General features: G+C 40.0%; 53 protein-coding genes (1 of these 53 running past the window's edge). 30 read left to right on the forward strand and 23 right to left on the reverse strand.

All coding sequences use genetic code 11. The features are described from left to right. Window positions 1–180: 180 nt before the first annotated feature. The 7 genes from AACZ87_RS19285 (at window position 181) to AACZ87_RS19315 (ending at window position 8722) form a co-directional block, all read left to right on the forward strand. Window positions 181–567, forward strand: a complete 387-nt coding sequence (locus AACZ87_RS19285) for a hypothetical protein (RefSeq protein ID WP_339869606.1) — start codon at window positions 181–183, stop codon at window positions 565–567. Window positions 568–778: 211 nt separating this feature from the next. Further along, on the forward strand, window positions 779–1498 hold the full coding sequence (locus tag AACZ87_RS19290; protein ID WP_339869607.1) for a response regulator transcription factor: 720 nt from the start codon (window positions 779–781) through the stop codon (window positions 1496–1498). Then, window positions 1495–2775, forward strand: coding sequence for a HAMP domain-containing sensor histidine kinase (locus tag AACZ87_RS19295; protein ID WP_339869608.1), 1281 nt, complete (start codon window positions 1495–1497; stop codon window positions 2773–2775). Before AACZ87_RS19290 ends, AACZ87_RS19295 begins: the two co-directional genes overlap by 4 nt. Window positions 2776–2843: 68 nt before the next feature. Further along, window positions 2844–3305 (forward strand): PepSY-like domain-containing protein, encoded by a 462-nt coding sequence (locus AACZ87_RS19300; protein ID WP_339869609.1) that lies wholly within the window; start codon window positions 2844–2846, stop codon window positions 3303–3305. After that, window positions 3295–5703 (forward strand): TonB-dependent receptor, encoded by a 2409-nt coding sequence (locus AACZ87_RS19305; RefSeq protein WP_339869610.1) that lies wholly within the window; start codon window positions 3295–3297, stop codon window positions 5701–5703. Before AACZ87_RS19300 ends, AACZ87_RS19305 begins: the two co-directional genes overlap by 11 nt. Before the next feature lie 12 nt (window positions 5704–5715). Further along, on the forward strand, window positions 5716–6468 hold the full coding sequence (locus AACZ87_RS19310; protein WP_339869612.1) for a glycosyltransferase: 753 nt from the start codon (window positions 5716–5718) through the stop codon (window positions 6466–6468). Next, on the forward strand, window positions 6461–8722 hold the full coding sequence (locus tag AACZ87_RS19315; RefSeq protein ID WP_339869614.1) for a lipid-A-disaccharide synthase N-terminal domain-containing protein: 2262 nt from the start codon (window positions 6461–6463) through the stop codon (window positions 8720–8722). Before AACZ87_RS19310 ends, AACZ87_RS19315 begins: the two co-directional genes overlap by 8 nt. Before the next feature lie 76 nt (window positions 8723–8798). Here AACZ87_RS19315 and AACZ87_RS19320 read toward each other — a convergent pair whose 3' ends face one another. The 6 genes from AACZ87_RS19320 to AACZ87_RS19345 form a co-directional block, all read right to left on the reverse strand. Then, window positions 8799–9257, reverse strand: coding sequence for an ankyrin repeat domain-containing protein (locus AACZ87_RS19320; RefSeq protein WP_339869615.1), 459 nt, complete (start codon window positions 9255–9257; stop codon window positions 8799–8801). Between the two features lie 51 nt (window positions 9258–9308). Beyond that, entirely contained in the window at window positions 9309–11477 is a 2169-nt protein-coding gene (locus AACZ87_RS19325) for a catalase (RefSeq protein WP_339869617.1), read from the reverse strand. 627 nt (window positions 11478–12104) lie between these two features. After that, window positions 12105–12632, reverse strand: a complete 528-nt coding sequence (locus AACZ87_RS19330) for a PRC-barrel domain-containing protein (protein WP_339869619.1) — start codon at window positions 12630–12632, stop codon at window positions 12105–12107. Between the two features lie 262 nt (window positions 12633–12894). Next, window positions 12895–13161, reverse strand: coding sequence for a UBP-type zinc finger domain-containing protein (locus AACZ87_RS19335; protein ID WP_339869621.1), 267 nt, complete (start codon window positions 13159–13161; stop codon window positions 12895–12897). A 12-nt stretch (window positions 13162–13173) separates the two neighbouring features. Next, window positions 13174–14835, reverse strand: a complete 1662-nt coding sequence (locus AACZ87_RS19340) for an FAD-dependent oxidoreductase (protein ID WP_339869623.1) — start codon at window positions 14833–14835, stop codon at window positions 13174–13176. Between the two features lie 3 nt (window positions 14836–14838). Beyond that, window positions 14839–16230 carry an ATP-binding protein gene (locus AACZ87_RS19345; RefSeq protein ID WP_339869625.1) on the reverse strand — a complete coding sequence of 464 codons (1392 nt, stop codon included), beginning with the start codon at window positions 16228–16230 and terminating at the stop codon, window positions 14839–14841. Between the two features lie 397 nt (window positions 16231–16627). On the opposite strand from AACZ87_RS19345, the gene AACZ87_RS19350 reads away from it, so the two are divergent. Both AACZ87_RS19350 and AACZ87_RS19355 read left to right on the forward strand, forming a co-directional pair. Next, window positions 16628–19030 (forward strand): ABC transporter permease, encoded by a 2403-nt coding sequence (locus AACZ87_RS19350; protein WP_339869626.1) that lies wholly within the window; start codon window positions 16628–16630, stop codon window positions 19028–19030. Window positions 19031–19681: 651 nt separating this feature from the next. Next, window positions 19682–20248: a hypothetical protein gene (locus AACZ87_RS19355; protein WP_339869627.1), complete on the forward strand. Its 567-nt coding sequence runs from the start codon at window positions 19682–19684 to the stop codon at window positions 20246–20248. 264 nt (window positions 20249–20512) lie between these two features. Here the strand turns inward: AACZ87_RS19355 and AACZ87_RS19360 are convergent, their stop codons facing one another. Continuing rightward, the gene (locus AACZ87_RS19360) at window positions 20513–22816 is read right to left on the reverse strand and encodes a DNA topoisomerase 3 (RefSeq protein WP_339869628.1); all 2304 of its coding nucleotides are present in this window, start codon (window positions 22814–22816) and stop codon (window positions 20513–20515) included. 692 nt (window positions 22817–23508) lie between these two features. Here AACZ87_RS19360 and AACZ87_RS19365 point away from each other — a divergent pair. The 5 genes from AACZ87_RS19365 (at window position 23509) to AACZ87_RS19385 (ending at window position 30844) form a co-directional block, all read left to right on the forward strand. Continuing rightward, window positions 23509–25068 carry a hypothetical protein gene (locus tag AACZ87_RS19365; RefSeq protein ID WP_339869629.1) on the forward strand — a complete coding sequence of 520 codons (1560 nt, stop codon included), beginning with the start codon at window positions 23509–23511 and terminating at the stop codon, window positions 25066–25068. Between the two features lie 141 nt (window positions 25069–25209). Then, window positions 25210–25419, forward strand: coding sequence for a type IX secretion system membrane protein PorP/SprF (locus AACZ87_RS19370; protein WP_339869630.1), 210 nt, complete (start codon window positions 25210–25212; stop codon window positions 25417–25419). A 316-nt stretch (window positions 25420–25735) separates the two neighbouring features. After that, complete coding sequence (locus AACZ87_RS19375; RefSeq protein ID WP_339869631.1) at window positions 25736–27487, forward strand: hypothetical protein; 1752 nt, start codon at window positions 25736–25738, stop codon at window positions 27485–27487. Window positions 27488–27498: 11 nt separating this feature from the next. After that, on the forward strand, window positions 27499–30204 hold the full coding sequence (locus AACZ87_RS19380) for a hypothetical protein (protein WP_339869633.1): 2706 nt from the start codon (window positions 27499–27501) through the stop codon (window positions 30202–30204). Between the two features lie 7 nt (window positions 30205–30211). Further along, window positions 30212–30844: a hypothetical protein gene (locus AACZ87_RS19385; RefSeq protein WP_339869634.1), complete on the forward strand. Its 633-nt coding sequence runs from the start codon at window positions 30212–30214 to the stop codon at window positions 30842–30844. Window positions 30845–31958: 1114 nt separating this feature from the next. On the opposite strand, the gene AACZ87_RS19390 is transcribed toward AACZ87_RS19385, so the two are convergent. From AACZ87_RS19390 to AACZ87_RS19465, 16 genes are all read right to left on the reverse strand, one after another. After that, window positions 31959–32237 (reverse strand): hypothetical protein, encoded by a 279-nt coding sequence (locus tag AACZ87_RS19390; RefSeq protein WP_339869635.1) that lies wholly within the window; start codon window positions 32235–32237, stop codon window positions 31959–31961. 11 nt (window positions 32238–32248) lie between these two features. Continuing rightward, window positions 32249–32506 carry a DNA-binding protein gene (locus tag AACZ87_RS19395; RefSeq protein WP_339869637.1) on the reverse strand — a complete coding sequence of 86 codons (258 nt, stop codon included), beginning with the start codon at window positions 32504–32506 and terminating at the stop codon, window positions 32249–32251. A gap of 41 nt (window positions 32507–32547) precedes the next feature. Then, on the reverse strand, window positions 32548–32832 hold the full coding sequence (locus tag AACZ87_RS19400) for a hypothetical protein (protein ID WP_339869639.1): 285 nt from the start codon (window positions 32830–32832) through the stop codon (window positions 32548–32550). Between the two features lie 112 nt (window positions 32833–32944). Then, window positions 32945–33724: a hypothetical protein gene (locus AACZ87_RS19405; RefSeq protein WP_339869641.1), complete on the reverse strand. Its 780-nt coding sequence runs from the start codon at window positions 33722–33724 to the stop codon at window positions 32945–32947. Between the two features lie 64 nt (window positions 33725–33788). Next, the gene (gene traN, locus AACZ87_RS19410) at window positions 33789–34646 is read right to left on the reverse strand and encodes a conjugative transposon protein TraN (protein WP_339869642.1); all 858 of its coding nucleotides are present in this window, start codon (window positions 34644–34646) and stop codon (window positions 33789–33791) included. A gap of 11 nt (window positions 34647–34657) precedes the next feature. After that, window positions 34658–35965, reverse strand: coding sequence for a conjugative transposon protein TraM (traM, locus tag AACZ87_RS19415; RefSeq protein ID WP_339869644.1), 1308 nt, complete (start codon window positions 35963–35965; stop codon window positions 34658–34660). Then, complete coding sequence (locus AACZ87_RS19420) at window positions 35958–36290, reverse strand: hypothetical protein (RefSeq protein WP_339869646.1); 333 nt, start codon at window positions 36288–36290, stop codon at window positions 35958–35960. The genes traM and AACZ87_RS19420 overlap by 8 nt, the downstream gene beginning before the upstream one ends. A gap of 2 nt (window positions 36291–36292) precedes the next feature. Beyond that, complete coding sequence (gene traK / locus AACZ87_RS19425; protein ID WP_339869648.1) at window positions 36293–36910, reverse strand: conjugative transposon protein TraK; 618 nt, start codon at window positions 36908–36910, stop codon at window positions 36293–36295. Window positions 36911–36921: 11 nt separating this feature from the next. Continuing rightward, complete coding sequence (gene traJ, locus AACZ87_RS19430; protein WP_339869649.1) at window positions 36922–38142, reverse strand: conjugative transposon protein TraJ; 1221 nt, start codon at window positions 38140–38142, stop codon at window positions 36922–36924. A gap of 29 nt (window positions 38143–38171) precedes the next feature. Next, complete coding sequence (locus tag AACZ87_RS19435) at window positions 38172–38795, reverse strand: TerB family tellurite resistance protein (RefSeq protein ID WP_339869650.1); 624 nt, start codon at window positions 38793–38795, stop codon at window positions 38172–38174. A gap of 12 nt (window positions 38796–38807) precedes the next feature. Beyond that, window positions 38808–39455 (reverse strand): hypothetical protein, encoded by a 648-nt coding sequence (locus AACZ87_RS19440; RefSeq protein WP_339869651.1) that lies wholly within the window; start codon window positions 39453–39455, stop codon window positions 38808–38810. Window positions 39456–39467: 12 nt separating this feature from the next. Then, a complete protein-coding gene (locus tag AACZ87_RS19445; protein ID WP_339869653.1) occupies window positions 39468–40172 on the reverse strand; it encodes a conjugal transfer protein TraI in 705 nt (234 codons plus the stop codon). Between the two features lie 11 nt (window positions 40173–40183). Then, the gene (locus tag AACZ87_RS19450) at window positions 40184–42646 is read right to left on the reverse strand and encodes a TraG family conjugative transposon ATPase (protein WP_339869654.1); all 2463 of its coding nucleotides are present in this window, start codon (window positions 42644–42646) and stop codon (window positions 40184–40186) included. A gap of 63 nt (window positions 42647–42709) precedes the next feature. Beyond that, window positions 42710–43036 (reverse strand): DUF4133 domain-containing protein, encoded by a 327-nt coding sequence (locus AACZ87_RS19455; protein WP_339869655.1) that lies wholly within the window; start codon window positions 43034–43036, stop codon window positions 42710–42712. Between the two features lie 17 nt (window positions 43037–43053). After that, complete coding sequence (locus AACZ87_RS19460; RefSeq protein ID WP_339869657.1) at window positions 43054–43383, reverse strand: DUF4134 domain-containing protein; 330 nt, start codon at window positions 43381–43383, stop codon at window positions 43054–43056. A 64-nt stretch (window positions 43384–43447) separates the two neighbouring features. Further along, complete coding sequence (locus AACZ87_RS19465) at window positions 43448–43894, reverse strand: hypothetical protein (protein WP_339869659.1); 447 nt, start codon at window positions 43892–43894, stop codon at window positions 43448–43450. 321 nt (window positions 43895–44215) lie between these two features. Here AACZ87_RS19465 and AACZ87_RS19470 point away from each other — a divergent pair, with 321 nt between their 5' ends. From AACZ87_RS19470 to AACZ87_RS19545, 16 genes are all read left to right on the forward strand, one after another. Beyond that, window positions 44216–44686 carry a JAB domain-containing protein gene (locus tag AACZ87_RS19470; protein WP_339869660.1) on the forward strand — a complete coding sequence of 157 codons (471 nt, stop codon included), beginning with the start codon at window positions 44216–44218 and terminating at the stop codon, window positions 44684–44686. A gap of 430 nt (window positions 44687–45116) precedes the next feature. Continuing rightward, window positions 45117–45356 carry a hypothetical protein gene (locus tag AACZ87_RS19475; protein WP_339869662.1) on the forward strand — a complete coding sequence of 80 codons (240 nt, stop codon included), beginning with the start codon at window positions 45117–45119 and terminating at the stop codon, window positions 45354–45356. 796 nt (window positions 45357–46152) lie between these two features. Further along, on the forward strand, window positions 46153–46596 hold the full coding sequence (locus AACZ87_RS19480) for a hypothetical protein (protein WP_339869664.1): 444 nt from the start codon (window positions 46153–46155) through the stop codon (window positions 46594–46596). 198 nt (window positions 46597–46794) lie between these two features. Further along, on the forward strand, window positions 46795–47646 hold the full coding sequence (locus tag AACZ87_RS19485; RefSeq protein ID WP_339869666.1) for an AraC family transcriptional regulator: 852 nt from the start codon (window positions 46795–46797) through the stop codon (window positions 47644–47646). A 107-nt stretch (window positions 47647–47753) separates the two neighbouring features. Then, window positions 47754–48167: a cytochrome c gene (locus tag AACZ87_RS19490; protein ID WP_339869667.1), complete on the forward strand. Its 414-nt coding sequence runs from the start codon at window positions 47754–47756 to the stop codon at window positions 48165–48167. Window positions 48168–48188: 21 nt separating this feature from the next. After that, window positions 48189–49376, forward strand: coding sequence for a hypothetical protein (locus AACZ87_RS19495; RefSeq protein WP_339869668.1), 1188 nt, complete (start codon window positions 48189–48191; stop codon window positions 49374–49376). A gap of 11 nt (window positions 49377–49387) precedes the next feature. Beyond that, complete coding sequence (locus AACZ87_RS19500; protein ID WP_339869670.1) at window positions 49388–49654, forward strand: cytochrome c; 267 nt, start codon at window positions 49388–49390, stop codon at window positions 49652–49654. Between the two features lie 654 nt (window positions 49655–50308). After that, window positions 50309–51691: an NAD-dependent succinate-semialdehyde dehydrogenase gene (locus AACZ87_RS19505; protein ID WP_339869672.1), complete on the forward strand. Its 1383-nt coding sequence runs from the start codon at window positions 50309–50311 to the stop codon at window positions 51689–51691. A 123-nt stretch (window positions 51692–51814) separates the two neighbouring features. Further along, window positions 51815–52384: a hypothetical protein gene (locus AACZ87_RS19510; RefSeq protein ID WP_339869674.1), complete on the forward strand. Its 570-nt coding sequence runs from the start codon at window positions 51815–51817 to the stop codon at window positions 52382–52384. A gap of 208 nt (window positions 52385–52592) precedes the next feature. Continuing rightward, complete coding sequence (locus tag AACZ87_RS19515; protein WP_339869675.1) at window positions 52593–53195, forward strand: YceI family protein; 603 nt, start codon at window positions 52593–52595, stop codon at window positions 53193–53195. A gap of 23 nt (window positions 53196–53218) precedes the next feature. Continuing rightward, window positions 53219–54499, forward strand: a complete 1281-nt coding sequence (locus tag AACZ87_RS19520) for a hypothetical protein (RefSeq protein WP_339869677.1) — start codon at window positions 53219–53221, stop codon at window positions 54497–54499. Between the two features lie 37 nt (window positions 54500–54536). Next, window positions 54537–54749 (forward strand): SHOCT domain-containing protein, encoded by a 213-nt coding sequence (locus AACZ87_RS19525; RefSeq protein ID WP_339869678.1) that lies wholly within the window; start codon window positions 54537–54539, stop codon window positions 54747–54749. 343 nt (window positions 54750–55092) lie between these two features. Further along, window positions 55093–55617, forward strand: coding sequence for a hypothetical protein (locus tag AACZ87_RS19530; RefSeq protein ID WP_339869680.1), 525 nt, complete (start codon window positions 55093–55095; stop codon window positions 55615–55617). 16 nt (window positions 55618–55633) lie between these two features. Next, the gene (locus tag AACZ87_RS19535; protein ID WP_339869681.1) at window positions 55634–55891 is read left to right on the forward strand and encodes a hypothetical protein; all 258 of its coding nucleotides are present in this window, start codon (window positions 55634–55636) and stop codon (window positions 55889–55891) included. A gap of 285 nt (window positions 55892–56176) precedes the next feature. Further along, window positions 56177–57511, forward strand: coding sequence for a Na+/H+ antiporter NhaA (gene nhaA, locus AACZ87_RS19540; RefSeq protein ID WP_339869683.1), 1335 nt, complete (start codon window positions 56177–56179; stop codon window positions 57509–57511). 8 nt (window positions 57512–57519) lie between these two features. Then, on the forward strand, window positions 57520–57671 hold the beginning of the coding sequence (locus AACZ87_RS19545; RefSeq protein WP_339869685.1) for an ion channel. It continues 406 nt past the right edge of the window; only the first 152 of its 558 coding nucleotides appear in the window; its start codon is at window positions 57520–57522; the stop codon falls past the right edge of the window.

Genomic DNA, 57671 nt, shown 5'->3' on the forward strand with positions numbered 1-57671 from the left:
TTGGTTTTTTGTCCAATTAAAATGTGTCAACTTTATCTAGGCACTGTCACCCGCAGTGGCGGGACAGGCAGAAGTGGCCTCAAATCTTAAGTCTAACAGATCTTACATTGCTTTTGCCACCGTACTGGTAGAAAAGCGGATATACATATTATAATTACTAACTGTGTAAATCAGAATAAAATGACTCAAGAGGAATATTTAGAAAAAGGAAAATATATCTGGCAAAATTTTGTTCCTAAATCTGGACAATCGGAATTTGTGCAAGGAGAATTAGTAAGAGCAATAGAAAAATTACGAGACGAAGCTCACCGAAATGGAAACGGTAACTTTAATGAAAAGTGTCACGGAATCCTAATTGAATTTTTACGCAAGAAACTAAACGACACAGAAGTTTTTGATAAGAAAACAATAGCACAAATAAACAACGATTTGGACAGATTGAATCTAGAATATCAACCCTATACCGATGATGATATTTATGACAGAATTGGCGATCGAATTGTAGATTGGTATTTATATTACGGAGATGAGATTAAACACGAAAAAAACTCTGAATTATATTGCTAGTGGAGAAAACACTTCGCAACAACTAGGTTTTTGTCACGTGCTTAGCGCGCACAATGAAATCGCCGTTATTAGATTTCCTCCAATTCTTTCGGGGGAACCCCGTGTAGTTGTTATGGGGATTGAGTGAGGTTTTAATCCTTTCCATCGGTACAGCGAGACGGAGATTGACTAGCATCTTTGAATTTTAGAATCGCTGATCGAACATTTTTTCTTGGGAATTCTAATTTCCTTCCAAATTGCCTACTTTATTCACACGATGAAAATACTGGTGATCGAAGATGAAAAGGAACTGGCGGGCGATATGGTAAACTATCTCTCCGGGGAGAACTATCGCTGTGAGATGGCTTTTGACTTTGCTACAGCTATGGAAAAGGTCAATCTGTACCACTACGATTGCATCTTACTGGACCTGATGCTGCCCGGAGGGGATGGCTTACAGATATTGGCCCATTTGCGTAGGCACAATAAGCAGGATGGTGTCATTATTATTTCTGCTAAAAACTCCTTAGAAGATAAGATCAAGGGATTGAATATCGGGGCTGACGATTACATAGCCAAGCCATTTCATCAGGCTGAGCTTGCCGCCAGGATTCATTCCATCATTCGCAGAAAGCAATTTGATAATTCAAATCTGATCGTGCAGAAGGAATTACAAATTGACTTGCTATCCAAAACTGTCACTGTGTATGGAAAAGCAGTAGTCCTAACCAAAAAAGAATATGAGTTGCTCTTATTTTTTATAGGAAATAAAAATAGGGTACTCTCCAAAAGTGCACTGGCGGAACACTTGTCGGGAGATCTGGCAGATATGTTTGATAGTCATGATTTCATCTATGCCCATGTCAAAAACCTGAAGAAAAAGCTAAATGAAGTGGGGTACGGAAATTATTTGAAAACCTTGTATGGCACCGGATATAAATGGGAAATATGATCAAACTGCTCGATAAACCCCTCAAAGCTTTTACGATATACGCCCTGATTATTCTCCTGGTTAGTATTCCTCTTTATTTTTTGGTAGTAGACTGGATCTGGGTGACGGAGATCGATGATAACCATGAGATTATCATGGAACGGATCGAAAATAGATTCGAACAGGCACACGTGTCCGGGCATGATCTGGAGACGATTCTGAATACTTGGAATACCCTACAACCAAGCTCCTCAATAGTGCCGATCGAGGATGATTTTCCTAAAGCAGACAGTATCTATGAAGTAACCAAGTACAATGAGTACGAGCAGGAGTGGGATCGTTTTCGAGGACTTCAGACAGTGATTGAGATCAACAATAAACCTTATTTGCTGAATATTGAGACCAATGTGGAGGAATCTTACGAGACCATATTTGCTATCGGTTTGGTGACGATAGTCCTATATGGCCTGCTGGTTTTTGGCTTTATTCAACTCAATAGAAAGATCTCCAAAAAGGTCTGGAAGCCATTTGATAAGACGCTTAATACCTTGAAGTCTTTTGAGATAAGCAAAGGGAGTAAGGTGAGTTTTGAACCTACAGACATCGAGGAATTTACCGAATTGAATCAGACCATAGTGAAGCTGATCGATGAGAATGTCAGTACATACAACCAGCAGAAGGCCTTTATAGCCAATGCTTCCCACGAGTTGCAGACGCCGATTGCTTTGCTAAAGTCCAAATTGGATTTGCTTTTTCAGGATGAAAAGCTAGATGCCTCCCAGTCCGAACTAGTAAGTGCTATACAGATTCCCTTAGCTCGGCTTACTCGGGTGAATAAGAACTTGCTATTACTTGCTAAGATTGAAAACAGCAAATTTGTAGATGTGGAGGCGCTGGATTTTTCTATAAAAATAGCAAAGAGCGAGGAGTTGCTTCAGGACTACTTGGAGGAGAAATCCCTTCAATTCCAAAAAGTTCAGCTTGGAGTTTGCAGGATTGAATGTAGTAAGTTTTTGGCTGAGACGTTGGTGAATAATCTGCTTTCCAATGCGATCAGGCATACTCCAAAAAATGGTGAAATCATTGCATCCTGGGATGCCAGCGGCTTTTCATTTAAGAATACCGGAAAAGATTCTCTTAATCCGGATTTACTTTTCAAACGATTTTCTATTTCCACCACGGAGACTACCAATAGCGGATTGGGATTGGCAATAGTTAAGGAAATTTGCAAGCAAAATAACTGGCAAATCAGCTACAGTTTTATGGATTCCTTCCATGTTTTTTCCATTCGCTTCTGAAAATTCTAAATGTCTTCTAAATCTCATGCGAGTTTAGGGTAATCAAATTTACCTAACCCAACTTTCGCATGAACAAGTACTTAACGATTTTAACTATAGGTAGTCTATTTTCTGCAAGTGCTTGCGCTCAGGAGTATTCGGAAAAAGATGTGCCAGCAGCTGTGAAAACCGCCTTTTCCCAGAAATTCCCTACTGCCAAAAAAGTAAACTGGGACCTGGAGTCAGCCACAGAATGGGAAGCTGAATTTAAGCAGGCAGGTACCGAATACTCCGCAAACTTTTTAACAGATGGAACATGGCAGGAAACCGAGCACGAGATCAAAAAATCTGATGTCCCGGAAGCCATCAAGCAAGCCTTTGCGAAGGATTTTTCAGGGTATGAACTTGAAAAAGTAGAAATCTCAGAAACAGCTGTTGGCAGTGTATATGAATTGGCCGTGGAAAAAGGGGAGGAAGAATGGGAGTTGGTCTTTGATGCCCATGGATTATTAATAGAAAAGAAAGCGATAGAAGAAAACGATGAAGATTAAAAACTATTTCCTGATTGGGTTACTACTGACTTGCCAGTCGCTCTTAGCGCAGGAGACCAAAGTAAACATATCTGGGAAAATACTGGACAAGGCTTCTCAGGAGGCCTTGTCTTATGTAAATGTAGTATTGAAAACTGCCAAGGATGCCAGCTTTGTTACTGGTGCTATTACAGATGAATCAGGGCTTTTTACGCTGGTGGATGTAAAGCCTGGCGACTATGAACTAGAGGCTAGTTTTATGGGGCTGGAGACGGTCCGCAAGAATATTTTTGTGGGTACTAGCTCAGCATTTTTGAATATTGGGGAGATCGATATGTCCAGCTCCATCCAAGAATTAGGAGCTATAGAAGTAGTAGGGCAGGCAGAAGCGGTGAGCAATAAACTTGATAAGAAAACCTATGATCTAAGTCAGAATATCAGCCAAAGTGGTGGGTCGGTCCTTCAGGCCATGTCCAATCTGCCTGGAGTTTCTATTCAGGATGGGAAGGTTCAGATTAGAGGGAATGACCGCGTGGCCGTGTTGATTGATGGGAAGCAAACCGCATTAACAGGATTTGGCAATCAATCAGGACTGGATAATTTACCTTCCTCATCTGTAGAGCGAATAGAAATCATCAATAATCCCTCGGCGAAATTTGATGCAAATGGTAATGCAGGCATTATTAATATCATCCTAAAAAAAGAGAGTCAGGAAGGTTTCAATGGAAAAGTAGGAATGGCTCTAGGTCTTGGTGCTAATTGGGAGAAGAAAGCAAACCTTCCAGGCATTCGTCCTCAATACAAAAACACTCCGAAAATCAATCCTTCACTTTCCTTGAACTACCGGAAGAAGGATGTGAATTTTTTCCTTTCTGCAGACAACCTATATACCCAGACGCTGAATAAAAACGAGTTCGTAACCCGAACTTACGATGATGGCTCAGTCATCAATCAGCAATTGAAAAGAAATAGAAATACTAATTTCTTGACCACACGAGCAGGAATGGATTGGTCAATAGATCAGTCGAATACGCTTTCAATTTCCGGACTCTTTGGAAGTGAGAAAATTATAGATCGTGGAGATCAACCATTTTTCAACGAGGATTATTCCGAGCGATTCAGACTCTGGCAGTTTTTGGAAGATGAGCTCAAAACTACCGTGATGGGGACGGCAGCTTTCCAGCACAAATTCACTGACCCAGGGCACAGCTTTTCTGCGGGCCTCAATTATACGTTCCATAGAGAAGATGAGAAGTATTTCTTTACCAATATTCTTCCAGATTATACAGGAGATGAAGCCTTCAAATTGCTTTCTGATGAGAATGTAATCGATGTGACACTAGATTATGTCAAGCCGCTAAAGAATGGTCGATTTGAAACTGGAATGAAATTCAGAAGACGATGGATTCCAACTAACATGCAGTTTTTCCCAAGTGGGAATTCTCCCCTAGATTCACTCGCAGGAGGTGCTGCAACATATAAAGAGAAGATTCCTGCAGTTTATGGCAATTATGTTTTTGAATCCAAAAAACTGGAAGCTGAGATCGGGCTGAGACTTGAATACATCAAGCTGAATTATGAAGTAAACCCAAATCATCCGACTTACAAAAGCGACGGGTATAGTTACTTTCAGCCTTTTCCAAATACACGCCTTTTCTATAAAATCAATGCGTTGAATAAACTTAGCGTATCTTACAATAGACGTGTAGATAGACCAAATGAAGTGGATATCCGAATCTTCCCGAAGTATGACGATGCAGAAATCATCAAGGTTGGTAATCCAGCTTTGAAACCTCAGTTCACCAATTCTTATGAACTAGGTTGGAAAACTACCTGGGCAAGCGGATCGCTCTATTCTGCGCTTTATCACCGCATGGTAGATGGGACGATTACGAGGATTTCCACCACCTTCGGAGACAGCAAGTTGATTTATGCGATTTTCCAAAATGCAGGAAAAAGCTATAATACTGGTTTTGAGATGATCTGGGATCAGGATGTGACGAGTTGGTATTCCTTTGATTTGAACTTGGTTGGGTACCACAATCGAATTGATGCATTTTCAGTTGAGAATCTCTATCCAAAGCCTCATACATTCAGTGCGGACAAGCAGGAGATTTTCTCTGGTAATGTGAAGTGGAATTCCAAATTCAAGTTTTCTGAAAATTTCACAGGTCAATTGACAGCGATATATCAGGCACCTGATGTCATTCCTCAGGGAAGAATTGAAGGAAGATTTACGCTGGATTTGGGATTGAAAAAAGTGATTCAAGATGGTGATGGTGAGCTGTTTTTCAATGCGACTGACTTGCTGAATACGATGGTGATCAAGAAAACCATAGATGCAAATGATTTTAGCTATACCAGCGCGGATTATTACGAGACACAGGTGTTCCGAGTAGGGTATAGTTACAAGTTTTAACTGAGGTTTCACATGAAGGGAAAGGCAAAAGAACTAACTATTATCATCCCCGTTTTCAATGAAGAGGAAGGGATTTCCAGAATTATACCCGCCTTCGAATCGTACGTCGCACTATCCAAATTCGAAGTAAATATTTTATTGGTCAATGACGGATCTACGGATAACAGCTTAACTGAAATCAAAAAGGTCAAGGCTTTTTATGAGCATGTGGCTTTTATATCTTTTGCGAAAAATGCAGGGTTAAGTGCTGCTATTAGAGCAGGTTTTGAAGCCGCAAGTACTGAATGGGTTGGCTACATAGATGCTGACTTACAGACTGACCCAAATGATTTCCTGAAACTGGAGGAATTTGTTCCTGAATATGATTTGGTCACAGGTAGGAGAGAAGGGCGCAAGGATAGTATGGTGAAGAAGATATCTTCGACTATTGCAAATTGGTTTAGAGATTCCATGCTTCATGATGGAGTACATGATTCGGGCTGTCCCTTGAAAATACTGAATAGAGAAATGGCGTTGAACATGCCTTTTTTCAAAGGAGTACATCGGTTCTTTCCTGCTTTGACTTTGGTTCAGGGAAAAAAAATCATGGAAATACCAGTGAGTCACTTTCCTCGAATTACAGGCAAATCAAAATTTAATGTGTGGAACAGGCTGCTCTCCCCGCTACAAGATACTATTGCAGTACGATGGCTCGGAAAGCGCCAATCGGGTTACACTATTGCCGAGAATTCTATCCTTAAAAAACATCCTGAGCTGAATGAATAATTGGACACTTCTGGGAGTTGGGTTTCTGGCTCAGGGATTATTTTCTGCTCGTTTTCTAATTCAGTTGGTCAAGTCTGAGAAAGCGGGGAAAGTCCTTTCCCCAGTGATTTTCTGGCAATTGAGCTTGATGGCGTCATTTCTTTTGCTGGTGTATGGGACATTCAGACAGGATATTGCGATAGTTGGAGGCCAACTCGTAGGTTATTTTATTTACATCAGAAATCTTCAGATTCAAGCTGCGTGGAAGCAGTTCGCTGCTTGGATTCGCTGGAGTTTTCTTTTATTACCAGTAGTCTTTCTAGCCTACCTCATCCTCCATTCACAGTATGATTTTGAGCTACTGCTACACAATCCTGATATAGGAAGCGTGCTTCTGACTTGGGGTACCATAGGACAGGCGATTTTTACCGCCAGATTTTTAGTGCAGTGGGTAAATGCCGAAAAGACCAAAGAGTCTCAGTTTCCACTGAGTTTCTGGTACATCAGTTTAGTCGGAGCAGTGCTAATTGCGTCCTATGCGATATTCAGAAAAGACTCAGTACTTTTCATTGGTCAGGCATTTGGGATTGTGGTATATGCTCGTAATCTGATGATTCATTACGGTAAGGCCAATACCACCAACATGACCTATTTGGATCGATTGAAAGACTTACGGCTGCCACTACTAATTCTCTTCACCAGCTTAGTCTTGTTTTTCAATCTTGGGGCCTGGTCAGTCACAGAATCCAGCGAAGCTCGCTATGCTCAGATTGCAAAGGAAATGGTGCTGACAGGAGATTGGCTTCATCCTCAACTGATGGGGATTTATCATTACCATAAGCCGCCAGTGACCTATTGGTTGACAGCAGTTAGCTATAAAGTATTAGGAATATCTCCATTCTCGACAAGATTTCTACTTCAGGTTTCAGTTCTTCTTCAAATCTGGCTGGTGTATAAGATTGCTTTAAATTTCTTCAAGCGATCATATTCAGCATTCTTGGCGGCAATGCTATATGCATCATTTCCTGCTTTGATTATAGGAAGTAGAGCACTGACCACGGATACATTTTTGACCACGTTTGTAATAGCGGCTTTGTTTTGCTGGTTTTCCTATTTGGAAAAACGTAAGGCAATTTTGCTGATTGCTTGCTATGTTTTTCTGGGGATTGGATTTCTGACCAAAGGCCCAGTGGTTCTGATTGTGCCTGTTTTGATCTGGATTTATCAAGGGTTAGTGATGAAACAGAGGATGGGTTCTTTCAAAATTCACCTCGCTGGAATAGCATTGATGCTCGGAATTGGGTTGAGTTGGTTTGTGTTCTTGCAGTCCGAAGATGATCGCTTTCTGAATTACTTCCTGTTCAAACATACTATCGATCGATTCGCTACAGATACTTTCCACAGGGGTCAACCCTTTTGGTTTTACGGAGCGGTATTACTGGGAACAGCTTTCCCTTGGGTAATTATTTTATTGAAGAAAATTCCTGTCAAACGAACTGATTTTACCCAAAAAGGAGCAATATTGGTGATGTGGGTGCTTTTACCGCTGGTTTTTTTCTCTCTGAGTCAGTCCAAACTGGTGCTGTATATTTTGCCACTTTACTCTGGTCTGGCAATTGGCGCGATTTATTATTGGGAGCAACTGAGCGATTCTCAACAAAAAATCTGGGAACGTTGGCAGCTGGGTTTTCATGTGATTCTGATGATTGCCTTGGCTTCATTGACTTTGATTGAGCCTAAGATTACGTTGAACTACAAGTTTTACTTTTTCTGGTTTATGACTGCTTCCCTGCTTTTGACTTTGCAGAAAGTTGATATTCGAAGAATGGACAGAAATGTGATTTCTTCTTTTATTTTCACGATGGGTTTGACTGGGATGTCCACCTTTTTCATGAGCCAAAATCCTGGATTGACTAATGATACACATCGGGTCACGGAATGGATCATGCAGAATGAACCTGATACAAAAGAGATCATAGTCTATAATAAGCGATTGCCTTCGGTGCTATTTAATTCTGATTTGGAAGTGATTTCGATTTATGACGGAGATGAAAGTCTGAATCGGGAGACCCAGTTTCAGCATGATGATCAATGGAAATCCGGCCTGATCAATCTACAATCGGATTCTACTTGGATTATGGATAAAGCTGCAGATCATTCAATTTGGATTTCAAAGGAGAAAAAGGAATTCCCAGATCTAAAAGAAAGAGGGTCATGGAAGGAACTTCAAGTCATAGATGGCTGGAGAATTATGAGATTGGAGCTAATGAAATGATTCGTTACATTCATAGATTTGAATTCAAATATATCTTCAATTAGTATTTTTAATTGGTTTGGAGCGGAAGTATTTGCTAAGATAGTAGCTCAATTATTTCCAGATTTTTCTGCATTCCTGCGTGGTCCACTGCCATGAATCCTTTATTGTCTACAATCATTTTATCCGCTCCTGAGGCTAGTAACAGCTTGACCAGCTCCTCCTTGCCAAACATGCTGGCAAACATCAAAGCCGTACCGCCATTGCCATGCTTTGCATCTAAATCCGCACCATGATCAATTAGAATCTTAGCTATATCCAAATATCCTTTAAAACATACGCCCATCAAGGCGGTATTGCTACCATCATCTTTTTGATTGACTTCTGCTCCATGTTGCAAAAGTATTTCGGTGGCCTCAGTTTGATGATTGTATGCAGCTATTATCAACGGAGTGAATCCCTTGTCTCCTTGGAAGTTTACGTCAGCTCCTTCATGAATAAGCTGTTTAATACGTTCTGTATTCCCTTGTCTAGCGGCGTCAATTAGTTCGTTCATTGTGTGCTTGTAAAGTTAAAGGGGGAACGCAAGGATCCCCCAAGTTCAGTTTTATGCAGGGATTTTACCTTTTTCCCTTTCGAAGAAGCGATGCTTTCCTATAGCTTTGATGAATCGATCAGAAAGATCTTTCCCTTCATGCTCACCTGTTAGAAGTCCTACTTTCTCTAAGTCCTTTGGTTTCGCATTCAAGTAGTTTTTCACATAACTCATATTTACCAAATCAACCCCTTGGCCTTCAGTTGCGATGGCTTTGCAGTGTAAAAACGCTTCATCAATAAAGTGAATCGCTTTAGGAGTTTTCTTTAGTGCATCAATACTTTTGTCACCAGATGGAATAAAGATAGCGTCAACTAGAACGGATGAGAAAGTCAAGAAACTGTGATCTACCTTAATTTCATTTCCGGAACTGTCTTTTATCATCCCTGATTTTGGAGCTATGATCTTTACTATAGCACCTTCTGCTTCCAGTGCCTTTTTCATGGTATTCACGGAGTCTCCGTTCACGCCGTCAGCTGTTAAGAAAGCGATTTGCCTAGTTTTGATATTGCCCAGGACTGTGTTTGCCATGCTTAGTGCTGGGGATTTTTCAAGCTTAGGTTTTACCTCAATTGGCTGATAATCCTTAGGATTGGCATCTGCTCCGAATTGGTGATTGATAGGCTGTTCCGGATCCTTAACTTCTAGGGACAATGCTTCAGCCACCTTTTCTGCTAATTCATAATTTACCTGAGAGATCAATCCTACCACACGTTGACGAATTTCAGGCATGTCTACTTTTCCTAATTCAAAAGCGAACGCATCTGCTACATGATTTTGCTCTGGCTCAGAAAGACTATTATAGAATAAAGCAGGCTGACTGAAGAAATCCATAAAGCTTCTGCTTCTTGCTCTTACCTTATTGGCATCAACACGTTCCTGGTAAGAAGAGAAACCTCCTTCGCTCTCTTTCGCCTGCTCAGGATAACCAGCTCTGATAGAATTTGGATGATAGCTCGTTTTACCTCTGTTTATCTCCATTCTTGCTATTCCATCTCTTTGGTTATTGTGAATGGTGTTTATAGGCCTGTTGATTGGGATTTCATGAAAATTAGGGCCTCCAAGTCGACTGAGCTGAGTATCTGTATAGGAGAACAATCTTCCTTGTAGTAGTGGGTCGTTAGTGAAGTCAATTCCAGGTACCAAGTGACCTGGGTGAAAGGCGATTTGCTCTGTTTCTGCAAAGAAGTTTTCAGGATTACGATTGAGGGTCATTTTTCCGATTCTCTGGACAGGGACGATCTCCTCTGGAATTAATTTGGTCGGATCGAGTAAATCGAAATCAAATTTATGTTCATCGGCTTCGGGTACAATCTGCACACCCAGTTCCCATTCTGGGAAGGAACCTGCTGCAATGGCTTCATACAAATCACGGCGATGGAAATCCGGATCCTGACCATTTATTTTCAAAGCTTCGTCCCATACTACGCTATGCGTACCTAGGAGTGGTTTCCAATGAAATTTCACAAAATGCGATTCTCCTTTCTCATTGATCAACCGGAAGGTATGAATCCCAAAGCCTTCCATCATCCTTAGGCTTCTTGGTATGGCTCTGTCACTCATCAGCCACATTACATTGTGCATGGTCTCTGGAGAGAGTGAAACAAAATCCCAAAAGGTATTATGTGCTGAGGCCGCTTGTGGTATTTCGTTGTCAGGTTCAGGCTTTACCGCGTGGATTAAGTCTGGAAACTTAATAGCATCCTGAATAAAAAAAACAGGCATATTGTTTCCCACCAAATCATAATTTCCTTCCTCAGTATAGAATTTCACAGCAAAACCTCGAACATCCCTAGGCACGTCAGCTGATCCACGAAAGCCAGCTACTGTTGAAAATCGAGTGAATACCGGAGTTTCCCGGCTAGGATCAGTTAAGAATTTTGCTTTCGTGTATTTTTTTAGAGAATCGTCATACACTTTAAAAATACCGTGGGCACCAGACCCTCTAGCATGGACAATTCGCTCAGGAATTCGCTCATGATCAAAATGAGTGATTTTTTCTCGAAGGATAAAGTCTTCCAGCAGCGTTGCACCTCTTTCTCCGGCCTTCAACGAATTTGTGTCGTCGTTAATCTTTAGCCCTTGATTAGTAGTCATTTTTTGACCTTCACTTTCCTCATAATTTTTCTGAAGATCTTCTATTTTTTGACTGTCTTTTTTGGAGTTGTTTTTTTTGCTCATAGCTGTATAGGTTAGTTAGTTTGTGGTCTTACATCTACATCTAATAATATACCAGCCGAACGCAAAAGTCGCAGGACTACTTTCATTAGCTAGACCTTGATGCAAAAAGCATAGGTAAAGTTGATCTGAGAGCTTTAAGCTTCTACTAATAATTGATTGGAATTTTTTATAACCCTTTGGATGACCCCATTTTGGGAGGTATATGATTTCCCATTTTTTGCAAAAAACACCCTGTGATTGATTTGGGAAAGCAAGCGTGGAATGATTCAAGCCTGTTGTATCATAGCTTTCTACACTGCGAGAAATGTCGGATAGGTTAAAAAAAATCTCAACTAGTATAGGTTAGCTTCAGGTAAAATCCTCATTACATAGCTATAAGTCTTTCATGTTTTTCTAGGGCTCAAATTTTCCTTTTCATAGGTGCCATCATACATCCATTCGGATTCCAATTACTTCAGACAGTTCTTGATGGAAGAGTAGGTGATTTAATTTGATGCCTATAGAATATAATTGATTGCCTTGTGGGACAGTAGTACCTAAGGGGCTATTCATGAGTATATTACTCTAAAGCAATAAAAGGCTAACCCAAGTTTGGATTAGCCTTTTAACTTTATGAATTATTCGGGATTAGAGAATTGGGTTTCCACCTCTTCTTACGTCAGACTGTCTGTCTCCACGATGTGAGGTCTCCAAAAATCCATCTCCGTATTTCTCATCTCTGATACGGCTTGAATCCATATCAGATTGATCTCTTGTATAATAAACTCTGTTTTCAAGATCATATCGGCCATAAAGACTGCGATCCTCAGCACTGTAATAGCTTCGTACGGCATGAAGAAATTCGCCCTGTGGTCCTGCTGGCCAGTGATCACTGTCGAAGCCAGGTGCATTTTCCAGTGTTTCTTTAGTCTCTTTCACAATTATCACATCATCCTGATGTGGGTGAAAGTTGAAGGATTCTGCAGGCAAAGCCAGTAATTTGGAACCTAGATTAAGAAAACCTTCGTCCACTTTTAATACGATATAATCTACCTCAAGTGAAGTAGTGTTATAGACGATGTCTTTGATAGATCCTACTGATTCATCTCTTGCAGTTTTAACTTTACGGGAGATTACATCTGTGCTACTGATTTGATATTCATTTGTAATGTTCATAATGATAGTTGGTTAAGTGAGTTATTCATTTGACCTATACAATCCCAGATCTATGCCAAAGCCTTAATCGGCCGTTTGAGCACAATAGCGTGATATTCCAAATTTCTGGTTGAGAACTCATTACCCTTTTCGTGGATTGTATTTCCTTGAGTAGGGAAAAAGAAACAATTTTACTTCGGCTTTACAAAGCTGATTCAGGAGCTGTTTTCAAGTTTTTTGCTACAAAGGAAATAATGGGATTTTCACTTATGTAAAACAAATTTCAAAGCGGCTTTAAGGTATCATCTACATAGCACCATGCCCAATTATCCCCTGGCTCAGCAGATTCTACCACTGGGTGAAGATGCTGTCTGGCATGAGCGCTGGCATGTTGGTTTGGGGAAGAGTCACAGCAAAGGGTTACACCACAGCTCTGGCAGGTGCGAAGGTGAACCCATTTACTTCCAGATTTTACGCATTCTTCACATTCGTAGGCTTTAGCCTTTTTCTGTTCATAATTTTTCAGATGCTCGCAAGTTCCAACTTTCATAAGTTGACAATTTTAGTTAGACGCTAGGTATTCATGTACAAACTTTATGGCCATTGAGCCTTCACCTACAGCGGAAGCGACGCGGTTCATGGCCCCAGAGCGCACATCTCCAGCAGCAAAAATTCCAGGAATGCAGGTTTCAAGAAGTAGGGGATCGCGCTTCAGCTTCCAATTCTTATGGAAGTTTTCATACCTAGTTAGGGCCGGGCCGGTTTCAAGGAAGCCTCGTTTATCTTTAAGAATATCAATTTGCAACCAGTCAGTAATAGGTCTGGCTCCGATAAAAATAAAGAGTGCAGCAGCTTTCTTCTTTTCTTCCTTCTTGGTATTTGTGTTGAGAAGCACAACTTCAGAGAGTCTGTCTTTGCCTGTTACTTCAGTTATTTCTGACTCTCCCACAACCTCAATATTCGAAGTGGAAGAGATTTGATCGATTAGATAGTGCGACATACTACTGCTCAGGTCTGGTTTCCTTACTACGATGTAAACCATTTTCGCAAACTTGGAAAGATACATTGCAGCTTGCCCTGCCGAGTTTCCACCGCCAACTATATAAATATCTTCATTCTGGCAGGAAACAGCTTCCGTGGTCGCAGCGCCATAATAAATGCCTGCTCCGGTAAATTCATCAATGCCTTTCGCAGGATGCTTTCTGTAATCAACTCCTGTGGAGATGATGATGGTTTTGGCATTCACGACCTCACCATTCTTGAGCGTAATGATCTTGTAGTTGTCTTTTACCTTGATGTCTACTACCTCCTGCGGAGAAAGAAACTCGATTCCAAATCGCGTGGCTTGAGTTATTGCTCTTCTTGAAAGTTCTGCTCCGCTGAGGCCTTTGGGGAATCCTAGGTAATTTTCAATTCTTGAACTTGTCCCTGCCTGTCCTCCAGGGGCTCTTTTTTCTATCAGCAGTGTATTTAATCCTTCAGAACCTCCGTAGACACTGGCGGCCAAACCGGCAGGTCCAGCACCTATCACCGCTACATCATACATTGCTTGCTTTGCTTTGATGGACATTCCCGCTTTTTCACCCACTTCTGCTGTGGTAGGATTAGTCAGGAAACTTCCATCTTCGAAAAACACAGCGGGTAGGTTTTTGATCTCAATCCCATTGAGTTCAATCATCTCTTTTCCTTGGGGACTGTTTTCAATATTGAGCCATTGATAAGGAACTAGGTTTCCCGAAAGGAAATCTTTGATTAGATGGGACTTTGGAGACCATTGATGCCCTACAATTTTTAGACCTGGACCATCTGGAATATAGCTACTTTGCCACTCATCCAACTGGTCATTCAAGACTGGGTAAAGTTTTTCCTCAGGAGGGTCCCAAGGCTTTAGCAGGTAGTAGTCGAGTTGAACCTCATTGATGGCTCGAATAGCAGCTTCAGTATCGGAATAGGCCGTCAGCAGGATTCGTTTTGCATCTGGAAAGATGGCTTTGGCTTTTTCTAGAAATTCCACGCCAAGCATCTCAGGCATTCGCTGATCTGAAAGAAATAGGGCAACGGTTTCTCCTTTCTTTTTGAAATCAATCAATGCCTCCAATGCTTCCTTGGCAGATTGGGTGGCCACGATTCTGTAGTTGTCCCGGAATTCGCTCCTCACATCCCGCTGTATAGATTTCAATACTGCTGGATCATCGTCTATAAGAAATAGGATAGGTTTTTTCATTAGTTATGATGCGAGGATTGGTAGGCATATGGTGAAAATGGTTTTGCCAGGCTTGGACTCCAAATAAATAGACCCGCGATGCTGTACTTTGATAATCTGCTGGACGAATTCAAGTCCCAGACCGGTTCCTTTACCAACCGCTTTGGTAGTGAAGAAAGGATCGAATATTTTATCCTGTATATCCTTGGGTATTCCAGTGCCGGTGTCAGCTATTTCTATGTTCACAAATTCGCCTTTCTTGGTAGTTGTTATTGTTAATTGCTTTGTTTCCTGATCCTCCATAGCATCAATCGCATTGTCTATCAAATTGGTCCATACTTGATTGATTGGGCTTGGAAGGATCGCCGTCAAGGGTAAATCTTCCTCGTAATTCTTAATTACTTCTATGTACTTTAGTTTATGGTTGAGCATAGTAAGGGTAGTGTTCAATCCTACATGGATATCTGTCGGAGTTTTCTCCACGGCTTGATCCATATGCGTATAGCTTTTCACTGAGGAGACCAGATCGTTGATACGTTGGGAAGCGTCTTGAATTTCATCTACAAGCTTTTCTGTAGTTAATACCTGGTTCAGCCAGCTAAAAATTGGGTTTCTATGCACTTCTGGAATATCCTTAGCGATGGACTCCATGTCATCTACAGTCAGTCCAAAATCCACAAAATTTGCCGCTAAATCATCCGAATCTTCTATTTTATGATCATCGAACCAATCCATTAATTCATCTTCCAAGTTTGATTTTTCGATCAATGACATTTTCAGCTGAACGTCATACATTTTACTAAAAACCACTTCGTTGATACGATCAATTTCCTGGTCAGAAAGCTTTATTTTAATAACATTCTTGAATTTTTCGGGAGTGATCTTTAGATGCTTTGCCAGTTCCTGTGAGCTTCTTACTACTGCAGCAGAAGGGTTGTTAAGTTCATGTGCTAGCCCTGCAGATAATTTACCAAGCGCCATCATTTTATCATCCTGCTGCTCTTGTTTGGTAAACTGACGGATTCGCGTGCTCATAGTATGGACAAACACAGTAGTCAGTTCATGATTTTCCCGGATCATTTCTTTGAAATATTTTTCTTCTAAACTGATCACCGTCGCATCTGAAAGAGCTTCTGCGTAGGCTTGAGCAGACTGGGCGCGAGAATAGGGGAGCATTCCTGTAATACTGTTTTTGGTGAAGTGACCTACATTTACAAATTGATTGTTTCGTTTTAATCTTAGCGTAAACTCCCCTTTTAAAATGATAAATAGACGGTTTATAGGGTCTCCAGGAGTAAATAGTGTTTCGCCTTCCTTTATTTCGTAGCAATCACTTTTGCTTATCAACCAATTTAATTGTTCCTCAGGTACGCCTCCCAGCTCTTCGATTTGCTTTAATGCTGCTAATGTTTCCATATTCAAGAATTAAGATAAACTGTATTTGGAGAAAAATTTCAGCCAAGGAGGATTATATGCGAAGTCACTAGAATCCTTAGTATAATCTAACTATGAACTGTATAAGTATCGAACAGTTCAGAAGGTTAAAATTGCCTCAAATTATAAGTTCTACATATTTTATATTGCTTTTGCCAACTTACTGGCAAAGAAGCGTTTAATCACAACATATATTTTTTTACACCTTATTCTGACAGGCTTTTTTTTTTGATCGAATTCGGTCAATTCTGTCCGAAAATTTGAAGGATTATTTTTGAAAAGATCCCTTTGCAGCTAGCTATACTAGTTTTTATTTTCGGTATGGATCTGGTGAGATAAGCCTCTGGTTCTTAAGTTCAAAACACCTTTTTAAAACGCTATGTTTCAAAACTATCTCACTTCCCTCTGGAGACATGTTTCCAAAAACAAAGTTTTTACTTTTATCAATATCGCTGGACTCGCCATAGGAATGTTGGCTTGCATTCTGATTACGCAATTTGTCTTGCATGAATTGAGCTACGATAATTTTTTAGATAAAAAGGATAGGATCTTCAGAATACAGCAAGACCGGTATGACAAAGGAGAACTTTCTACCCAATGGGCGGCAGGAGCAGCAGGAATAGGACCTGACCTAAAGTCAAGTTTTCCTGAAGTGAAAGCCTATACGCGGTTAACAAACAGGGGAGCGACGCTTTCTACGGGAGACACCTTCTTCAAGGAAGATAATTTGTATTTCGCATCGGAGGACTTCTTTACTATTTTTTCTATAAAACTTCTCGAAGGAGTAGATTCCCTTGTATTGAGGGAACCTAATAAGATGGTGGTTTCCCAATCTACGGCCAAAAAGTATTTTGGAATGGAGGATCCTGTAGGTAAAACTCTGAAGGCAAACGGAAACTTAGAATTTGAGGTATCTGGAGTTTTTGAAGATCTCCCGGTAAATACCCATATGCAAATTGATGTTTTGGCTTCATTTGTCACGTTGGAGAAACTATCGGATAATCCTTTTTTGACTTGGGATTGGGATGGCTTTCTTACCTATATTCTTTTGGAGGAAAATACTGACGCAAAATCTCTGGAAGCGAAATTCCCAGATTTTGTTCAGTCGAAGCACGGGGAGGAATTGAAAAAATTCAATGCTGGAATTGAATTCCATCTCCAACCTGTCGCTGATATTCATTTGGATTCAGATTACATTATGGAGTTCAAAGCTAATGGAAATAGGCAGTCGGTAAATTTTTTGTCGGTGGTAGCTCTCTTGATTATGATCATTGCTTGGATCAATTACATTAATTTGGCTACCGCAAAATCTATTGAACGCGCCCGCGAAGTAGGTATTCGCAAGGTAATGGGAGGGTATCGAGCCCAGCTTATCCAGCAATTCTTGACTGAATCATTGTTTTTGAATTTTGTGGCAGTGATTCTTGCTGCTGCTTTAGCCATTCTACTTACACCTTGGTTTAGTAGTCTTACCGAAAGGGAACTCGGTTATCAGTTGTTTTTACAACCTGACTTTTGGTTGATTTTACTTGGTTTGATTGTCTTCGGAGCACTTATTTCAGGACTGTATCCGGCATTTGTCCTTTCCTCTTTCCAGCCCGTGGAAGTTTTGAAAGGAAAATTCAAAAATTCTGATGCTGGTGTTTGGTTGAGAAAAGGGATGGTGGTCACACAATTCATCGCTTCCATTACGCTTATGGTAGGAACTTTTACAGTTTATCAGCAGCTGATTTTTATGCAGAATCAAGACTTAGGAATTTCTATTGATCAAACAGTGGTTTTAAATTCACCCAGTGTGACCGACTCGACCTATAAACAGAAGTATCAGGTTTTCAAGCAGAATATTTCAAGCCACACTGGGGTGATTTCTGTGACTGCCTCTACTTCAGTACCTGGAAGTCAACCTGGCTGGAATGCAGGAGGTATCCGTAGATTGAGCCAAGCTGAGGATGAGCAAAACCAATATAGGATCATCATGACTGATGGGTCTTTTAACCAGAGCTTTGGTCTGGAGATGCTTTACGGACGTGAGTTTTCTGACGATATGGCCAATGAGGACAAGAATGTTCTTCTGAATGAAACTGCCACCAAGCTGATGGGATTTGCCTCCCCTGAAGAGGCGATCAATGATGAGATTTTCTTCTGGGGGGATACCTTTAACATAGTGGGAGTAATGAAAGATTATCATCAGGAATCGCTTAAGAAATCATTTGATGCTTTGATCTTTCGATACAGTGATGCTCCGAATGGGTATTACTCAGTCAAAGTAGCTACCGGTGAAGTCAATGAATTAATGGCTACCCTTGAATCTGATTGGAAGGAAGTCTTTCCTGGAAGTCCTTTTCAGTACTTCTTTTTGGATGAACACTTTGATCAGCAATACAAGTCTGACCAGCAATTCGGAACCATCTTCAGTATTTTCTCGGCCCTAGCTATTTTTATTGCGAGTTTGGGTATGTTTGGTCTGTCTTCGCTTACAACTATTCAGCGCACAAAGGAGATCGGAATCCGAAAGGTAATGGGTGCCTCCATGTTGGGTTTGCTTCAGTTGATTAATAAGGATTTTATTATTTTGATCTTGATTGCAATACTTTTCTCAGTTCCACTTTCGATTTGGATTATGAATTCCTGGTTACAGGATTTTGCTACTCGAATTCCTTTGTCCTGGTGGATTTTTGCTATTCCAAGTTTGGCTGTGGTAATTATCACACTAATTACTGTCAGTGTTCATACCATTAAAGTGGCAACGATCAATCCTGTCAAGTCACTAACCTATGAGTGAGTTTCTCAATTTTCTTTCCATGTTAAAGCTTGGATAAAAAATAGTTGAGATTAATAAGGTTGTTGGTGAAAAATAGCAAGTCATCCTTTTCAGAAATTAGTAGTAAAAATTTTTCATAAGTGTTTATCTAAAGTGTCTTGGGACCTTACCATCCATTTTCTCCACTGCTTGGAAAATAATTGCCGCTCAAATATTTCGGCTGTAACTCCAATTGCGACTTTTAGCGTAGAATAAAATAGAACCATGCTCCAATGAGGCGTTGTCTGATTAGGTTTTTTTTGGAGCAAGGGCTCTTGTTATAGGTTGATAACGCTTATCCACCGGTGCTTTTGCAAGTGCGGCTACTCCCAAGAAGAGAATTGCAGAAAGAATTTGGAATTTATTTTTTGATAGGTCCATAGCATTTTTCTTTAAAAGAATTAAACTCTATTCGAAACACCTAAAGTCATTTATCTGCTAACCGCTGGTGAGAACTCTGTCGGTTATTTCTACAGCCACTGTAGATATTTAAGTATTTGGAATTAAATATACGGGGTTCTTAAGGAGGCTTAGTGATAGTAATGAATTCACTCTTTAAACTAGTATATCGTAAAAATGTATAGGAAGTAATTTTACTGCTTGTTATTTTGGTAGAATAAATTGCCACTAATAATGGATGAACAAGAACCTAATTTAGAACTGCCTCCTAAACAAAAATCTATTTGGAATGCAGATAAAATCATAGGGTTAAGTGCTGTTGTAGTTAGCCTTGCAGCATGTCTTTTGATAGCTTATCAAACTTTTTTGATGCGTGAGCAGCAATTACTCTCAGTTCTGCCTCACCTTTCTATCGGAAATGAAGCGTCCTACACTCCGAACTTTAGATTTGTACTTAGCAACCACGGGATTGGGCCTGCAACCATTGAAGATGTAAGAATTAGATATAAGGGCGAAGATGTGGCTGCCCAGGATCTTGCGTCTTTTTTCATTCAGAACTCTCAAGAGTTACAAGCTCTTAACAATGTATTTCATTCCAATGTTTTTCCCGGAATGCTCATTCCTGCCGGATTTGATATTGCAATTTTCGAAGTGATCAACTCAAAAGCTGACGCAGAAAAACTTCATGAAATCATAAATTCATTTTATGAGGAAGGGTTAAGTTTTGAAATTGTTTATACTTCAGTCTATGGAGAGCGATGGAAAATTACAGAGAGCTCCCTAGCGCCGGAGAAGCTTTGAATGAAAATGGCGTAAATTCTTCATCGAAATCCTTACTTTTTCCAAATCTTCTCAACTGTAAGAAATACCTTGTCCTTTATTTCAATATCACTTTTAAACTTTCCCATTAAGTATATCCCAATAACCTGTTCAGGATACTTGCCCATAATTTGACTTGTTTCAAGTTTCAAATGCTGACGGGTAACTACCTTAATTTTTACAGATTTTCCCCAAACTTAAATCCGAGAACTTACCATCTTACTATTGATGATTCTAAACTTAACTTTACCCACCTACACTCTCCTTCAATAAAGCCGTCACCAGCTCCACGGTTAATGGTTTCTTATTTGCTTTTTCCCGAAGGGCATCAAAAGAGTACCTAAAGTCACATCCTTCTTTGTAAGCACTGCAGCCATAAGCTGTTTTCCCTCTTAATATCGTGCCCTTCTTGCACTGTGGGCAGGCAATTATCGGCGGAGCTTTTTTAGTATCTGAAGTTTTGGCTGTTTTCTTTTCTTCCAATACGAGGTGAAATTTATCATTGAAGCGCACAAGTCCTTCTTTAACTCCCGTCTCCGTTTTAAATCCTTTCAAGTTTACAGTAGATCCTTTTTGGAGCAAACGTAAATACTGATTCTCTGAGATATTCTTGCCTTCAAAAGAAAAAGGGAGTAAAAAGTCGCATCCGGTTTTATAGGCGCTGCATCCGTAGCTCGACTTTCCTTTTAGCAGGGAACCTTCCATGCATTTTGGACAAGTCTGTCCCACAAGCTCAGTTGGTGATTTTACTTTTTCAGGTACCTTCGTTTCAGTCGCCTGAGATAATTTGGTGTGACTCTGTTCTCGTATCACATCGTACACCAGGTGGGCCACCATTTTTTTCATGTTTTTCACAAAAGAACCCGCATGAAACTTCCCTTTCTCAATCTCTTTCAATTGCTTCTCCCATTGGCCCGTAAGTTCTGCAGAGGTCAGAAGGTCATTCTTAATGATATCAATCAATTGTACTCCAGTCTCAGTAGGCAGAATTTGCTTTTTATTTCGCTCAATGTAGTGTCGGCGGAACAGGGTTTCAATAATACTTGCCCGGGTAGAAGGACGGCCGATGCCATTCTCTTTCATTAAGTCCCGTAACTCTTCATCGTCCACTTGTTTGCCGGCCGTTTCCATGGCTCTTAGCAAAGTTGCTTCTGTGAAGTGTTTAGGGGCTTTGGTTTCTTTCTCCAGAAAAGAAGGTTCATGTGGCCCTTTTTCTCCTTTTTTAAAAATGGGTAGCTCGTCTTTTTCCTTTTTATCCTTGCCGTCAGTAGTTTCAAAAACCACTCGCCATCCTTTTTCTAAAATTACCTTTCCTGTGGCTTTAAAGGAAACGGTATCCACTTTTCCTAATACCGTAGTGTTTGCCACCGAGCACTCATCATAGAATACTGCGATGAAGCGCCTGGTGATAATGTCATATACTTTGAGGTGATTCCCGTGCAAACTACTCTGCATACCTGTAGGTATGATGGCATGGTGATCGGTTACTTTTTTATCATTGAAAACCTTGGTTGATTTTTTTAATTTTTTTCCCAAAATCGGTTGAGTTAACGAGGTATAATTCGTTAGCTTCTCCAGGATTCCCGGAGCTTTGGGGTAAATGTCGTTCGGAAGAAAAGTGGTGTCTACTCTTGGGTAGGTGATGACTTTTTGTTCGTAAAGTTGCTGCGCTATCTTGAGAGTTTCGTCAGCAGAAAGCCCAAACTTCGTATTGCAAAACACCTGTAATCCAGTTAAGTCAAAAAGCTTAGGTGCGAATTCCTTCCCTTTTTTCTTTTCAATGGATACGACTTCAAAGTCATGTTCTTTCACTACGTTGGCAAAAGCTTCCCCGTCTTCTTTCTTTAGAAACTTCCCTTCTTCACAGTTAAAGGTTGTCTCTCTATACAGAGTCTGTAATTCCCAGTAAGGTTGTGGCTGGAAGTTTTGGATTTCCTTAAACCGATTTACGATCATCGCCAGGGTAGGCGTTTGGACTCTTCCGATGGACAATACTTGCTTGTACCCACCATGTTTCACAGTATATAGTCGGGTGGCGTTCATTCCTAACAACCAATCCCCGATTGCCCGGGAATATCCGGCATAGTAGAGATTATCGTATTTGGCAGATGGTTGCAATTTTTCGAGGCCTTCCTTAATGGCCTCGGTGGTCAAAGATGATATCCACAGGCGTTTGACTTCCCCTTTATACTCCGCCTGCTCCATCACCCAACGTTGGATCAATTCTCCCTCTTGGCCAGCATCACCACAGTTGATAACGAGTGTGGCTGAGTCAAATAGCTTTTTTACTATCGCAAACTGCTTCTTAACCCCTGAGTTATCAACGACTTTGGTTCTGAACTTTTCGGGAAGCATCGGAAGGTGGCTGAGGCTCCAACTCTTCCAATGGGCTTCATAATCATTAGGCTCAAATAGGGTACAAAAGTGTCCGAAAGTATAGGTGACACTATATCCATTTCCTTCATAGTACCCATCATGTCTTTTATTAGCTCCAAGAACAGAAGCGATTTCGCGGGCCACGCTTGGTTTTTCTGCAATACAAACTATCATCTGAATCAAAAATAGTTAAAATAGATTGAGCTCAGCTCAATGTTGGAGCAATCAAATTCAGTAAAATGAAGTAGCATCTGTGAACCAAGCGGATAGAGATTGCTTATCCAAATCGCCTGTTTAGTGGAGCAAGGCTAATTCTAAAAGTATTTTGTACAGATTGCTTCTTTATAGCTTTGGTAATTTCCCGATTTTTATCACACTTACACGGGCTAAAATCCATAAACCTCCAATCATCTATAACTTTTGAAACAAAAAGTATAGAACAAACAGTACTCTTTTAAATCAAAGGGATGGATTGAAGAGTAAAACTGCAAATTGGTAATAATAAAAGGGTAAAATTGCCGATCCCATCCAGCTCTGCTAACAAGGTATTCATACTTTGCCTGGGATTGATTCCTGGAAAAATACCCTGTACATGGTATGTTTTCGTATCAAATTATTTCTGTCCTTGCACATGTCTTGTTCTTTTTAAAAAGAAGATCTTGATTGAAAGCAATTTGGGAACTAGTAGTTACCTGATCTTAGCGTTTTTTTTTCGCATGGCTACTTAGCTTGTGTGAAGAAGTATGAAAGCTAGACAGTAATTTGGGATACTAGGTGTTACCGGTCTTTTTCTATAGAATAAATTGCTAGCCTGTAATTTTTGAAGCATTCATACTATACTCCTTACAACATTAAAATTTACCGAAATGAAACTCAAGATTTTTTGTCTACTTTCTAATTTGCCATTGGCTTTGCTTCTTATTTCCTGCGAAGGAAATACAAATGATTCAACTGAGAATGCAGTTTTATTTACCTATACTCTATCGATTGAGCCTGTAAATGAAAATTATCTTGCTCCTGCATTGCAGTCTTTTGCACATGCTGCTGTCGAGGATGATTGGCTGCTTTTTGCAGGAAGAACAAACGGTACCGACACCGTAGGAGGATTACATAATTTAAATGCAGATTATTCACTAAAATCTTTCCCCCCCAAATCATTTAACCCCTTTATTTATACGTTCAACCCCAAGACAGGAAACCAGTCTTTCCTTAACTATTCGGACATGTTGAGTACGATTCGCTCCAAGGCTGCAGGAACTAACGGCGAGACGGAAGAAATTAAGTCGATCTGTGGCAAAGTTGCGGATATATTGGCTGAGCACGGCAGGATCTTTATGTGTACTAATCCTCAAGTTGTCCAATCTGGGGATTACTTATATGTAGTAGGAGGATATGGGCCACCTTTAAACGAAATCCCAACGAAGAATAACTATACGACATCTGATGAGATAGCAAGAATAAACGTCCCGCTTTTAATGAGAATTACCAACCAGGACTGGAATCTTACAGTTGCTGAATGGGAGGATCTATTTCGATTTGGAAACAATTCAACGCTAAGAGCTACAGGAGGAGAATTGAAAACGATAAATGAGCAATTTTATCTAGCGGCCGGACATAATTTTGATACCGCTCAGGTCTATTTAAACGCTGTTTATCAATTTGAATTTTCTGAAGATAGTAACACACTCGCCTTAAAAGCTACAGTGACAGATACTATTAGTGACATTTCTCCAGTTGAATTGCTGCATAATCCGAAAATGGCAGATAGCACTTCCGCTTTCAGAAGAAGGGATTTACCTATTGTGCCTTCTCTTTATATTGATGAGGACAACAACATTGCACCTAACTTTGCGCTAATGGGTGGGGTATTCAAATACGGTGAAACATTGGCAGCATGGAATGATGCCATTTATATTACACCAAACGGGGAAGACCAGTATTATATTGATACCCAGCACGATCAAATGAATTGTAATATTTATTCCTGTCCTGATTTCGTGATCTTTGATTCTCAATCTTCAGAGCTTCATACATTCTTACCGGGCGGCATAGGGGATGGCAAGGCAGATAATGATTTATCCGGTTTCACAAATACATTGGGCTACGCTAAGTTCAATCTAAATTCCAAAGCAAGTTCATTTGACACCCTTTCCAACGTTTTTCCATCCAACTATTTTTATGGAGCCGAGGCTGAGTTCGTTCCCAATAGCAATGCCAAGTATTTGTTTATTAATGGTCTCCAAACAGATGTAATCGATGGAGAAAATACTTTCACGAGCTCAGAGTCAGTTCATATTGGATATATCTATGGCGGGATCGAATCTTACGAGGTGTCTCCATCCACCTATGGCAGTGGTAAATCTGGAGCTTCCAATAAAGTTTGGAAGGTAATAGTTACACGGACCCCAGTTCAAGTGGAGAAATAAGAGTATAGGTAAATCCCACTTCTTCAGCGCCTAAGAGAACTTCATTAGAGAGTTGAAGAAAACTGTTCCATATTCCTAAAATAGAAATCATTTCATGGTGGAGTTTACAGTTCAAACCATTTTTCCTCGGACAAATTTGCATTGCCAGCAAGAGGGCTAGGTCATCGGATCGACTATGCTACCAACGCTCAGCTGGGCGTGATCACCAACAGCCTTCGAATAGGCTATGTTTATGAATTCCCGAATGCATCCAGCTACAACCTGCCAAGCAATACCCATGAGTTTACTGCAGTTTTCAACCTGTTTCGGGATAATGTGAGAACGTACTCCCGCCAGGTGGTGATGTGGTGATAGATGTATTTAATGCCTAATTAATTGTATTTTAATGAGTGTGTTTTTCGTTATGTATTATTGTTTTATTTATTAAAAAACCATCGAAATAGGTATTAATACGTATATCGATGGTTTTTATTTTATGTATATTTACAGTGTAATTATTTAATAATATTTTCTAACGTCCTATTATATTGTATTATAAGCTTTTCAATATGTCTTATAAGTAGACGGTTTGTGTTTTTATATTTCTGCTTTTTAGTTAATTTATTTGACAATTGTAGGGCAATTATGTGTTTATCCTAAGGGTGTTAGGAAAATAACAAAATTTCTCATGAAAGAAAATCAAAATCTAGCTGGTTTTGATATGGTTCTGGGACTATCCCAAAACACAATCAATTATCAGTTTCAGCAACTTCACCGAAGAAAAGTAATTAAGAACAAATGGACTGCGCTAGTGGGAAATGTTCTAAATCCACCAGAAGGACAAAAACCCTTTCATTTCGAGGGATCTGACAAAGATCTACAAGCTAAGCTGAACCAGTGGATTTCAAAGCAAAAGGAAATCGCAAATGCTAAGAAGTCAGGAAATTGGGGGGAGATTGGGAAACTCATCGAGTCCCTTAAATCCGAAAATTTAAATTTTGACTATGCTTGGGATGCACAATTGGCATCTCCGACTATTGAAATTATTGAGAAGGATACCCAGCATGTTTTTTTACAATTAGTTTTTTCCGGAGGAATGCTCTATTACCGTCCTGACGACACCTCCGATGTGAAATCATTTGATTTGAAAGGAAGTGTTTACTCATTTACCACGCCTATCGGAAGGCTGAAAATCAACAAGAATCAAATGGTGATGGAGGCAGATGATGAAATGGAGTTGGTTCTTCGTGCTAGTGGGTTGAGTGAAGAAGACTTTAGGATAGAGAGTCTCTTTCTGAACTTCGAAAATGCCAACATTTCTACTTTTGACAAAGGTCGGAGTAAGTTTCCGGAAGAAGCCACACTTCCTTTACAGATTGCAATAGAGAGTTATTTCAACTTGATTCTATCTGGAAGTGAAAATCCATACATATTGGGATATGGCGTGACACGACCTGCAGTCAAAAGTGATCAGGCTATGTTTCAGCCTACTTCATTAGCGTATTCGACCTCTTTCAGCTCCAAAACTGTCTCAAATCATCCAGTCAAATCTCAGTTCAGCGCATTTAATTTTATGATGATGCTTCATGGTCGTTCTCCAGAGAAGGATCAAAATACTGGGGTATTGCCTGCTAGTCTTATAGAATTCGGCAAAGATACCAGCTCCACGACAGATGGGGTTTTTGCGATAGCAAGTAATCAATTTGATGATTATCTGAAATCAATGGATGAATACATTGTCAGTATATTTAGTAAACAGGCAGATGTGGAAGTAGATAATAATTCCTTTCAGAATGTGGATGGGAAATGGACAATGATTGCTCGCCATCATGGCAAACATATAGATGATAAAATTGAAACAATATATACATTGATCAGAAAACCAATTTCAAATGGTGACTTGGGTATAACTGTCGAGTATGAGTTTCATGTGAAAATTGAAGTACATATTATTGCTAAAATAATCACAGAGTGGGAAGTAAAAAGAATAGATCTATCCACTTCTGGTACCTACACTTATAAAGAAGTAAAAGAAAAAGGGAAGGTAGGTAGCTTTAATTTTCTTATCAAAAATGGTAAAGAAGGAAGGTTTGATTTAGAACATAAATTGGTGACTCCAAAGATTGCTTTCAATAGTAATCCAAGTATGATAGGAGGGAGTGTTGGTGATATTATATTAGGCATTTTGTCATTTATATTTTTATGGCCTATCAAAATTGTAGAAGGTATTATCAATCAAATCGCTGTCGATTTAGGGTCTAACTCTGTGAAGTTTCAAGACAATAGGATTGAAGAGTTACGGAATATTGATGTGCTCAATCAAACCAACAAAGTGATTCTACCGCTCGGTAAGACCTATGCCTATAAAAATCTACGCTACTTGGAAGATAAATCCTTAGTAGCATATGATATCTCTTACGCCATTGTAGTCGAAAAATAAACTTCATAATCATGCAGAAGGAACAAAATAATACAGTTACAAAGGAGGATAATGTTCGGATTAGCTCCTACAGTGAATTGATGAATAATTACTTTCCCGAGTCAAGCATAGAAGGAGGAAAGGAAATAAGAACACTGATGGTAGGGCCAGATCAACCTCTGGTATTCTATCAGGATAAGGGAAGTAAGCTTAATGCTATTCTCAGAAAAGAGGGCTCTGAGTCAGGCTGGGTGAAGATTCCCCTTTCTAAAAACAGTGTGAAGTCCTACGAATTCGAATACAACAAGGAAGAGGAAAGCTTTCAACTTGCCAAAGTTGAAGATAATCAAGTTTGGGTATCACAAGCTTTGCCTATAGCTGGAACTGATTTTACCAAATTGGATCAAGTGATCACTTGGTCTGGGATGACGCCAGGTTCCTACACGGAGCAAGTGGATCGAGTATCCATCGGGACAAACCACTTACTTTTTGCCACTTCCTGTGAAGGAAAGGATGCATTGTATTATTTGGCTGACTTGAAGGAGTTGACGCCAAAGGTTTATACTCTCCCAGAGCATGCCAAGGTGATTTATCACTTTGAGTTGGGTAATTTTCTCTATACCAATGGCGTGTTTTTCCTGTATCAGATTGGAAAGGAAAAGGGAATGCTCTACCAATCATTTCCTGATCCTACGTACAATAAGGTGGATCAATACCGATTTGAGGTAGGGGAATCGATTAACAGTTTTGCTTTGCTGGAATCTGAAAACAACAATGATCTGGTATATGCTGCCGGGAACCAGGTACATGAAATTGCAGCAGCAGAGGACGGGAGTACATTTACAATTCAAACGCTCCCGGGAAAATTGGATAAAGTTCAGAAAATCAGAGCTGCTTCCTATGATACAGAAAAGACTATTTGGGCACTTGATAGTAAAGGGCTCCACTATCAAACAAATCGGTTTTTTGACCAGAATTCCCAAAGCTTCGATCTAGAAAGATGGACTAATCCTTTGTTGATGGTAGATCAGGCAGAACAATTCAGTTGCGCTAAAGGCAAGGGAGCCAGAAACCAGCTTTTTGCCATCAGTACAGCTCATGGAAGCGTGTTGACAAGACTTTGGCAAGATGATGTGACTACTTTTTGGAATAGCCACAAAGTCACTATTTCTGATATGGATAGTTTGAAGGAAGTGGAATCTTACTCCGCTCAGATACGATTTAACACTGATTCTAGCATTAAATCATTTGCTGGACAGAATGTAATGATCAGTGCGGATAGCAACCTTTTTGTTTACATCAATAGCCAAAGCTACCATTTGGGACCAAATCATCAAGTAGCCTTTCCGCTTGGCCTAGTACCAGAGTTTACCATTATCTGCCCTGTAAAAGAGCTGGGATCAACTGTTATTCGTTTGAGTGCAGAATTTCTGGAAAGGGAAGAGCAAATTAACCTCACAGGAAAGGTATTGGACAGGCTTCAGTCTAGGGTGTCGAAGGCAAACGGTCTTGGAGGTATTAAAAAAGCAAATGGACAAAGCTTGGTGCCAAAAGGTGTTGATGCAGATGCCATAAAAGGTGCGGAGCATGGGATCAGTCAAATGCTCCAGGTTGCGAATGATATGGGAAAAGATCAAAAACCAGCTTTCCAGACCACTTCTTTTTCAGTGGGTGCCGCAGCTATAGTCCCCTCTCCAGATTTAAAGCTTGTGAGTGGAATGTCCATTTGTGAAGATGCTGGACATACCTTGGGTGATTTCTTCCATTCCATTTGGGAAAAGGCGAAAGAAGGGTTTCATTTTGTAATGGAAAAAGTGGCTGAGGGAGTGAAGTTTGTCATTAAAATCGGAGAACAAGTTTTTAATTGGATAGTCAAAACAATTCATGAAATCGGAGGATTTATTCAAAAAGTCTTCGAATCAATCAAAGTGTTTTTCAAAGATCTATTTGAATTTTTAGCCTTTCTTTTCGATTGGGATGCCATCATCGCTACCAAGAATGCCTACAAAGGTTTTGTTAACAATTCGTTGGAAGGGTTGAGAAGTGAGATTGGTAATATCAAGAAATTCATCGATAAGACACTTGAAGATCAAATCTCCAAGTTTTCTCCAGAGTTAGTCAATATCCCTAATCAAATGGATAAGGTGGATGTAACGGATTCTCCCAAAGAGTCCGCAGCAGACCCAAGGTCAAATTGGCTTAATTCTAAAAAGGATTACCTCGACAAGAGTAAAGGAGGAGAATTGCGTAAGAAAATGCCAACAGAATTTTCCAATGTTTTCGAAGACCTGATTAATGATTTGAAACCTATTCTTCAGGAAACGGGAGTCGGGCTTTTAGGCCAAATCCAGCTAGTGGGTGATGAGTTTACTAAGGTTATAAATGGGAAAATAACCTTTTTGGACTTTCTCGAATTCGCCATGCAGAAACTGGCTGGAACTGGCCTGTTTCTCCTCAAACAATTAATGGATATAATCATGCGAACCTTAGAGGCACTAGTAGAAGTGGCTTATGTGGGCTTAAATAAGGAGTGGCAAATTCCGATTATTTCCGAATTGTATAAGCAGATTTCTGGTGGAGATGCATTGACATTTTTGGATGTGATGTGTCTCTTTGTAGCTATTCCAACTACAATTCTATATAAAATCGCCGAAAACAAAGCACCTTTTGAGTCCAATGAAACACGGGATGCTTTTGTGAAATCTGGTGAGCGTGTTTTTCAATTGAACCTTAACTAATGAAATTATGAGTGTAGAAGATGAAATAGAAAGAATCCTGGATTTTACCAGTGTTGGATTGACTAGTTTGGAAGTATTGTTATTTCCGATAGAGGAAGTGGCAAATTCCACAGAGACTGATTTGGGATTCATAGGCACTGCGTCCAAAGTATTGGCTGGGGTTGGAGTCATATCGATTGCGGCCTCTGTAGGTATGCTGTATCACCGACATGTGAAAATTTCCCCTATCATCAAATGGTTTTTGGTGCCGTTAATCATACTTCATGTAGCGGTCATATTGAGTTTGCTTGGTCTGGCTGGATTTGGTCAAGGGGGATTAAAAAAGGGCCTTGAATTTGGTCTGAAATACGTCAAACCAATATCCTATAGTCTTGTTGGGGTTGCTTTGATTCCTTTGATGGCTATTTTTCCTGAAAAGCTATTCAACGTCAAATACATCGGAAAGGTGATTTACTATATCCCAGCTGGTTTGGGAGTTCCACCTATTAATAAGCAACCATATTATGCAATTGTAATTTTGGTGCGAGCAGGTGGATTGATTACCTCCCTAGCAGGAGAAGTGATTGAATTAGCAAGGGGGAGTGAATCTGATAAAAAGGATCTAGAAGGTGGAGATCAACCAAAAATAGAATTAGCTTAACTTCTCACTGGAGAATTAATCAAATTAATGGACAGCCCGTAGATATTTCTAGGGGCTGTTTTGTGTTTTTGGCCTTATTTGTAAAGGGTAGAGTTTATCTGCGATGGTTTACAAAAAGCAAAGGCTTGTAAGGTTTTAGGCATTCACCATACACATGATTGAGTTTTCTAAGCTGTAGGTTAAAAATTCCTTTAGTATCCTGTTAAAAGTGTAAATGAATTTGAGGTGGTTAAATTTTGAGACGGTTTTCAAACAACATCCTGAATTGTTTAAGCAAGGTGCTCTAACTTGGGTTGGCACAATCAAATTTTCGATGGTTTTACATGAGATCCTAGCCAAACGCTCTGAGTGAAAAGGCTAATATTTCCTTGACAACCATAAAAAATGGCATATTTCAATTTTTGAAAAGGTATCAGTTGGGCTATTGCATCTAATCAGACACTGATTTTTGGTCGGTATATTTCTGACATGATGTGTTTAATTAGGTTGATTAAAATCCGGAATACAAGCTCGATATCCCAAGATTTTTACGTATTCAACAGGTTTGTAATCAGTGATATACAACAATCTTATCACGCCTATTTTAGTATAGGTGAACTACACGGTTGACGCAAGAAGATTTCAGGTAATAGTGAAAATTTTGAGGGTTTATACCATAAAAAAACCTGTAAAGAAATTCCTTACAGGTTTCAAGTTGATTTTTAATAAATCAATCTAGTTTTAATTAAACTAACTGATTGTTGATATTAAACCCTAGACCGAAATCTAGGGCTTTTGTGCACTCGGAAGGATTCGAACCCAATTTATAAATCACTAATAATCAATGACTTACATGGGTATTTGTGTTTATAACTACACGATTGACGCAACTAGTATAATCTAATTTCTACCTGTTGTAATGAATTTTACTTAGTCAAAGAGCTTGTTTTAAGACGACTAATATATGAAATAATATTTATTTTGAGCAAGAATATTTCAGGATTAAATATACGGATGGTAGTTAGTAAATTATATTTAGATAGGTAAACTTAACCCCTAATTATCATCTAAATAATTTTGTTAGTGACCGTTCAGAAAGTATAATTTTGGCTATAGCGATCCAGTTTGCCTTAAATTACTTCAACTTCACTTCACTCCCCACCTTAGGATGATATGAAGGTCTATATAAAAAAAGTCCACGATCAGCCAACTCAGATATACATTTATGATAGGTGACAATACTTTTTACTCCAGAAAGTTTCATGATTTTACTTCTGGATATCTGAAATGGGTTGCAGTGTTTCTGCTCTTTCCATAGTTGTAGCATGGCTAAAAATACGGATACCCGCGTTGGTTGGATATCCTTTTCTTTTACTATTCTTTCCACATAATATTCCATTCCTAAAGCTGTCATAAGTGATGATTCTATTCTTTGAAAAGTGATTTCAACTCTTCTGATTTGTAGTAATAAAGGCCTGAGATTTTAACAGGATGCACTAGTCCCCGAATCCTTAAATTCTGTAAAGAGGCATCTGAAATACTGAGCATCTTTTTTACATCCCGGCTTCTCATCCATTCCTTTTCGTTTGGTTTATTCTCAGTTGGTTTTTCCAGTAATTTTTTGAGATCTGAAAACAGCTGAAAACGTAAGTTTTCCAGATCTTCTTTAGTGATGGTTTCCATGGTTTTAGAATTGAAATTGAATTGACTTAGGCTTGGTTTCTTTAAGGTTCTTTAGCTAATGCGACCCGACTTTGACTCATTCGATTGAACGTTGGTAGGTAGCATATGTAGCCATACTCATGGAGTTGCCGGATGATCTTGAAGTAGGTGGCAGTGCTGGATATCTTGGCAACTTTCATAAGCTTTTTCCTTTTGATAGGGAAGGGGTCAGTACCTCCATATTCTTCACGTGCATGAAGCAGCACGGAGAAAACCCCGATATGGGATAGGCATATTCTGGGATCTTTCTCTATTCCTGCCATAAATTCCTCCAGTGCTTCTTTCATCTGTACATGCTTTTTTTTAAATGGTCAGATGGAATCTCGCATGCTAAGTAATCATTCTAGTGTGCAACGATCTCTGTCATGCTCGATTTCATCTGCTCCATACTTAGGTGATCTATCCGGCTATTCCTGCACTCTTCCTTTTTCGTGTCTTCTTCGTGGGACTCTCATCCGATTCTTCTTTGACTTCCTGCTTTTTTGTTTTGGCTTGTGATTCACTTTTACCTTCCCGCTGAGTTTCTGCAGTGCGTACCTGATTTGCATCGTAGGTGTTTACATTTTTGAACTGTGGGCTGGCTTCTACAAAGCGCTTTTGTTCTCCCTCACTGCCTGTAAAAGTGACAGATTGACGGTTTCCCTTTTTTAGAGAATCCATCAGTTTGCTTTGGTCTTCTGGATTTCCCAGTTCTTTGATGGGATGTTTTTCCAAAGCCTTTTGTAGATCAAAGCCGTAATTCTCATGAAACTGCTTTAGCTTAAAGTTTCCCTGATTATCGGTTTCCTTAAAGTCTAACTGAACCCAAGCATTGTACTTTTCCTGCTCCTTATTGACGAGGTCTTTGTTTACTGCACGTCCGTCCAATAAATTGTAGCCTTCTTTTAAGGTGATATTATTGTCCTTACCGATGTAAAAGGTCTGATTGATGGCGGGTTCATCTTGCCCAGATTTGGTCAGGCTCAGATCGTACTTGTTAAAGAAATACATGTCAGTCATTTCTGACTTTCGAAAATGCAGATCCGCATTGACGATATCCCCTCCAAAATTTGCCTGATGATTTAGCGTGAAATTGGATTCTCCCTTGCTGATCTTTTCTTTTAATTGTGGCTCTAATGCTTCGCCGAATCCAGTGTACTTAACCTGGTTTTTGAGGTAATCGAAATTTTGCTCATTCATGATTTATGTTGTTTGTGGTTAACTGATAAAGATTTGCTGTTTGATGGTCTGTAGGTAAAGAATCTTACTCTACCACAGCTGCCTGGATTATGTGGTGGTTTTTGACTTTTATTTTCAAATGCCTTCCGCCTTGCTGTTCCATTAATTCAATGCCTAAATGCTTCTGGTCCGGAATGGTAAACTTGGGTAGTGCGACTACTATAGTCTGGGTTGACTGCGCAGGGATTTGGGTTGTATTGCCAAGTCTCTGAATGGGAATTTGCTCCAGCTCCTGTACTGCTGTCCGTTTGCCTTTTCGGTTGTCACGGATAAAAAAGCGGAACTGTTCCACATCGTACTTGATATTGGTTTGGTTCTCCAATTTGATCTGAAAATAAAGGAGGTCTTCTGCGATGTAGATACCGGTCAGACTTAAGCCAGTCATGTATTTCCGTTGTCTGATAGGTTTGATTCGCTGGTTTTTTACAGCTACTTTTTGAGCGGTTTCTAAAACGGCCACCTCATTGGATGTTCCTTTTGGGAATTCAACTGGCGGATTTATTGACCCCGGTAGGACGGTCAAATTGAGCTGTTGGGGGTCTGCTGCATAACTTACTTCAAAGGAGTAAAACTGTCCATCTGAAGTAATTACAGTTAGGTTGCTATTTGTCAATTCGCTATTTTCTGCCTTAACCTGCAAGATGTTTTCAACGGCATTGGCACGTTGAACCATGATTTCTCGGTTCCCTCGATCTACACTTTTGATGGCCTGCGGGAAAATCAAATTCGTGGTTAGTTGCTCACTGATCTGTATCGGAACTGCAGTAATAGTTTTTGTGGTAAATGGTGAGTTTGATTGTGCCAAAAGATTCCAGTTGACAATAGAAAGTAGTCCCCCTAGTGCTATCGTGAGCGTACATTTAATTAGTTTATTGCTATTCATCGGAGTAGATTTTAAAAGGTAGAATTGCTTTTTTTATCGCTGAGCCAGATCTGATAACCTGCTTTAAGCGTGAACTGAATCAGTTTGGTCTTTTTGCTCAAGAAGCTTTTTGCAGTTTCGATTCCCGCACTTGCAGCTTGGGCTTCCAATGAGGTATCGAATGTGCTGATCCCAAATCCCTGAATTGTTCGATCACTCGATTGTGCAGTCACTTCCCTTGATAGAGATCCTGGGATGTAAATGCCTTCCATGCCATCCGCGTCGTGAACTTTCAAAGCCACGGGTAGGATCTGGTCTTGTACCCGGATATGCTGGATGGTAATGTTTAGACGTTCTCCATTGAGTGAAGAGGTGCCATATACCAGCTGATCTTTGGGAATGGTTAGCCCATTGATGCTTGCAGCCTCAGTCAATCGTAGTTTTACTGTAGCTCCGGATGTAAGCGTTTGTGTTTCATGGATTACCGCCTTGATGGAGTTCGCCTGCTCGTTTATATCGGCCTGACTTTCTAAACCATAGAAGCCATTCCTTGAAATAGTAGCTGTGTTTATTACAGAAGCTTCTTTGCTGGATTTTAAACTCGAAACTGACTCTGATTCTGAAATTGGACTTACTATAAATGCCTCGCTTTGCTGCTTGATCTGTTCAGAGCGAATTCTTGCCTGTACCCGTTCTGGATGCTGGATGTCCAGAATCTGTTCGAGTAGCTGGCTCATTTGCTTCATTTCTGGATCTTCAGTTGCATTGCCTGCCTGCATTTGCTGCATCATCTGATCTAAGCGATCCAAGTCTGCGCTTAGCGTTGGGTCACCAGCAGTTTGATTGATTTGGTTAGCTTCATTGTTCTTGTCTTTGACTTCAGCAGATGGATCTTCAGAAAGCGTTTGGTTGAGTGCTTCCAGTTTTTCCCTAATTAGCCGTTCATTGGGATCCTGAAATTCAGGCATAGGACTATTGCCGAAACTGCCATACTCTGAGGTTGGGGAATCGGTTAGTTGACTTTCATCACCTGTGCTTTTTTCCGGATTAAAAGCCATGCGATAGTAGGGGTCATTCTTTACTGCTTGTAGAAATCTAGCGGAGTCTGTTCGGGACTTTTTATAATGGCCAAGCTTGTCGAGCTTTTGTGTTTTATTGTTTGCAATACCTGGCAGCTCTAAGTTGATTCCGATTTGCTGAGTTTGCGCTTGATCAGTTGATGGCCCAGTTCCACCGCCCATAGCCCAGAAGGTGAGAGTCAAAAACGCGATTGCAAGAAGTGGGAGCATTAGAAGAAATTTTCGCTTCTGCTGTTGTTTTTGGGATGTTTGGTCAGTCATGATTTTTGTTGGATTGAAATTTTAGCGTTAGATAAAAGAGACTGTCAGTAACGGAGTTAGAAGTTCCTAAATCAGGAAAGTAAGGGAGATTGGATGTTGGTAATTGATCAGGTAGCGTAGAAATGGAGGAGCTCTTAACGACCAACATGAAAGCACTTGCACTTACTGAACTGATCAGAAATAGTATCAAGCCTAGGTATTTGGTCTTATTACTGAGCTGTTCAGTTTTGTGGCCGAGCAGATCCGCGAATTTTCGGGCTTTGAGTTGCCCAAATTCTTGGACTGCTTCAATAGGGTTGGGGTAGTGTAGTGAGTTTGTTTTCATGGCTAACGATTTTGGATATGTATATCAGTATTTTCCAATGTCTTCCAGCCTTCGATTAGAAAGCCGTGAGGATTATTGTCACTTCGGGAGACCTTACGCAGATAACCTTCTGTCACTAGTTTTCTGGTAACAATGGAGCCTGTTCGGGTCAACTGTTGGGTGCCGTAATAGCGGAAATAGGACGGGGTTTGCTGAAGATCAATTGCCACACTGTCCATGTTGATTTCTTGACTGATATTTCCTGCGATGATGTTTGAGTAGTAATTGCTTTCAGTCAGGTTATCGTATTGACGTTTGGCAGTGGCATCTGCCAGATAGAGCGCTTTGGCGGTATTGGCGATGATGACTTTTTCATCAGGATCGAGGGTAAAAAAATACCTATGAAAAGTGGAAATATGATCCTTTGCCTCGACTAGGATATTATCCCTGCGGTCTGTGGCAAAAGCTTCCAATGCCTTTCCATTTGCCAGAATGTAGATTTTTTGCTGAAGCGATGCGGTCAATTGCTGACTCTTGTAGAGGGTGAATCCTGAAAAGAGCAGGCAGCCGATGATTATCGTCAGTGTGAATATTCGTATTTGTCGAAAGGCGGTGTCTATGTTTTTTGGTTTGCTGAACATGTGCTATAGGATTATGAGTTGCCTTTGAGTTTACCGGATTGATAGTCACTGCCCTCCTTGAAATACCCAGAAGAGGTGCCATGGTCAGCCATAGATCGCCTAATGCTTGAAACTTTATCGCCTAAATAATCTGCTGCCATGCCGGCTCCTTTTCCAGCCATTACAGCACCAGTTCCTGCCGCGGATACCGAGGTAGTGGCACTTTGTGTGAAAAATCCGGTCACTTTATGCGGAAGTGCTCCACCCGAAGCAGCATGGACAATGTAGTTTGCCACGGAAGGGACCGAGAAATACCCGATGATACCGATGACCAAAAAGATCAGGTATCCTGTATCGGTGGCAGAAAAAAAGGTATCCCCGGTGCTTTCGATTTGTCCTATGTCAAGTACCAACATTTTCTCCTGAATGGTACTGATGATGGTCCCGAAGATATTGGCCACAGGAAGCCAGAGGTAAATGTTGATGTAACGGGCCAACCAGACAGTGAGGGTATGTTGGAATCCGTCAAAGACGGATAATCCAAACACCAGTGGGCCAAGAATGGAAAGCACAACCAGCTGAAAAGTTCGTAGTGTATTGATGCAGAGCGATGCTGCTTCAAAGAGTAACTGTAATATTTCAGCGAGTGCCTGTTTGATCCAGTGTTTGAAATTGAAGCTCCATTTTGCCCCTTCAAATTCTAAACTACTGCTGAAGGATTCCCACCAGGACTTTCCTGAATCTTCACTCTCTTCAGGTATTCCTTCTGTGTATTTTAGCCATTTTCCATAATCTCCCTCATGGTGGTTATTGCGGAACATCACACCCTGAATTGTTCCTTTGACCAATTCTTCCTTGTGCCTGATCAGATTCTCGATTGCCAAATTCGAGTTGTCCATCATGGAGGCAGTGGCATTAATGGTTGGGTTCATGACTCCATTGATCAGGGAAAGGACGGATGGGAATAACAGGATACAAAAGCCTATGACAAATGGCCGGAACAAGGGATAGAAATCAATCGGTTCTGCATTGGCGATGGATCGCCAAACTCTGGAGGCGATATACCATAAAGCTCCAAAGGCAGCAATTCCCTGTGCCACGCTGATCAATTGACTGCATAGTGGCATCAACTCAGAATAAAGCTCTTCCAAAACACCATGAAGTCCTCTATCATAGCCCACCTGGGCCTGAGTAGTCAGTGGTAGAAGGGTTAAGAGTAAAATAATAGCTACTGAATTAAGAAATGCTTTCATGGTGATGGTTGAGCTTAGTGGTCTATTTATTAATAGAGGTTTCTGATCCCATTCAATTCCTGATTTGCTTTGAATCGGCTAATTGCCAGAACCTTGGTCTCCTGATTGAATGCAGTTAGGAAATGTAGTTTGTCCTGCATGTCGGTATGGATCTGATCGATGGCCTCCAACCGTTCCTCATCTGACATTCTCAGGCTGTTTGTTGTTAAGACCAAGGTCAATTCATCGAGCTGTTGCAGGCTTTGCTTGAAGAGATTGCTATAGACTGATGAGAGGTATGAGATTTCGTTGCTCGTGAACTGACGGGAGCTTTTGAGTCTTGAAAAGGCCGACTTATAATCGTTCACTAGCTTGATTTGAAAGCGGATGATTTCAGCGACTTTGTAATAGTTTTTTACCGTTGGGTTTACTTGCAGCAAGCCATCCAGGAATGCTTCATGGATTGTAAAATTTCCCGATGCGATAGTTGAAATCTGTGAATAACCAGAGCTCAGGGTGGTGTAACCTTTTTCCAGATCGGTGAGGATTTGCTTGAGCTGACTTAGCTTGGTGACATTCAGCAGTAACTGAGCTATTTCGTCTGCCTGAGCGGCCGCTGGCTGAAGGTTTAGCGTGAAAATGAGGGGGAATAGTAGAATCAGTAATTTTTTCATGGTTGAGTGGGGTTAGAGCCGATCAAGGGTATGATAGATTCGTACTTGGCTAATTGCGTTTGATTCCTGTTCTCTATGGATGGATAATTGAATGGCTTCCTGCCCAAATCGGATTGTATAGGAATAGATGCTTTGCATGTGCAGGTGGAGTTGTTTCAGTCTATTGATGCGCTCTGAATCAGACAAACCGAGTGAGTCGTTTTGCAAAAGGGTTTGTAGCTCATTTAGCAGTTGGGCAGTTTCTTTTTGAATGTTTAAAAAGACATGACTGACCACACTTTCTTCAGAAACATTGAGCTGATTTTGGGATCTAAGTTGCTTTTGGGATTGTGTTGAAACCTGTTGGATGTTTTCAGCGAGTGCAATGAGTTGCTGGGTAACCGAATGGTTTTTTAATTCCGGGTTTAGATTTGAAAAAGATTGGAAATGATCCTTGTGTTGGGAGTAATCACCGCTTTTAATGGTATGGATCAGGCCGAGTCCTTGCTGGCTAACTTCATAGCCTTTTTTAAGTACAGTGCCATAGGCTTGCAATGCGATGATCTGCTCCGCCAGATACTTTTTTTTGGTTTGCTTTTGTTGAAACCATTCCTGATAGTTCTGTGCTGTTACAGGCAATGCCGCAGAGATGAGGTATAGAAGAATAAGTAACTTTTTCATTGTTCTAGTGGGTTAGGGATGGATTCCGTAGAGTCGCTGGATTTGTATTAGCTCCTTGTTGCTTCTCGCCCGTTGCAGACTCAGCTGTCCGTTGCTGCGGTTAAATGCAAGCAAGTCCTGGTAGTTTTGATCTACCCGTAGTGCAGTTTCATTCAGTAGAGTCAGTCTTTCCCCGTCACTCATTTTTAGCGTAAAGGATTTGATCAGAAGTGCCAGCTGATCCAGGTTTTCTACCGTAGCTCCCAGAATTCCAGAATACACCTGAGCCATGTACTCTTTTTCTAGGGAGGTGAAATGTGTATCCTGTTGGATGACTGCCCAGACTTTTTTGTATTCAGTGACAATCAGTGTTTGCTTTTGGGTGATGTCGCGTACCCGCTGGTAGCTGGAAATCGCAGACTTGACCTGTTGGAGTTCATTGAAATATTTTGCGTATAGTTCGCGTTGCTTTTCTGTCCAGCTGGAGATCTCATCCAACTTGAGTTTGGACATGGTATTTTCCAATACCTTTTGGGCGTTCTGCAGCCAGATGACTTTATTTTGCTGCCTTTGGATTTGAAGATCTACCGCAACGATTACTTTCTTAACCGCTGCCTTGATGATCTCCACAATTGGAATAATTGCTGCCGCCTGCGTACGCTGAGAAGGAAGAGTGAATGCAACACAGAGTAGAGTGAGCAGGGCAATTCGTCGGATGTTTTTAAAGGAGTTTATCATGGCCGTGGTTTTTAGAGTTGGGTTTGTTCTGCGGTAAGTGCTGCTATTCCTTTCTGTATGGAACCGTATCGTTGGGCATAGTCCATCACCTTAATTTTCTCGGTTTCTTCGGTGGTATAGGCCAAGTATTCTTCTTTGGATACCTCGGTGCGATACACTTTGGATAGCATGCCTCCCAGACTGATGAATACTTCCTTGTAGAGTCGTTTGGGATCGTTGGCCTTGTTGACCGAAAGCACCATAGCCCGTTCCTTGTCAGTGAGGCCCAGGAGTTCCTGAATCTGATCAAACTTGTTCTGGTACTTGGATTGATCCAGTAGGATCTTGCAATCACTGTTGTTGATGATGGCTTGCTTGACCACGGGCGAGCTGATGATATCTTCGACTTCCTGGGTGACTACTATGGCTTCTCCGAAGAATTTGCGAACGGTTTTGAATAAATACTTGATGTATTCTGCCATACCTTCCTTGGCGATGGCTTTCCAGGCTTCTTCGATCAGAATCAGTTTGCGAATGCCTTTAAGTTTGCGCATTTTATTGATGAAGACTTCCATGATGATGATAGTCACCACAGGGAAGAGAATCGGATGGTCTTTGATGTTATCCAGCTCAAAGACGATGAATCGCTCCTGAAGCAAGTCTAGGTTTTCGGTGGCGTTTAAGAGGTAATCGAATTCACCGCCTCGGTAATAGGGGCGAAGCACGTAAAGGAAATTGCTGATGTCAAAATCCTTCTCTTTGACTTTATCTGTTTCCAATAGGGGTAGAAAGTCTATTTTCACGTAGTCATAAAAGCTGTTGAAACTGGCAAATAGGGATGAATCGGAAGCCAGTTTTTCGTAGTAGCCTTTTAGTGCATTGGATAGCGCGACATACTCACTTCGGGTGAAGGTTTCGTTGTCTTTTTTCCAGAGCGCAAGTAGCAGAGTCTTAATGCTTTCTTTCTTTTCGGTATCCAGCTGATCACCTTCAGCGATGAAAAAGGGATTGAATCGGATAGGGTTTTTTTCATCGTAGGTGAAATAATAACCTCCGACCAGATCACAAAGTCCTTTGTAGGAATGACCCACATCCACGAGTACCACGTGGGTTCCCTGCTCGTAATAACTTCGGATCAGGTGATTGGTGAAAAAGGATTTCCCACTGCCACTGGGGCCGAGGATAAACTTGTTTCTGTTGGTACAGATGCCACGTTTTACCGGTTCATCGGACAAATCCACATGTACTGGTTTTCCGGTGAGTCGGTCTCCCAACCGTATTCCAAATGGGCTAACTGAGCTGCGATAGCCTGTTTCCAGATTTAGGAAACAGGTAGCCTGCTCTACAAAGGTGTCAAAGCTGTCATTCATCGGAAAGTCAGCGCTGTTGCCGGGGATTCCTGCCCAGAAGATTTGCGCAACTCCAACGGTTTCTTCTTTTGCAGTGGCATCCATCTGGGAGAGGGCTGCCCCGACCTGCTTTTTGATTTCAGGAATCTGCGCTAGGTCTTCTGTCCAGGTCAGGATATTGAAGTGGGCTTTTACAGGCAGGCGCTGTTCGCTGATGGCCTCATTTAAGAAATCATTGGTGGCATCCCGCGCTATGGCATTTTCCCTGCTGTAGTTGGCAAGAGACTGGAGACGTAGCCGCTTTGATTCCAGTTTCTTAAGCGTTCGCTGTGCATCTTCAATAAAGATATACTGGTTATAGATATGGTTGCAGGGTAGGAGCTGTCCTAGTGCTGAAGCAAAGCCCACGCTGAATTTCGTGGTGTCAGTGCTGTATTTGTCGTAGTTGATTCTGCTTCCGCAAAGTGCTGGCAGATCACTGGCATTGGAAAGGGTGAATAAACGGCAGTGCTTATTGCCTACAATAAGATTGGGTTTGAACCTGATATCAGAAAGCCAGGTTGGTTTCTTGGTTTCAGACAGGCTGCAGTATTTTTCCAGTATTCCGTTTTGGGTGCGAGTGCTGTAGATGTCGAGTTCTTTTAGTCGATTTATCTGCACAAATCCACTGTCGGTCAGGATGCGTTCGAACTGTCCGCAGGCATCCAGAAAGTTAGGTAGCGTGTCAGCCAGAATCAATTCTTCTGGGATAATGTGGGAACGGAGCAGACTGGAAAACAGGCTGCTGGAAGCTTTCCTATTTTTAGGGCTTAGTGTCAAAAATAGGTAACAGCTATGATCTAAAAAGGGACGCTCATGGAAGAAGCGCTCACTGCTGCGGTTCAAAAAGCTTTGATCTGAATTTGCAAAGGTAGCTTGATGCTGACTATCAATAAACCAATCCTGTTTGTGCAGGATGCTGTGCTGGGGAAGTGATTTGATTGCCTTGATCCATACTTGGTGGAAGGCTTCGTATTCCCGGTCACTCAGGGTAAAGATCTCAGGAAGTTCTGCCTGAAAAGCCACCGTGATATCCCCTTGTTTGGAAAGGATGCAATCCTGTTCTATACTCAAGATAGGGAAATGGGTTTCAAGTGGTCTTTCCATGGGATTGGCTTGTTTTCTATTTGGGAATGAGGATTTTGAAAGGGTTAAAATCAATTGGGTGGTCTATTTTTTGGTTTTGAGTTTTTGATACACTCCTCTGGATTTGATTCGGATAGCATGGGGAATCTGACGATGGGCAAGTTTTTTCATCATGCCATGTTCCCCGTATCTGTGGCTGATTTGATAAACCTTGATAACCAATACTGACCCAGATATAGCAATGAGGATCAGACAGATAAAGGGGTTTACTCCCAGAATAAAGAGGATAGCGAAAGCGACAAGTAGTGCCAGCACACCGGCACCGAGGTACCAGATATACTGGGCTTTTAATCCCTTGAATTCCATGGACTTGTTAATGCCTTTATTGATTCGATAGATGCTGTTGGACATGTTGTGATGTGTTTTAGTTAAACTCCAAAGAAGGATTTGATAACTGTGGCGACTACGACTAGAAAGACACAGCTTCCAAACCAGGCAGCGGCAACTTTTCCGGTATCTGGGTCACCTGCATTCCATTTTTGATAGACTTTTACCGCGCCGATCAATCCGAGAATGGCACCGATAGCATACATCAAACTGGTGCCTGCATCAAAGTAGCTGCGCACCTGACGGTTGGCTTCTTCGATTCCTGCAAGTCCGTCTTGGGCTTTTGCTGAAAGGGTTGATAAGCCAAGGAAAAGGATGGATAAAATACCTTTCGATTGGGCTGGAGTAAGGGGTTGGTGGTTCTTTTTCATTGGATTAGCATTTAGTGATCGTTGGGTATTTTTGAGATTTTGGGAGAGTTAGTAGCGATTTGGATTAGGGAGATTGAGCTGCCCAGGCTTCTTCGATTTCTGTTTCGTTGAAGTTGATCCTGCAATACTTCTCAGTGTTTTCCAAAATGAAATTGATAACGGCAACCCGGTAGGCGGGCTCCCGAAGCCCGGTGTGGTTTGACAGCGTCTGGATCAGCTGTAAGAGCAATGTTTCCTTGCTTGTCCTGTTTTGCCCCGCCTTGCCGAGGATGCCGTTTAATTCCGCAACGGTTGCTTCCAACTCTTCAAAATGATCAGTAGGCTTTTCATCAGTCCTCCTGCGGTCCTGCTCCTCTTCCTGCTGATGGGGCTGACTGATCTTATTTATCCTTCCGGAAAGTAGGCTGCGAAATTCTTTTGGATAGTATGATACTATGATAATGATGTAGTAAGCTGCCATGCTTACTGCCAAGGTGCTGAAGTATGTGTTCCAGGTAATTGCTTCCAACATGGGATTTCTGTTTTGTTGAAGCGGGTTTGTTTCCCGCTGACAGAAGCAAATGTGGGGATGGTAAATCCCTGTTTTTTACACTGTTGTGGTAGCTACCAAAAAAAGTTTTGAAAAATATTTTATAGATAATTGGTTATGAGCTGTAGTTTTTTTGTCCCTGAATTCTTCCAAAGTTAGTCCCTGGGTGCGATGCGTCCATGAGCTTCCGGCATAAAGCCATTCGCCTGCGGCTCATTTTTTATTCCTTTTCCTCATGGCCTTATCTCCCCCAAGACCTGTGTGGCTGTCCTAATTCATTGTTCACCAAAACGAAAAGAAATTATGGATACGCTCGAAAGAAAAAATGATCTATTTAAAGTAGCTGAAATCAAGCTAAGCTACAGTGCTAACGTGAAAAACTCCTTGCGTCCTAAAGTTGAAACCTCCAGACAAGTGTATGAAGTGTTTGCTCAAGCTTGGGATAAGGAACGAATTGAGTTTGTGGAAGATTTTAAGGTAATGCTCTTGTCCCGAGCCAATAGAGTTCTTGGAATTGTAACCATCAGTTCAGGAGGTACAGCAGGAACGGTAGTGGATGTGAAACTGGTCTATGCAGCTGCAATTAAATCTAATTCTAGCTCCGTAATCCTAGCTCATAACCATCCGAGTGGGAATCTAATGCCTTCAGAACAGGATAAAAGATTAACTCAACGGATCAAGCAAGCAGGTAATATTTTGGATATTCCAGTGCTGGATCATGTGATCATGACTACAGAAGGATATTATTCCTTTGCGGATGAAGGGGAGCTTTAGGGCTCTTTTTGTTTGAACATTTAAGAAAAGAATATTTTTCAATGCCCACAATTACCTTTGTATTAGGCGAATCAGAAAAGATTATACTGATTATCCGCAATTCCTTATACTTTGATAAGTTGACTTAGTAAGCTAATGGGACTAGCCTAGCTGATATCCTTTTGCTAATTTCAAGAATTTATGCAAGGCCGTTGTATAAATTGTCGCTCTAGGAATCACCAGCAAGCACGCGCACAATTCAGGATGGGATGCTTGCGATGACATCAGTGGTGGTACCGATGCTATGGTTACCCCGTTCAGAATATTTTTTTACCCAAAGCACATCTCCTAAGATGTCTTATCGACAATGTTTTATGGAAAAGGAATCTAACTTGATTGTCAGGCCTGTGTGTGGGTGAGACCTATCCCGACAATCTGGTCTCTTTCAAACATGACAAATACCATTAAAGTGAAGAGGAGATGGCTCTGGCGCTTCAAACCAACGGTAGTAAAGACTATCTGTTTGGTCACCGGCAGGAATTGGACACGTATGAATACTTGCAGTGAAAAATCCAAGTGTGACGTGGAAATCGAACTGTTACTGTTAGTTGCTAAGGTAAAGGGAGTGAGAGATAATTCGGTTAGAAAAATGGTCTGTGGCAGAAAAAGTATTTTCACAGGAGTAGAATAAAGCTCCTCACCCCAACGTGCTTACTTGGGAAAGATGTGGTTTTGGCCTTCTACATTCATAGAAACATTGCACACATTTTACCCTACCGTCCAACAACTTGCTTTTGCCAAATAAAGTATAATGGGAAACCAGTACGCCGCCTGCAAGCTGAAAAATTGAAAGGTATTAAACTCCTTTTGTTATTGTGAAGGCTAGCTGCTTGCATTTCTTCCGTGGAGAAACACTAACAGAGGTGAGAAAAATGTGTGAAATATGTAACTCTCCTTTAAAAATGTGTAATGTTTACAACAATTAAAAAAATCATATTTATATATATCATTGTTCAGCTTTCTATAAACGTAAATATATATGTCATCTACAGCTGTCCCAATCAATAAAAATCTATTAAGCGCTCTTCTTCTAAAAATAAAGTTACCATGAAAGGCTATCTTAGGGCTGGCTAAATAAGATAGCATTAAAGACATTTCAAAGCAAAACAGTGAATAACCATCCGACGCGCCCGTTAAAATCATAAAGGCCACAATCTGTGGAACAGATATAGGTATACTTCATGGGAAATCCCCTTTCATGAAACTAGGTACCACCTTAGGTCATGGAGAGATTGGAGTGGTAGGGTTACAAGAAAAATATCTTGAACCCGAAGAAAGACACCCAATGATGCGGTTATAGATTAAATCAAAACAATGACTTATGTCATGTTTCCTACTAATTTCAGACATTTACTTTACAGCTAATTTCCTAGACCTTTGTAAAATAAATATCACGCCTCTTGGCCATGAATACAAAATTGTATAACATGAAACAATGCATTGTAATCCTGTTCCTGACAGGGTTTATAAGTGTATTCGTGTGCGATGCTCTTTGTGATTTGGGTGTAGTTTCCTGGGGGAATTCCACAGCAATTATAGAAAATGCTGACCATCATCAAAATGAAGGACAGGGTCATGATGAGGATGCAATCTCGGATCACCACCACGATGACACAAACAACCATCAAGAAAATGATGAAGAAGAATGCTGTGACGAAATTGTATCTAATCTCTATGCATCATTGGTTAAATATGAACTAAAACAAATTCCTCTAGAAACACCCGTATTTCAATTATTGTATCAAGTATTTGCTCTAGACTTTCAAGCAGAAATCTTCCATCAAAAAGTACTCCCATTTTTATATGCAAATCTGCCACCACCCGTAAGTGGCTTCCATATTCGCATTTTCATACAATCTTTCCTGATTTAGATTTCATCTGTTAGGCTGATATTTCTATTTGCTTTTTTTAAGACTGCAAGCTATTCAGCCTTATTCCCCCTTTTTCTCGATTTTATTAATCTCATTTTTCTGAGGGGAGTTACTCTTGGTCAGTAAGTTTTGATCGGCAAGTATCTCCTTCGCAAGACTGAAATGATTCAGTATCAGAAAAATTAAACTTTTCAGCAGATGAAAACTATTAATTTAAATATCAAAAATATGGTTTGCCAGAGTTGTATTCTGGTAGTTCGGAATGAATTACAGTCATTGGGAGCATTCGTGTCTACCATTCGGCTTGGCCATGTGACTATGCATGCCCCTGAATCCTTAACCAAGAATATAATTGCTCAAAGGTTAAGTTCTTATGGGCTTGAGATGCTCGAAGACAAAGAGCAGATATTTATGGAAGAAATAAAACTTTGTGTCCAACAGTACTTAGAAAAGTTGGAAAGTTCCTCCCAAGAGATTAAGTTTTCCGATTTTCTAGCCCACGAAATAGGTAAAAACTACAACTTTATCAGCAAACACTTTTCCAAAAGCCAAGGAATTACCGTAGAGACCTACTACATAAACAAAAGAGTAGATCGGGTAAAAGAACTCCTGAAGTATGACGAGCTCAATCTAAGTGAGATTGCTATCACACTAAGGTACAGTTCGGTACATTACCTATCAAGTCAGTTTAAACGAGTTACCGGCATTTCAGTATCTGATTATAAAGAAGAGATGCGAAATGAGAACGTTTATTACAAAAATTTATCTGAAGCAATTGACAATTTCAGAGAAAAAGGCTACTCCTATAATTTTAACAAGAAAAATGATTGTCTGGAATGTAAAGATCTCTGCGTAAGCTACCCAATTGACGACCTGAATATGTCAGAGGTATACAGGTTTCATGAGAGCAAAGATGCAGCTGGTGAATCAACCCTATATAGTATAGAGACAAAAGATGGGTTAAGAGGTCTCCTTATTGATATCAGCAACATGAAAAATAACGAATTATTTGAGAAGCTTTCGATCAAACTGGATAAGAAGTATAGTTAAATATTCAGTTTAAGGTGATGGGTGAAATTTCATACATAAAAGACATAATATCAAAAAATAACAGTGCTAAATACACTTATTTTTAATAAAGTTTAATAATAGATACTATGAACCGCACTAAATCTAACTATTTGAAAATATCGATCTTAATAGGGTTTTCTTTTCTTTTAATTGCCACTATACCTATTCAACAGAAAGGAGATTGGAAGGCCCCAAAAGAAGCAGATGCATTAAAGAATCCTATCAAAGAAAACTCGGAAACTGCCTTAGCAGGTCAAAAATTGTACACTAGTATGTGTGTAATATGTCATGGAAATAAAGGAAAAGGAGACGGTGCAGCAGGAGTGAACCTGAATCCCCGTCCTACAAACCTTATTTCTACTCAAGTACAAGAACAGACAGATGGGGCGATTTATTGGAAACTAACTGAGGGAAGGGCACCAATGGCTTCATATAAAACTGCCCTGAGCGAAGAGCAACGTTGGCAATTAGTCAATTACATCAGGAAACTAAAAAAATAAATTAATAAAAATTTTTAAGCTATGAGATCACATCTACTCCTCCCCTTTGTTATAATACAGCTATCATGGTGGGGCATTAGTACTGCTCATGCCCAAGAAAATGTTTCAGATCAGATTGAATCAATAAATCAAAAACTAGACAGCTACCGACCTGGTCAAAGTCGCTTTCTTTTACGAGGATATGCCGATGCTACGTTTTTCTCCAATAAAGAAGAAACTTCATTTGGAAATGCACGTTTGGTGCCAGTGTTTATTTATAAGCAATCCGATAAGTTGCTTTTTGAAGGGGAGCTGGAATTTGAGGTAGAAGATGGAGAGGTAAAAGTTGCCCTTGAATATGCAAATATGTATTATCAGCTGGGTAGCAAGGCCACTTTGAGAATGGGCAAAATTTTGGTTCCATTCGGTATCTTTTTCGACCGTCTTCACCCTTCCTGGATCAACAGACTACCTACACTTCCAATGGGCTATGGTCATGATGGTATTATTCCTACCAGTGACCTTGGCATAGAGTTGAGAAGTGGAATATATCTAGGGAACATGAAAGCTAATTATTCTATTTACGTGCTAAACGGGCCGACCATTAATACTGGTGAACACGAGGCTGAGGAAGTGGGCATGCTCGTTAATAAAGGTGGAGTAGACAATAATAACAACAAAGCGGTTGGAGGTAGGTTTGGCTTGTTTCCATTCAAGGACCAGTCGCTTGAATTGGGGTTTTCGGCCCAAAGCGGTAAACTTGGCAACCGTGATTCAGAATTTGAAGATGTATCGGCATTTCTTTATGCATTTGATTGGACTTATGTTAAAAGTATCAGTTTTCTCAAAGGTATAATTGATGTTAAGGGTCAGCTTAATTTCATCAATATAGAGGATCAAACCTATGTGATAGATGAAGGTGGCGTTATAGAGGAATTCAATTTTGACAACTCCTCAAAATCAACATTTTTTCAGTTAGCGTATAGACCTGCCATGTCGGCAAATGCGTTGATTAGTAGTCTGGAGCTAGTAGGTCGTTATTCTACACTTAGTACTCCTAATGAGGCTCCATGGGCGACTGAAAATAGACAATTGACACTTGGACTAAACTACTGGATTGACTGGAGAACGGCTATAAAATTTGCTTACCAAAAAGACAAAATAGATAATCAGGAAGCAGGTAAAATCGATGCAGGCGTATTCTTTTTACAATGGACCCTAGGCTTTTAAAATATAATATTATGAAAAATAGAATGCTTTATATCACAACGGGATTGTTTATCGCATTGGTCATACTTCAGGTGCGATGCGCTACTCCTCAATACGTTATCGAAAAAAGCGGGGCTCAACTATGGGGTGAATCCTGTGTAAGATGTCATAACACAGCTTCACCGTCAACATTTAGTGATGTACAGTGGGATGTGGCCGTCAAACACATGGAGTTTCGGGCACAACTCACCCGTGAAGAGGCTGAAAAGATTGTTGAATTTTTGAAGTCAGCCAACTGATTAGACTTTTGCGAAATCTTCTGATGCTTCATTGATAGCTAAATCTCTAAGTATTTTTCTCAGGGGAAACGGACATCTTATATCAATATTGTTAACTGCTGGTTATATGAGATTTTATAACCCGATTTGTATTAAAGGTGGACCGTTGGTAGATACCGATCTCAAAGGAATTCTAATAGAAATATGTAGAAATCCGGCGTTTACTAAACGATAAGTTTGAATAGCGGAATATCATACAATAAAGATAAAATTTAAAAAATAAAGAGCTAAATAAACAGTTACTTTTGAATAGTATTAAATGAGAAAAGATTTAATAAAATCATTTATAAAAATTCAAAAGAGGTTTTATACAGGGCTATACATCATTTAGAGGATAGTTTAACTGCTATTCAATGTTTCAGTTTTTACTACATCTTAGAGTATCTATAAACAGTATTAATTAAATAGTTTTATTTTTAGAAAGGAGAGGTGTGTGACTTATGTAACTATTACAAATATTTATGTAACAAGGAAAATTGGCAATGTCTATATATTGGTAGTATTTCCCTAAAAGATTACTTAGTTAATACTATGAAACTGAAGCATGTTTTTAGCAAAGCTTGCAAAGTAATAAAGGAATATCCTTTACTACTATACATTTAAAATTTCAACAAAATGTCCATCCAAACAATCAATCCTAATACAAATAAGGTGCTGAAGTCATTCGAAGAAATGACAGAGAAGGAAGTGGAAGCCAAGATAGCTAAAGCGCATGTAGCTTTTACCGATTGGAAAGAAACCAGCTACCAACAGCGAGCCGATCTGCTGCATAAAGTAGCTACGCTAATGCGCGTCAAAAAATCAGCACTTGCCAAAACCATCACCTTAGAGATGGGTAAACTCCTTGCTCAGGCTGAGGGAGAAATAGACTTGAGCGCAGATATACTAGATTACTACGCAGATCATGGTGAAGAATTCTTAGCAGATAAAGTGCTCGATCCTGAGTATGGTGAAGCAATAATTCGAAATAGTCCCATTGGTGTATTGCTGGGTGTAATGCCCTGGAATTTTCCTTACTACCAAGTAGCTCGCTTTGCAGCTCCAAATATTATGGTGGGCAATATGATATTGCTTAAGCATGCCTCTATCGTCCCACAATGTGCAGCTGCTATCGAAGAACTCTTCGAAGAGGCAAGCGCTCCTGAAGGATTATATACTAATCTATTCATCTCCGGAAAACGTGCATCAGCATTGGTTTCTGATAAAAGAATAAAAGGTGTCTCCCTGACAGGAAGTGAAGAAGCAGGTGCAAGTATTGCCATGGAAGCCGGAAAACATTTGAAAAAAGTTGTTCTGGAGCTTGGCGGTAATGATGTGTTCATTATTCTGGAAGATGCCGACATGGAAAAAACGGTAGAGTGGGCAGTGGTAGGCAGGATGAATAACAACGGTCAATGTTGTGTCGCCTCCAAGCGCTTTATTGCAGTGGAAGCAATAGCTGATGAATTTATTCAAAAGTTTAAGGACAAGTTATCAAAAATGAAAGTAGGTGATCCGATGGATCCCGAAACAGAATTAGGCCCTTTAAGTAGCGAAGAAGCTGCCGTTCATTTAGCCGATCAGGTCAAACGATCTGTAGATGAAGGTGCGAAAATTCTTTTGGGTGGTAAACGAGCCGACCGGAAGGGGGCCTTTATGGAACCTACCATACTTACCGATTTAAAACCTGGCATTGCTGCTTATCATGAAGAATTGTTTGGCCCGGTTGCATCCTTCTATGTGGTGAAAGACGAACAGGCCGCCATAGATCTGGCGAATGATTCTGATTTTGGTTTGGGCGCATCTGTATTTACTCAAGACATCGAACGCGGTAAAAGGATAGCCGATCAGATTGATACCGGAATGGTATTTATTAACCATCCCACCTGGACACAAGCCGATCTTCCTTTTGGTGGAACAAAACGTTCAGGCTTTGGTCGTGAATTATCTGAGTTGGGGATTCAGGAGTTTGTTAATAAGAAATTGATTCGTGTAAGTGGGCTCAATGATCCGTTTTAATTGTATAATAATAGTACTGTCATCATCCGATAGCTATCGGATGCGGATAATCATACTATAAAATAGCAATCATTGATGAATTAAAACTGGCAACAAAAATTATTAAATCTAAATCAAAGTAACATGAAAACTATAGTAAAAACATTACTTGTTTTTAGTGTGATTGGCTCATTAATGAGCTGTAAATCCACCTTTAATGCTTACGAAACGATGGAAAATCTGGAAAACAGAAATGCGCTTTATCAAGAGATCATTTCTAACCAGAGCCAATTCAGCGAATTTATCGATTTGGCACAACAGAATGAAGGTGCACAAAAGATAATGATGCAGAACCATATGCAAATGATGGAATCTGGAAAGATGAAAACAATGATGGAGAATCCTGAAATGAAACAGAAGATGGAATCGCATATGCAGAAAATGATGGAGAATCCTGAAATGAAAGAAAAAATGCAGACGATGATGCTCGATAAAATGTCTGGAAGTTCCGAAGGAAGAAAGATGCTGATGCACAAAATGCATGAAAACAAAGAGATGCAAAGGGAAATGATGGAAAAAATGAAAGAAAACCCTGCGATGATGGAAGAGATGATGGAAAAAATGATGGAGAATCCTGAAATGAAAGCAAAGATGATGCAGAAGATGAAAGAGAAAGATAAGGGTATGAAGGTGAAGGAAATGGATCACAATTAAACTGATACCATCAATAATAATTTCATTAAATAAAATATCAATAGCTATGATGTACAATGGAGATTATGGATATATGGGAATGCACTTTGGCTGGTGGGTATTGATCCTAGTTGTAGTAATTATTTTAGTAGGATTGTTCTTCAGGTCTCGCGGAAGAAGATGATTACTTAGAGGAAAGTAAGCATTTAGTCAAACCCTAAAATCAACTATGAAAAATAACTATAAGCATGGCATTATACTGATTGTGTATTGTCTTTTTGGCCTTGGCCAGGTTGCAGTGGCACAATCAACCTATGTAATTAGCGACTCAAAATCCAATGACATGAAATTGTCAGGAACATCGAGTTTACACGATTGGGAAATGAATGCCCAGACTTTCTCCGGAAAAGCTCAGTTTGATTTTAAGAAAGACGATAATCAAACCTTAGTAGGACTTAGTTCCTTAACCTTTTCCTTGCCGGTTACCAATCTGAAAAGTGACAAAAAGGGATTGGATAAAAATGCGTATGAAGCTTTAAAAACGGACAAACATAAAAGCATTATGTATACGCTTTCATCAGCTAAAGTGTCAGCAGAGAAAGATCATAAATTTCTAATCAAAACTACCGGTAATCTTACTATTTCCGAAACTACCAGAGAGGTTGCCATGAATGTTTATTGCGTGGTGAATAATGATGCTACGATTACTTGCACAGGAACTGAATCGTTGAAGATGTCTGATTATGAGGTAGAGCCACCATCCTTTTTGTTTGGCGCGATGAAAACAGGCGATGCCGTCACACTGGATTTTATCATGGTGTATAAAAATTAACATATAGTATTAAATATAAGATCATGAAAATAAAACTACTCTTTCTTTGCTTCTTTGCTTCTTTTCTGGCAAATGCGCAACAACCTGAGCTACAATTCTTCAGACCAAATAGTAAACTTGGCTTGAATGTATTTGAAACGAGTAAAACAGACACGGTAATTTTTGATGGTATCAAAGTACGTATCGGGGGGGATTTTGCTATGCAGTTTCAAGGCCTTAACCAAAGCAATACTGCTGATAATCTGGTCGAGTTGGGCACTAATTTTAATCTTCCGTCTGCAAATCTCAATCTTGACGTTCAACTCTTAGATGGTTTACGTATGCATTTGCGTACGTATCTATCTTCCAGAAACCATAACGAAACTTGGATAAAGGGAGGGCATATTCAAATTGATAAACTCGATTTTGTTCGAAAGGGATTTCTTGAGGGAATCATGAGGTATACTACCTTAACAATTGGGTTGGATGAATTTAATTATGGCGATGCTCACTTCAGAAGATCTGATAATGCCAGGGCAATTTTTAATCCCTTTATAGGAAACTATATTATGGATTCCTTTTCAACGGAAGCATTTGGGGAGGTCACTATTCAAAAGAGTGGACTACTATTCGTAATTGGCGCTTCAAATGGTAAACTTAATCAGAATGTAGTGGTCACAAATTCATCTGATAATAAACCGTCTCTTTACGGAAAGTTGGGATTTGACAAACAACTTAAGAATGATCTAAGATTTCGTTTAACTGGATCTTTCTATTTAAATAAAGGCACTACTACCGGAACTTGGCTATATGGTGGAGATCGAGCAGGCAGCCGCTATTATAGTGTGTTACATACCCAGCCAGATTCACAGGGAAATTCGCAGGGTGGTAGTTTTGATGGTCGTTTCAATGCACGCTTTACAAAACTTACAGCGCTACAAATAAACCCCTTTATAAAATATAAGGGACTTGAATTCTTTGGTATTTATGAGCGAGCAAGTGGAAGTAATACCTTTACTCAGCCTATAGTGGATAAAGAGGGGGCCTTTACACAGGTGGCAGCGGAGTTTGTTTACCGATTTGGTACCGATGAAAAATTTTACTTAGCGGGAAGATATAATTCGGTAAAAGGCAAGGCGCGCGAGAGCGCAACAAGTGATCTTGAAATCAAAAGAATGAATGTTGGAGGCGGATGGTTTATTTCAAAAAATATCTTAGCCAAACTAGAATATGTAAATCAAGAATATATGGGTACAGCCTGGACAGGAAGATTCGCTGGAGCAGAATTCAATGGCATTAACATCGAGGCAGTAATTAGCTTTTGAGAGTGAATGAAATTAATTATATATAAACGAAGATACTATGCATTGGTTAGAAGGAAACTATTGGGGTATGCACATTATTTGGTGGGCGATATGGGTTATAATTTTGATTTGGATTTTTGCTACACCGTGGGATATTCCGGGTCAGAAAACAAAAAATGAAACGCCATTTGATATTTTGAAAAAAAGATATGCAACGGGGGAAATAAGTAAGGAGGAATACAACAGCATTAGAGAAGATCTAAAAAGATGAAAAACATATCAGTAACCACCTGATTTTTCTGAGACTGCTGATCGGGCCTCAGATATTGCCATTTCAATAGCTCATTATGGACAATACCATTTAATGAGGAGTTTACAGAAAATTACGTAAATGACTCGAAGTAAAAGGTTTTATACTCTTGACTGCAGAGGTACTGAATGTTGTTGCTCTGTAGGCTTTTTTATGGATAAATGGATGGACTGATTTGTTACTAAATGCAGTAGCGACTATTGCTCTTCTTTTGATTTAATTAAAAGAAAAGTGGTTTTTGAAAACAAGAAAAGAAGATGTAAATGCGTAATACTATGTAAACATCAATTGAAAATCTACCCTAATGGAGAAACTAAGTCTTGGTATTTTTGTTTTGCCTATTATTGCTTTAACCTTGATAATTACGCTTTACCTTTATTTTCTTAAAAAGGAAATAGACAAGTGGAAGTATAAGCAATTTGTAGTTACTATAGCTATTTTAGGATTTGTTCTGAACCTAATATGGGAAGAAGCGCACGGTGTGTTATACGAAGGATTCCAGTATGATTTTGGACATATTGCTTTTTGTGCGCTGGCCTCTGTAGCAGATATGTTTATGGTTTTGATTCTGCTCTTTGCATTTGGACTTATATATAAAACTGTGTTTTGGATTGCACCTGTAAGATTCAATAGAAGTTTAGTACTGATGTTAATTGGTGGAGTAGGGGCTATTTTGGCAGAGATGTGGCATACATCAAGAGGTGATTGGTCGTATGCGGATGCCATGCCGCTGATTCCAATTGTTGAAGTGGGTCTTTCTCCGGTTCTGCAGTTTACTATTTTACCCTGGGTCGTTTTTGTGCTAAGTAAAAAAATCTTAAAATTATAAGTAGCAGCTTTGGAACATGAATAGTTTTGAATTAGAAAATAATACTATGAAAGTAAATTATGAACTAAAAGCCAAGAAGAATATAGTAAAGGGTGAATTTGGCTATGGAATTATGTGGCTTTTTCTCTCTTTGTTAATAGAGATGCTCATTTATTTTGATGGTGTAAAAGAAAGCTATTATCATATTCTTGCTTTCATCTTGCTTATCCCAGCTGTTTATAAATTTGTAATTGCTATAAAAAAATATAGAAACGTAACAGATGAGAAAATTTAAGAAACTAGTATAATAGTAATTATTCTATAATGCCTAGCTCAGGATTCCTGCATTTTTTCCCCAATTGATCTTTGTCTTTAGAAAATAATATAGAAAATAGGTTCTTGGGATAAACCTTTTCGCCATGGTTTTCGACCTTACCGAACCATTATTTGTTCCTGAATTTTCGCATCTTCTGTTACTTTTTGACATGTCCAGAGTAGTCTATTTCAACACCAAGAAAGGGGAAAATCTGCGATAAAATTATCTGTCCGATTTACATATACATAGTTTAAATAGATAGCTATGACAACAAGAATTAGTAAGACACTGAATAATCTTTTTAGAAATCAATCTGCATCAGGAATAGCTATTTTTCTTGCAGTGGTAGTAGCCATGCTATGGGCCAACTCGCCCTGGAAAGGATTGTATCAAAGCTTTATACACTCTGAAATCTCGCTCGGGATTGGTGAATTTTCCATGTCAGAATCTGTATTACTTTGGATTAATGATGGACTAATGGCAATCTTCTTTTTGCAAGTGGGTCTGGAATTAAAAAGGGAGATTATAGGGGGGAAACTCTCTTCATTCAAGAAAGCCATTTTACCCATTGGAGCGGCAATCGGGGGTATGGTAGTGCCGGCCGTCATTTATCTTATTTTTAACTTCAACTCTGCTACCGAGCAAGGTTGGGGTATTCCAATGGCTACTGATATCGCCTTTGCCATAGGAGTACTTGCTTTGTTTGGAAATCGGATACCGGTGGGACTCAAAGTATTTTTGATAGCACTGGCGATAGTCGATGATTTGGGTGCAGTACTGGTTATAGCTATCTTCTACACTACAGGCATTTCTTATATGGACTTGCTCCATGGTGTGCTGTTCTTTTTTGTATTGGTGGGGGGTAGTTATATTGGAATTCGCAAAGCCTGGTTCTACGCACTTGTCGGTATAGGCGGTGTATGGCTGGCATTTTTCTTTTCAGGTGTACATCCTACTATTGCAGGCATACTTACCGCATTTGCCATACCCGGCAAGGTCAAAATCAAGGAAGAAGATTATCTTATGAACCTGCAAAAACTTCACTTGCAGTTTTTAGAGACAGAGTCCATCCAAGGAAGTTTCATCTCTGAAAAACAACTGAACATTCTGGAAGAGATCAAACAAAAAACGAATGACGCAGAAACACCACTGCAAAAAATAGAGCATCAGCTGGCACCCATAGTAGGATTTTTTATCCTACCATTATTTGCCCTTGTCAATACAGGAATTCACATTCATGGCGATTTTATTGAAATTATAAGTCACCCAGTGAGCCTCGGTATCGGTTTTGGGTTGTTAGTTGGGAAATTTACGGGTATCATGGGCGCTAGCTGGCTTCTCGTCAAGCTGAAAATAGCAGAGTTACAAGAAGGAGTGTCATGGATGCACCTATGTGGAGTAGCTACTATTGCCGGCATAGGTTTTACTATGTCATTATTTATCACGGAACTCGCATTTGCAAGTGAAGAGTATGTATTCATTGCAAAGCTCAGTATCCTATTTACTTCTTTATTAGCAGGAGTAGTTGGGGGGCTAATACTTTGGTCTTCCAGTAACAAAATACATTCAAGTAGTACTCATACAGACAATAGTCAATAAGTATAGCCATGACATTCAAAACTCAAACCGGATTCTTTTTAAAGCAATTACTTAAACAGATAAGTTCTTCAGTGGTATTGGTGGCTGTAGTGACATTCATTTATATATATCTTATGCAGTTCGTTGAACATGATCTTGTCTGGGTACCCTACTTGGTGGT

The sequence above is a fragment of the uncultured Algoriphagus sp. genome (assembly GCF_963974365.1).
In the GTDB taxonomy this organism is placed as follows: Bacteria; Bacteroidota; Bacteroidia; order Cytophagales; family Cyclobacteriaceae; genus Algoriphagus.

What these genes read in the sequence shown, in the direction of transcription:
- AACZ87_RS19485 (WP_339869666.1), top strand. Translation starts at nt 46,795, where the DNA reads ATGAAAACTATTAATTTAAATATCAAAAATATGGTTTGCCAGAGTTGT.
- AACZ87_RS19525 (WP_339869678.1), top strand. Translation starts at nt 54,537, where the DNA reads ATGCATTGGTTAGAAGGAAACTATTGGGGTATGCACATTATTTGGTGG.
- AACZ87_RS19480 (WP_339869664.1), top strand. Translation starts at nt 46,153, where the DNA reads ATGAAACAATGCATTGTAATCCTGTTCCTGACAGGGTTTATAAGTGTA.
- AACZ87_RS19395 (WP_339869637.1), bottom strand. Translation starts at nt 32,506, where the DNA reads ATGGAAACCATCACTAAAGAAGATCTGGAAAACTTACGTTTTCAGCTG.
- AACZ87_RS19325 (WP_339869617.1), bottom strand. Translation starts at nt 11,477, where the DNA reads ATGAGCAAAAAAAACAACTCCAAAAAAGACAGTCAAAAAATAGAAGAT.
- AACZ87_RS19435 (WP_339869650.1), bottom strand. Translation starts at nt 38,795, where the DNA reads ATGAAAAAATTACTGATTCTACTATTCCCCCTCATTTTCACGCTAAAC.
- AACZ87_RS19420 (WP_339869646.1), bottom strand. Translation starts at nt 36,290, where the DNA reads ATGAAAACAAACTCACTACACTACCCCAACCCTATTGAAGCAGTCCAA.
- AACZ87_RS19505 (WP_339869672.1), top strand. Translation starts at nt 50,309, where the DNA reads ATGTCCATCCAAACAATCAATCCTAATACAAATAAGGTGCTGAAGTCA.
- AACZ87_RS19365 (WP_339869629.1), top strand. Translation starts at nt 23,509, where the DNA reads ATGAAACTCAAGATTTTTTGTCTACTTTCTAATTTGCCATTGGCTTTG.
- nhaA (WP_339869683.1), top strand. Translation starts at nt 56,177, where the DNA reads ATGACAACAAGAATTAGTAAGACACTGAATAATCTTTTTAGAAATCAA.
- AACZ87_RS19320 (WP_339869615.1), bottom strand. Translation starts at nt 9,257, where the DNA reads ATGAACGAACTAATTGACGCCGCTAGACAAGGGAATACAGAACGTATT.
- AACZ87_RS19535 (WP_339869681.1), top strand. Translation starts at nt 55,634, where the DNA reads ATGAATAGTTTTGAATTAGAAAATAATACTATGAAAGTAAATTATGAA.
- AACZ87_RS19390 (WP_339869635.1), bottom strand. Translation starts at nt 32,237, where the DNA reads ATGACAGCTTTAGGAATGGAATATTATGTGGAAAGAATAGTAAAAGAA.
- AACZ87_RS19350 (WP_339869626.1), top strand. Translation starts at nt 16,628, where the DNA reads ATGTTTCAAAACTATCTCACTTCCCTCTGGAGACATGTTTCCAAAAAC.
- AACZ87_RS19470 (WP_339869660.1), top strand. Translation starts at nt 44,216, where the DNA reads ATGGATACGCTCGAAAGAAAAAATGATCTATTTAAAGTAGCTGAAATC.
- AACZ87_RS19300 (WP_339869609.1), top strand. Translation starts at nt 2,844, where the DNA reads ATGAACAAGTACTTAACGATTTTAACTATAGGTAGTCTATTTTCTGCA.
- AACZ87_RS19305 (WP_339869610.1), top strand. Translation starts at nt 3,295, where the DNA reads ATGAAGATTAAAAACTATTTCCTGATTGGGTTACTACTGACTTGCCAG.
- AACZ87_RS19450 (WP_339869654.1), bottom strand. Translation starts at nt 42,646, where the DNA reads ATGGAAAGACCACTTGAAACCCATTTCCCTATCTTGAGTATAGAACAG.
- AACZ87_RS19355 (WP_339869627.1), top strand. Translation starts at nt 19,682, where the DNA reads ATGGATGAACAAGAACCTAATTTAGAACTGCCTCCTAAACAAAAATCT.
- AACZ87_RS19310 (WP_339869612.1), top strand. Translation starts at nt 5,716, where the DNA reads ATGAAGGGAAAGGCAAAAGAACTAACTATTATCATCCCCGTTTTCAAT.
- AACZ87_RS19440 (WP_339869651.1), bottom strand. Translation starts at nt 39,455, where the DNA reads ATGAAAAAGTTACTTATTCTTCTATACCTCATCTCTGCGGCATTGCCT.
- AACZ87_RS19475 (WP_339869662.1), top strand. Translation starts at nt 45,117, where the DNA reads ATGACAAATACCATTAAAGTGAAGAGGAGATGGCTCTGGCGCTTCAAA.
- AACZ87_RS19515 (WP_339869675.1), top strand. Translation starts at nt 52,593, where the DNA reads ATGAAAAATAACTATAAGCATGGCATTATACTGATTGTGTATTGTCTT.
- traN (WP_339869642.1), bottom strand. Translation starts at nt 34,646, where the DNA reads ATGAATAGCAATAAACTAATTAAATGTACGCTCACGATAGCACTAGGG.
- AACZ87_RS19335 (WP_339869621.1), bottom strand. Translation starts at nt 13,161, where the DNA reads ATGAAAGTTGGAACTTGCGAGCATCTGAAAAATTATGAACAGAAAAAG.
- AACZ87_RS19375 (WP_339869631.1), top strand. Translation starts at nt 25,736, where the DNA reads ATGAAAGAAAATCAAAATCTAGCTGGTTTTGATATGGTTCTGGGACTA.
- AACZ87_RS19315 (WP_339869614.1), top strand. Translation starts at nt 6,461, where the DNA reads ATGAATAATTGGACACTTCTGGGAGTTGGGTTTCTGGCTCAGGGATTA.
- AACZ87_RS19495 (WP_339869668.1), top strand. Translation starts at nt 48,189, where the DNA reads ATGAGATCACATCTACTCCTCCCCTTTGTTATAATACAGCTATCATGG.
- traM (WP_339869644.1), bottom strand. Translation starts at nt 35,965, where the DNA reads ATGACTGACCAAACATCCCAAAAACAACAGCAGAAGCGAAAATTTCTT.
- AACZ87_RS19380 (WP_339869633.1), top strand. Translation starts at nt 27,499, where the DNA reads ATGCAGAAGGAACAAAATAATACAGTTACAAAGGAGGATAATGTTCGG.
- AACZ87_RS19340 (WP_339869623.1), bottom strand. Translation starts at nt 14,835, where the DNA reads ATGAAAAAACCTATCCTATTTCTTATAGACGATGATCCAGCAGTATTG.
- AACZ87_RS19490 (WP_339869667.1), top strand. Translation starts at nt 47,754, where the DNA reads ATGAACCGCACTAAATCTAACTATTTGAAAATATCGATCTTAATAGGG.
- traK (WP_339869648.1), bottom strand. Translation starts at nt 36,910, where the DNA reads ATGTTCAGCAAACCAAAAAACATAGACACCGCCTTTCGACAAATACGA.
- AACZ87_RS19465 (WP_339869659.1), bottom strand. Translation starts at nt 43,894, where the DNA reads ATGTTGGAAGCAATTACCTGGAACACATACTTCAGCACCTTGGCAGTA.
- AACZ87_RS19460 (WP_339869657.1), bottom strand. Translation starts at nt 43,383, where the DNA reads ATGAAAAAGAACCACCAACCCCTTACTCCAGCCCAATCGAAAGGTATT.
- AACZ87_RS19360 (WP_339869628.1), bottom strand. Translation starts at nt 22,816, where the DNA reads ATGATAGTTTGTATTGCAGAAAAACCAAGCGTGGCCCGCGAAATCGCT.
- AACZ87_RS19285 (WP_339869606.1), top strand. Translation starts at nt 181, where the DNA reads ATGACTCAAGAGGAATATTTAGAAAAAGGAAAATATATCTGGCAAAAT.
- AACZ87_RS19295 (WP_339869608.1), top strand. Translation starts at nt 1,495, where the DNA reads ATGATCAAACTGCTCGATAAACCCCTCAAAGCTTTTACGATATACGCC.
- AACZ87_RS19455 (WP_339869655.1), bottom strand. Translation starts at nt 43,036, where the DNA reads ATGTCCAACAGCATCTATCGAATCAATAAAGGCATTAACAAGTCCATG.
- AACZ87_RS19345 (WP_339869625.1), bottom strand. Translation starts at nt 16,230, where the DNA reads ATGGAAACATTAGCAGCATTAAAGCAAATCGAAGAGCTGGGAGGCGTA.
- AACZ87_RS19330 (WP_339869619.1), bottom strand. Translation starts at nt 12,632, where the DNA reads ATGAACATTACAAATGAATATCAAATCAGTAGCACAGATGTAATCTCC.
- AACZ87_RS19500 (WP_339869670.1), top strand. Translation starts at nt 49,388, where the DNA reads ATGAAAAATAGAATGCTTTATATCACAACGGGATTGTTTATCGCATTG.
- AACZ87_RS19530 (WP_339869680.1), top strand. Translation starts at nt 55,093, where the DNA reads ATGGAGAAACTAAGTCTTGGTATTTTTGTTTTGCCTATTATTGCTTTA.
- AACZ87_RS19520 (WP_339869677.1), top strand. Translation starts at nt 53,219, where the DNA reads ATGAAAATAAAACTACTCTTTCTTTGCTTCTTTGCTTCTTTTCTGGCA.
- AACZ87_RS19405 (WP_339869641.1), bottom strand. Translation starts at nt 33,724, where the DNA reads ATGAATGAGCAAAATTTCGATTACCTCAAAAACCAGGTTAAGTACACT.
- AACZ87_RS19510 (WP_339869674.1), top strand. Translation starts at nt 51,815, where the DNA reads ATGAAAACTATAGTAAAAACATTACTTGTTTTTAGTGTGATTGGCTCA.
- AACZ87_RS19385 (WP_339869634.1), top strand. Translation starts at nt 30,212, where the DNA reads ATGAGTGTAGAAGATGAAATAGAAAGAATCCTGGATTTTACCAGTGTT.
- traJ (WP_339869649.1), bottom strand. Translation starts at nt 38,142, where the DNA reads ATGAAAGCATTTCTTAATTCAGTAGCTATTATTTTACTCTTAACCCTT.
- AACZ87_RS19400 (WP_339869639.1), bottom strand. Translation starts at nt 32,832, where the DNA reads ATGAAAGAAGCACTGGAGGAATTTATGGCAGGAATAGAGAAAGATCCC.
- AACZ87_RS19445 (WP_339869653.1), bottom strand. Translation starts at nt 40,172, where the DNA reads ATGATAAACTCCTTTAAAAACATCCGACGAATTGCCCTGCTCACTCTA.